This is a genomic window from Vibrio hepatarius (assembly GCF_001274785.1).
In the GTDB taxonomy this organism is placed as follows: domain Bacteria; phylum Pseudomonadota; class Gammaproteobacteria; order Enterobacterales; family Vibrionaceae; genus Vibrio; species Vibrio hepatarius.
Map to the genome: position 1 here is coordinate 1 of NZ_LHPI01000023.1, position 48362 is coordinate 48362.

General features: G+C 46.1%; 38 protein-coding genes and 3 pseudogenes. 7 read left to right on the forward strand and 34 right to left on the reverse strand.

Translation table 11 applies throughout. The annotated features are described in order from the left end of the window. Positions 1–587 (forward strand): annotated as a pseudogene (locus AKJ31_RS19145) (ISL3 family transposase); the annotation flags it as partial. Positions 588–628: 41 nt separating this feature from the next. Further along, positions 629–1303, forward strand: a complete 675-nt coding sequence (locus AKJ31_RS19150) for an endonuclease (RefSeq protein WP_048608563.1) — start codon at positions 629–631, stop codon at positions 1301–1303. A gap of 408 nt (positions 1304–1711) precedes the next feature. Here AKJ31_RS19150 and AKJ31_RS19155 read toward each other — a convergent pair whose 3' ends face one another. The 8 genes and pseudogenes from AKJ31_RS19155 to AKJ31_RS19185 all read right to left on the reverse strand — a co-directional run bounded on the left by AKJ31_RS19155 (position 1712) and on the right by AKJ31_RS19185 (position 12310). Then, positions 1712–3751: an ATP-binding protein gene (locus AKJ31_RS19155; RefSeq protein WP_004249372.1), complete on the reverse strand. Its 2040-nt coding sequence runs from the start codon at positions 3749–3751 to the stop codon at positions 1712–1714. Continuing rightward, on the reverse strand, positions 3748–5166 hold the full coding sequence (locus AKJ31_RS19160; RefSeq protein ID WP_004249371.1) for an SIR2 family protein: 1419 nt from the start codon (positions 5164–5166) through the stop codon (positions 3748–3750). The genes AKJ31_RS19155 and AKJ31_RS19160 overlap by 4 nt, the downstream gene beginning before the upstream one ends. A 91-nt stretch (positions 5167–5257) precedes the next feature. Next, positions 5258–5341, reverse strand: a pseudogene (locus AKJ31_RS23635) (integrase); the annotation flags it as partial. Positions 5342–5624: 283 nt separating this feature from the next. Then, positions 5625–9317, reverse strand: a complete 3693-nt coding sequence (traN, locus tag AKJ31_RS19165) for a conjugal transfer protein TraN (RefSeq protein ID WP_053410657.1) — start codon at positions 9315–9317, stop codon at positions 5625–5627. A 2-nt stretch (positions 9318–9319) separates the two neighbouring features. Continuing rightward, on the reverse strand, positions 9320–10348 hold the full coding sequence (locus tag AKJ31_RS19170; RefSeq protein WP_039995231.1) for a TraU family protein: 1029 nt from the start codon (positions 10346–10348) through the stop codon (positions 9320–9322). Continuing rightward, complete coding sequence (locus AKJ31_RS19175) at positions 10332–11456, reverse strand: TrbC family F-type conjugative pilus assembly protein (RefSeq protein WP_008844790.1); 1125 nt, start codon at positions 11454–11456, stop codon at positions 10332–10334. Before AKJ31_RS19175 ends, AKJ31_RS19170 begins: the two co-directional genes overlap by 17 nt. A gap of 10 nt (positions 11457–11466) precedes the next feature. Further along, the gene (locus AKJ31_RS19180; protein WP_169666767.1) at positions 11467–11979 is read right to left on the reverse strand and encodes a S26 family signal peptidase; all 513 of its coding nucleotides are present in this window, start codon (positions 11977–11979) and stop codon (positions 11467–11469) included. Beyond that, positions 11963–12310, reverse strand: a complete 348-nt coding sequence (locus AKJ31_RS19185; protein ID WP_008305502.1) for a hypothetical protein — start codon at positions 12308–12310, stop codon at positions 11963–11965. The genes AKJ31_RS19180 and AKJ31_RS19185 overlap by 17 nt, the downstream gene beginning before the upstream one ends. 129 nt (positions 12311–12439) lie before the next feature. Between AKJ31_RS19185 and AKJ31_RS19190 the strand changes: the two genes are divergently transcribed. Beyond that, a complete protein-coding gene (locus tag AKJ31_RS19190; protein WP_032479266.1) occupies positions 12440–13543 on the forward strand; it encodes an RNA-guided endonuclease InsQ/TnpB family protein in 1104 nt (367 codons plus the stop codon). 62 nt (positions 13544–13605) lie between these two features. Here the strand turns inward: AKJ31_RS19190 and traC are convergent, their stop codons facing one another. The 24 genes from traC to AKJ31_RS19310 all read right to left on the reverse strand — a co-directional run bounded on the left by traC (position 13606) and on the right by AKJ31_RS19310 (position 45184). After that, on the reverse strand, positions 13606–16017 hold the full coding sequence (gene traC, locus AKJ31_RS19195; protein ID WP_008844786.1) for a type IV secretion system protein TraC: 2412 nt from the start codon (positions 16015–16017) through the stop codon (positions 13606–13608). Further along, complete coding sequence (locus tag AKJ31_RS19200) at positions 16017–16709, reverse strand: DsbC family protein (RefSeq protein WP_001228924.1); 693 nt, start codon at positions 16707–16709, stop codon at positions 16017–16019. Before AKJ31_RS19200 ends, traC begins: the two co-directional genes overlap by 1 nt. A 131-nt stretch (positions 16710–16840) precedes the next feature. Beyond that, positions 16841–17779, reverse strand: a complete 939-nt coding sequence (locus AKJ31_RS19205) for a nucleotidyl transferase AbiEii/AbiGii toxin family protein (protein WP_000356587.1) — start codon at positions 17777–17779, stop codon at positions 16841–16843. Further along, positions 17772–18563: a type IV toxin-antitoxin system AbiEi family antitoxin gene (locus AKJ31_RS19210; protein WP_002026815.1), complete on the reverse strand. Its 792-nt coding sequence runs from the start codon at positions 18561–18563 to the stop codon at positions 17772–17774. Before AKJ31_RS19210 ends, AKJ31_RS19205 begins: the two co-directional genes overlap by 8 nt. A gap of 219 nt (positions 18564–18782) precedes the next feature. Further along, entirely contained in the window at positions 18783–19169 is a 387-nt protein-coding gene (gene traA, locus AKJ31_RS19215) for a TraA family conjugative transfer protein (protein ID WP_000180225.1), read from the reverse strand. Continuing rightward, positions 19166–19738 carry a TraV family lipoprotein gene (locus AKJ31_RS19220; protein ID WP_148532759.1) on the reverse strand — a complete coding sequence of 191 codons (573 nt, stop codon included), beginning with the start codon at positions 19736–19738 and terminating at the stop codon, positions 19166–19168. The genes traA and AKJ31_RS19220 overlap by 4 nt, the downstream gene beginning before the upstream one ends. 74 nt (positions 19739–19812) lie before the next feature. Next, the gene (locus AKJ31_RS19225; protein WP_053410659.1) at positions 19813–21102 is read right to left on the reverse strand and encodes a TraB/VirB10 family protein; all 1290 of its coding nucleotides are present in this window, start codon (positions 21100–21102) and stop codon (positions 19813–19815) included. A 6-nt stretch (positions 21103–21108) separates the two neighbouring features. Then, complete coding sequence (locus AKJ31_RS19230; RefSeq protein ID WP_053410672.1) at positions 21109–22002, reverse strand: TraK domain-containing protein; 894 nt, start codon at positions 22000–22002, stop codon at positions 21109–21111. Then, the gene (locus AKJ31_RS19235; RefSeq protein ID WP_000667170.1) at positions 21986–22612 is read right to left on the reverse strand and encodes a TraE/TraK family type IV conjugative transfer system protein; all 627 of its coding nucleotides are present in this window, start codon (positions 22610–22612) and stop codon (positions 21986–21988) included. Before AKJ31_RS19235 ends, AKJ31_RS19230 begins: the two co-directional genes overlap by 17 nt. Beyond that, the gene (traL, locus tag AKJ31_RS19240; protein WP_000433891.1) at positions 22609–22890 is read right to left on the reverse strand and encodes a type IV conjugative transfer system protein TraL; all 282 of its coding nucleotides are present in this window, start codon (positions 22888–22890) and stop codon (positions 22609–22611) included. The genes AKJ31_RS19235 and traL overlap by 4 nt, the downstream gene beginning before the upstream one ends. Before the next feature lie 154 nt (positions 22891–23044). Next, entirely contained in the window at positions 23045–24250 is a 1206-nt protein-coding gene (locus AKJ31_RS19245; protein ID WP_053410660.1) for an IS256 family transposase, read from the reverse strand. 75 nt (positions 24251–24325) lie between these two features. Beyond that, the gene (locus AKJ31_RS19250; protein WP_053410661.1) at positions 24326–25432 is read right to left on the reverse strand and encodes a helix-turn-helix domain-containing protein; all 1107 of its coding nucleotides are present in this window, start codon (positions 25430–25432) and stop codon (positions 24326–24328) included. Continuing rightward, a complete protein-coding gene (locus AKJ31_RS19255) occupies positions 25425–26063 on the reverse strand; it encodes a hypothetical protein (protein ID WP_087741059.1) in 639 nt (212 codons plus the stop codon). Before AKJ31_RS19255 ends, AKJ31_RS19250 begins: the two co-directional genes overlap by 8 nt. Before the next feature lie 71 nt (positions 26064–26134). Continuing rightward, positions 26135–26770 (reverse strand): IncC plasmid conjugative DNA transfer DtrJ family protein, encoded by a 636-nt coding sequence (locus AKJ31_RS19260; RefSeq protein WP_053410662.1) that lies wholly within the window; start codon positions 26768–26770, stop codon positions 26135–26137. Further along, a complete protein-coding gene (locus tag AKJ31_RS19265) occupies positions 26757–27317 on the reverse strand; it encodes a hypothetical protein (RefSeq protein ID WP_053410663.1) in 561 nt (186 codons plus the stop codon). The genes AKJ31_RS19260 and AKJ31_RS19265 overlap by 14 nt, the downstream gene beginning before the upstream one ends. A 9-nt stretch (positions 27318–27326) precedes the next feature. Continuing rightward, positions 27327–29147, reverse strand: coding sequence for a conjugative transfer system coupling protein TraD (traD, locus tag AKJ31_RS19270; protein ID WP_053410664.1), 1821 nt, complete (start codon positions 29145–29147; stop codon positions 27327–27329). 48 nt (positions 29148–29195) lie between these two features. Next, complete coding sequence (mobH, locus tag AKJ31_RS19275) at positions 29196–31346, reverse strand: MobH family relaxase (protein ID WP_053410665.1); 2151 nt, start codon at positions 31344–31346, stop codon at positions 29196–29198. 156 nt (positions 31347–31502) lie between these two features. Then, entirely contained in the window at positions 31503–32684 is a 1182-nt protein-coding gene (locus AKJ31_RS19280) for a DUF4268 domain-containing protein (RefSeq protein WP_053410666.1), read from the reverse strand. A 71-nt stretch (positions 32685–32755) separates the two neighbouring features. After that, positions 32756–35182 (reverse strand): hypothetical protein, encoded by a 2427-nt coding sequence (locus AKJ31_RS19285; RefSeq protein WP_053410667.1) that lies wholly within the window; start codon positions 35180–35182, stop codon positions 32756–32758. Beyond that, entirely contained in the window at positions 35182–39063 is a 3882-nt protein-coding gene (locus AKJ31_RS19290; RefSeq protein WP_053410668.1) for a hypothetical protein, read from the reverse strand. The genes AKJ31_RS19285 and AKJ31_RS19290 overlap by 1 nt, the downstream gene beginning before the upstream one ends. A 96-nt stretch (positions 39064–39159) precedes the next feature. Beyond that, the gene (locus AKJ31_RS19295) at positions 39160–41811 is read right to left on the reverse strand and encodes a DEAD/DEAH box helicase (protein WP_053410669.1); all 2652 of its coding nucleotides are present in this window, start codon (positions 41809–41811) and stop codon (positions 39160–39162) included. Position 41812: 1 nt separating this feature from the next. Next, positions 41813–43627, reverse strand: a complete 1815-nt coding sequence (locus tag AKJ31_RS19300; RefSeq protein WP_053410670.1) for a site-specific DNA-methyltransferase — start codon at positions 43625–43627, stop codon at positions 41813–41815. A 48-nt stretch (positions 43628–43675) separates the two neighbouring features. After that, the gene (locus AKJ31_RS19305; protein WP_053410671.1) at positions 43676–44617 is read right to left on the reverse strand and encodes a WYL domain-containing protein; all 942 of its coding nucleotides are present in this window, start codon (positions 44615–44617) and stop codon (positions 43676–43678) included. Between the two features lie 321 nt (positions 44618–44938). Then, on the reverse strand, positions 44939–45184 hold the full coding sequence (locus tag AKJ31_RS19310; RefSeq protein WP_245639077.1) for a hypothetical protein: 246 nt from the start codon (positions 45182–45184) through the stop codon (positions 44939–44941). On the opposite strand from AKJ31_RS19310, the gene AKJ31_RS23545 reads away from it, so the two are divergent. After that, on the forward strand, positions 45131–45262 hold the full coding sequence (locus tag AKJ31_RS23545; protein ID WP_262593537.1) for a hypothetical protein: 132 nt from the start codon (positions 45131–45133) through the stop codon (positions 45260–45262). The two genes, AKJ31_RS19310 and AKJ31_RS23545, sit on opposite strands and share 54 nt — an antisense overlap. Positions 45263–45325: 63 nt before the next feature. Here the strand turns inward: AKJ31_RS23545 and AKJ31_RS19315 are convergent, their stop codons facing one another. Both AKJ31_RS19315 and AKJ31_RS19320 read right to left on the reverse strand, forming a co-directional pair. Further along, entirely contained in the window at positions 45326–46231 is a 906-nt protein-coding gene (locus AKJ31_RS19315; RefSeq protein ID WP_000196208.1) for a 3'-5' exonuclease, read from the reverse strand. 382 nt (positions 46232–46613) lie between these two features. Beyond that, the gene (locus AKJ31_RS19320) at positions 46614–46871 is read right to left on the reverse strand and encodes a hypothetical protein (protein WP_000182836.1); all 258 of its coding nucleotides are present in this window, start codon (positions 46869–46871) and stop codon (positions 46614–46616) included. Between AKJ31_RS19320 and umuD the strand changes: the two genes are divergently transcribed. The 3 genes and pseudogenes from umuD to AKJ31_RS23365 form a co-directional block, all read left to right on the forward strand. After that, positions 46870–47319 carry a translesion error-prone DNA polymerase V autoproteolytic subunit gene (umuD, locus tag AKJ31_RS19325; protein ID WP_000116661.1) on the forward strand — a complete coding sequence of 150 codons (450 nt, stop codon included), beginning with the start codon at positions 46870–46872 and terminating at the stop codon, positions 47317–47319. The genes AKJ31_RS19320 and umuD overlap by 2 nt on opposite strands. Before the next feature lie 7 nt (positions 47320–47326). Next, complete coding sequence (locus tag AKJ31_RS19330; RefSeq protein WP_001883756.1) at positions 47327–47596, forward strand: Y-family DNA polymerase; 270 nt, start codon at positions 47327–47329, stop codon at positions 47594–47596. A gap of 152 nt (positions 47597–47748) precedes the next feature. Next, positions 47749–48362 (forward strand): annotated as a pseudogene (locus tag AKJ31_RS23365) (hypothetical protein); the annotation flags it as partial.

A 48362-nucleotide genomic window follows, 5' to 3' on the forward strand; every position in this document is an offset into this window, starting at 1 on the left:
GGCCAACGATGCCCTAGAGAGTGCGCAAGGGCTCCAGAAAGGAGCTGAAACCGTCCCAGAGCCGGACTCTCAAGGGAGACCGGAAAATCCTGCTGAAACGCGCTCACGAAGTCTCAGACCGGGAACGCTTCATCATGGAGACCTGGACAGGCGCATTCCCGCAACTGCTGGCCGCCTACGAGCACAAGGAACGCTTTTACGGCATCTGGGACGCCACCACACGACCCCAGGCAGAAACCGCCCTGGACGACTGGATAGCCACCATTCCGAAGGGCCAGAAGGAAGTCTGGAGCGATCTGGTCAGGGCTGTGGGCAACTGGCGCGAAGAGATCATGACCTACTTCGAGACGGACATGCCCGTCACCAATGCTTACACGGAGTCCATCAACCGACTGGCCAAGGACAAGAACCGTGAAGGGCGAGGTTACTCCTTCGAGGTGATGCGGGCACGAATGCTCTACACTACGAAGCACAAGAAGAAGGCTCCGACTGCGAAGGTCTCTCCGTTCTACAAGAAAACCATCGGTTACGGACTGCCGGACTTCGCAGAGGAACTCAACTACGGGGTCGATCTATCAACCATCTGAGGGTGGTATCAGGTTGGTGGGGTGAAGGTGCCCCATCAACCATTAAATCCGTATACCCTTTCTTTATAGCGTTATTCGCTATACCTGCAATTGCAGAACACCCCACATCGTTCAGTCAGGCAAAACGATTTGCCCGAGAAATTTACCAAGACAACCAGAGTACGTTTTACTGTGGATGTAGCTATAGCAATGATGGTGCGATTGATGCTGCATCTTGCGGATATGAACCAAGAAAGCAACCGAAACGAGGTGAACGCTTAGAGTGGGAACATGTAGTCTCAGCTTGGGAAATTGGCCATCAACGCCAATGCTGGCAAAATGGTGGTCGTCGGAACTGCGAAAAGAATGATCCTGAGTTTTCTAAAATGGTTTCGGATCTCCATAACCTCGTACCATCTGTAGGAGAGCTCAATGGGGATAGGTCAAATTTTCGATTTGGCATGATTCCGAATGAACCAAGATCCTATGGTCAATGTGATTTCGAAGTTGATTTCAAAGACCGTCGAGCAGAACCACCAGCTAACCGTCAGGGTGATATTGCTAGAATTTATTTCTACATGCGAGATCAATACGGCCTAAGACTCAGTAGGCAACAAACTCAGCTATTTGAAGCTTGGTCAAGAATGGACCCTGTTGACGAATGGGAAAAAGTGCGTGATTTTAAGATTAAAACTATTCAAGGTAACTCTAACTGCCATGTGTCAAATAGCTGTTAATTGAAACTAGCTGAGACAAACTTGTTGGACAAGGTTCTTTTAGCGAAAATCAGATTAACATTACTAAAATTAATCTGATAGTCGGCAACTGCCAAAGTGGACGTTCGGATCTGACTCGCTTTTGAACCATCATCAGCTTTGTCGAATTAAGTCGAATTTTCAATCAATCGTAATTCCCCCAAATTTCTCTCGTATAGCGTCGTTAATATCTATGCATTTAATAAATTGTCAGAAAGGAACCCTAAGTCACTTTGGAAAGTACCCGTTTATCGAAATTAGCGTAATAGCCTATTGATTCGCACACCACTAATAGTTCACGCCACTCATCGCTTTGGAACAAATGCGCCATAGAAAGTTAATCTTATTCGTATTGTTAAGCATCTATTTGGCGCTAATTTGGCTGGTAAATTAATCTCTGTTTTGCCATTCTTCAACGATTGGCTGCCAGTTTACTTCACGAGGCTCACCTGTGGAGTTAGACCATACGTCCCAAAAGTCAGGATCATCAGACTGAGGCCTTTGCTCTTCACTAAGTTCTTTCATTCGAACTAACACCGGTAGTTCTGAAGCCCATCCGAGTAAAATTGCATGTCGAGATGGTAGCGATGGTAGCTCTCTTAATAGCCCCCTCATGTTATCGGGAACAAGCCTATGAACTTGTTCTTGGTCTCTATCATTGCTAATTCTGTGCAGTAAAAAAGTATTACATTGAGAAAGAACAGTAGGAGATAACTCAGAAGGTCGTTGGGATGATACTACTAGTCCCAAACCAAATTTACGCCCTTCGCGAGCGATTTTTTCAAATACTTTGCAGCACACATCAGAAACTGATTGACTCTCACTTTCTTCTTTGTATCGTTTGATAAATGTATGAGCTTCCTCTGCAACCATTACTGTTGGTAATGGTTTTCCATTCATCTTCCGATATCGTTGAAGAGCTTCAAAAGTCACTCTAGAGATTACTGCTGTTACAAGATGGATAATTTCATTGGGAACTAGTGATAGGTCGATAACAGTGATAGCACCATGAGTATCCTTCCCAAGAAAAGTATCTAGCCAATCAGTTAAACTTATTGGTTCCTCAGAATCTTTAGTAACTGCACTAATTCGGGTGTCACCTAGCATTGTGCGAATTCGAGTCAAAAGAAATTCCATGAACTGCTCAGTTCCCGTTTCTTGTGCTAAAGCTTCGAGATAGGCGACGAAGTCATCACCTTCAAAGCGAATAGGCGTATCTTCACTTTTCGGGAGAAGTTCTTGTTCATCACCACCAAGTGCAACATGAGCTTCTTTTAACTCAGAAATCAACTTATCAGTATCACTGACTTCAGGCTTAGCAGGCCACTGTGCTCCTCTTCTGGAAGATAGGTAAGTATTTATCGTGCTTATTACACTATTGAAAGGTTGGTTGTGGATTTTTTCGTTTAATGTTATGAGGCTAGTTTCCCATGACGTTAAACTTTCAACTAAGCCTTTGGCATGACCACCATTCACATATATCTGCCCTTGACTTGCTAGTTGCCTTATTGAAACTAAAAGTATTCCGCAAAAATGTTTTGCTTGAATTGTCACATCATCTTCTGACAACACATCATTTCTCATCGCCCTCAAAGCTCGTCGTAGTAATGGGAGTTGAACTTTTGAACTTGCCTGAGTGAACGCCCCCCATTCTGAACTGTTCCATAGCCATGATGGTACTTTAAGTTCTAACTCACCATAATCAGAGTTAGCCTCTACGCGCAATAAATTCCCCTTATATTTTGACTTTGGACCAAATGCTCGGCTGTACTCCCCGTTAGGATCAAGTATTATAAATCGAGCGTTCGGAGTTTGGCCCTGTTGTAAAACTGCGTCCAGTGACCATTGAATTAGTCCCGCCACAGAGCAAGATTTACCACTACCTGTGTTGCCTAAAACAGCTATATGTCGCCCAAAAAGCTTATCGGGGTCGATTTTTATTTCTGCATTGTTAGCTAGAGGACTATCTCCTATTTTAACCCTTCTGTTTTCACCTGATTCGATTATTGAGTTTAATTGTTGGTCAGTAGGTAAAAGCACTGAATCACCAACTGAAGGAAATGCATCTGTTCCTCTGGTGAATTTGAAACCATCGTTTTTTCTATCGCTTCTCAATGTACCAACGGGGTTGATACTGAGCTTTTTTAGAGGAAAAGGTAAGTCTATCAAGCCAAAATCTTGCAAGCCTCTTCTTTTGGGGTATGGCGAGTGTTCTACTGCGATCCACTCAACTTGACCAACTAGAAATCCATCATCACTGTTTATAAGCACATAACTGTTGATTCGAGGAAAGTTGCGAGGTGAGCCTCCTTGAAGAGAGACTGAGTCTGGGGAATCAATTTCTAAGGAAACTCTAATTTCACTAGGCGATACAAAACCAACGGTTCCGATTCGTAACTGTTCCAGTCTTTCTATAGGCAAGTAACTCATGATGTTACCTCGGTGGTAGTTGCATTACCTGAGTGTTCTGACTGGATAAAGCCTCGCTGTTTTAGTAATTCGGCCATCTTTATTGATGCTTTATCTATGGCTGGTTTAGGTAGATAGTTATCAACCAAAGTTTTTAGATCCCCCAAATGGTCACCCATTAGTAAAGTGATTTGAGCTTTTCTTCCACTTTTACCAATGAAGTTCATAATTCTTTCTAGCGGATCTCCGAAAGCAATGATGACTAGATGGGTAGATGGAACGGTAAGCATATCTTCAATTACTCTGTTTATATGCTCATCACCAAAGCTATAGCCATACGTGACTAATGTACTGTTTGGACGGCTAGTCGCTGCTGCTAAGTCTCTAAATAACTCTACATAGGGGTACTCAGCGGTTTCTCTATCTTTGACTGAATTAGGGTAAATCATAAGTTGTTCATAACTATCGCTTTCGTGCCCCTCTGCTTCTAGAAACGGTTCAACAGAGCGAGCTCCAAAAGGTAGGCCAAAGCGCCTAATCGCACCATCTTGTTCGTGCCAATCTAGAGAACCGTGAAGTTTGGTAAAACGTGCCACTCCTTCCAAATATCTTGGTTCACCACGTATTCCCGGAGGGTTATAGTGATAATCAACTTCTAATCTTGAGGATCTAAAAACGGGAGCAATACTTCCAACAAAACGGTCTATGAGTCTTAAACCAGCAAGTTCAGCACCAACCTCGATAATTCGGTCATAGTTCGTTGTAAAAATATGCAATCTGTCGCGTGTAGCGGTTCTACTTGCAAAGCTCATTAAGAAACTCACAAGATAATTGAAAGTTTCCTCTTTTCGTTTTTTTTCAGCACTTTTAATTAAGTGTTCTCCTGTACTGACAGATTTTGAAAACTCACCTAGACATCGAGACAATTCCCCCTTAATTGCAGCTAAATCAGCTTTTAGGTCTCTATAGGCTGCATATGGAGCCGGGGGGTTTTCAGGTTGCGGGCTATCCAACACTGTTAAAATTTCAAGACCTTTGATAAGTTCATTAATAGCTCTAATTTGATCTTCTATATTTCCTTGTGCGCGACCAGCCGATTTGGCAGCTTTTGTAGCGAATTCATTTATTTCGCTTTGACAGACCGCTAGATCACTGATCCACCCCATTCCAACGGGTGGCACGCCTGTAGCCGACATTTGAATAGACGTACTTAAACCCGCACCGATCAATAGATTTAAATGTTCGGATTGAAAAAGTGCTGTTAACCAAGGCTCAATATTTTGGCGTAATTTCTCTATTGATATTTTAGAACCCTGTTCTCCCCATGAAGTATTCGTTGATAGGATAAAAGGATAAGAATCACTTTGCTCATTGGAGTTTGGTGTTAGCTCAATAATATCAGGAACACTGCCAACTTTAATTTGCTGAATAGTCATAAATACACTTCTCATATTTGTGTGAAAGATATAGCGTTGGGGACACAAACGTCTGCCATGAATATTTACAACTTAAGCCGTTGGCATTGAATCATCCGTCACAACTATCTGAAATCCTTAGTACATCTTCAATCTCGACACCAAGGTGTTCAATCGTGCTTTCGAGCTTAGCATGACATTTTACAATACAGAACGTTTGCATACATATTTGAGGTATCCAAGCCCAAATATGTATGAATTAAAAATGAAGATATTGAGAAAAGTGGCTTAGCTGGGTTGGTCGATTTTGGTTGGCCACGTCAGTTCCTCGCTCATAGCTATCTGTCCGATGTCCAACTCTATTTATCGAAACTACTACAAACACATTTTTGCAAATTTGTCGCAGTTACATAAATGCATATTGATTATTTTTTCTGCTCCATTAGTCCTGCAAAACGGGGCTAACGGAGCAATTTATTCTAATTGTTCCCCGAGACTTCTTCCGTTGCCTCCTGGCGAAGTTTCTGGGCATCCATTCCGTTTAGCCGTTCAATGGCTCTATCTGCGGCACTCTGACGATTTCCATCAACGTTTAGCGTACTTCCTGAGCCTGTGAGTCGTTCCAGATCCAGTGACGGTACTTCGGGTAGGTTGCCTGTTATCGACAAGATACCTATCCATTCATCGAGATTGACTTGGCTCCAATCTACCTGGTTTAACTGACTCGCGGTCAAACCTTCACAGTTTGGTGACTTGGCACTGCCCCAACCAAGGCCCAATTGAGGGCGTACTTGTTCTTGAATGATCCGTGAAAGTGGCGAAGTAAAACAGCAATATGACTGCCGTTTTTCAACACAGGCACCTAAGAACTTAGACTTGCAGTAAGAGCCTACATAGTGGCAACTCTTCAATACCCGCTTGGCGTTCATTTCAAACTCGCTCTGCTCACATTTCCAGATAAGCTGAATGAGGATCATAGTGACTGAATAAATCATGTAGGCCGTCATAACCGTACTCAGAACCGCGCCCGCAGCGCCCCCCAGGGCAAAGTTACCACCCGAAACGACACCATCGGCTCCAACCGCACCACCAACGTTACTAAACAGTGCCGATTGCGCCCCCGAACCAAACGTAGAGCCTACCCACTCAGCCGTTTTGTTGGTCAACACCTGCATAAAGCCAGTCGCAGCTTGCTCCGCTCCCGCGCCAGCAGCCGTTGATGGCCCAGCCCCCATGAGAGAGTCCCATGCAGACACAAAAGGCTCTTTAACCGCACTCCAGGTACTGGTGATTGGTTCCCTGAGCGTATTCCACGAACCATAGATTGCCGAAGACGGATTCATGGCCATGACTGCCGTATCAAGCTTGTTGACCGCAACTATCATCGTGATGTAATCCGATAGCGACACGCCACTTGGCTTTTCACAGCAATCCACTATGCCGCCAACGGCTTTTTTGCACTGGCCAGCATTACCTTTAAAGACCGTACACTCGACGTTATCTTGGCCATCAGCTCCTGTGCATGACATATCATTGGTCATAAACTGCGCCGCATTAAGCATCGCAGCGGCCTCTGCAAAGTTAGCCTGCTTGATTGACTCTGGCTCTAAACAATCTGTGCCCATACAGCGAACTGGCCCCTCACAGTTGTATTGAGTTTCCATTCGAGCGTTTTGCACTTCAACGCTTTGTCCGCAGTCATACACCAAACTTTGGATATAACAGAAGCCTTCATGACCAGCCCCGCCCTCAGTACATTCGGTTCTGACGTACTGGCAGGCCGGATTTTGCTCTAGCGCGGCACACGTATTGGTGGTCGTGTTTTGTCCGTTATTGACGATGGTTTGTGTATTACCATTGGCATCTACCCAGCTATCTGAGCTGCCCATGTTGAACTCTGGGTGAGCAGTCGAGGCATTATAGGTCGCTTTTGCCCTCCAGCATGAGAGCCCCAGTCCATCAGAGCTGCCACGACTGGTTAAATGAGCAGGAGACGAAACAACAGCCGGATAAAGACTTCCAAGCTTCGCCAACTCGCTACTACCAACCGTTAACCCGTCGATTCGTTTTGTGCCCGTATCCAAACACTGCCACTGCACCGCAGTAAACTGATCCGTTTGCATCAAGCATTGGTCTATGCCCGGATCACTTGATTGATGAACAACGTCTTGCTCTAAGTACTTGCCGGAGAAGGTCAAGGAAGCACTCAGTTTCGCAGGAGCCAAACACTTCTGAACTTCTCGGCTGCAAGTGTCGAAATCGACTTTGTTCCAGCCGGAATCGCATCTGGAACGAGTGACCTCCTGGGGTTCATGCCACGAAATAATCGAACCATTGACGACTTTACACAATGAGCCAACCAAGGTTCCTTTTGGACAGGTCATTTCAGGGTATTTAATGGACGGTTTCGTCTCAGTCACCGTCTCCTTATTGCCCGTCAATGAGAGTGTCGTTTTCCAGCCATTTGCCTTGGATGGCGACTCGGTGATTTTTATCTCAGTATTTTGATTATCAAAAATCCTCAGCGTAGCGTTTCCAGTTTGCATAGTACTGCTGTGCTGTGGAACAAAACTGAGCGTTTCGGAGCTAAAGCAACCACGCTCAATGGACCAGCTTTGTTGATGGGTTTCAGCGGATACACGTCGCTCTAACTGACACTGAGTAAGCGTGCTGATCTTCTCGCACACCTGGTAATCGGGTACATGCTTGGTTTCAGTAAATGGCGTGATCGTCTGAGTAGGCTCACAGGCTTCAAAACTACTCGGCATAAGATTGGATACCACACACTTTGGATCGCTGGTTTGCAATCCACAGTCATAGGTATCGGTAAAACGAATGCATTCACCTTTATCATTGGTTTCGGCACATTCTGACGACATGAATCCACAGGAAGGATTCGCTTCAAGCACTTGGCAGGCCTGATTTTCAATCCCCTTATAGCTTTCGTCATCCACACTGACTTGTATACGCCGACACAAAGGCGATATGCCCGCCACAGGGCTTGGGGCAAAGTAGGATTCACAAACTGAAACACCATTGACCACCGTACATCCGTTGGTTGAAGACGGCTGATCCGTGCATTGAATGCTGTAGTCTGAAAACTTCGTCGGGATATCCGCTGCTTGTTCGATACAGGATTGTGGCGACCAACTATCATTCATCACCACCTTGGTTGGATCAAAGCGCACCTTGATGCGTGCATACCCCTCACCACTACCAGTAACCGATACGCGAATTTTTACCGGCACTTCTAAACCTGGTTCTACCGCTTTTAGCTTAGCAGTGAGATCGGTATTTGGATTGCGCTCCCAACTGGTACTGAGCTCGCAGCGGCCAGCCGTTTCTGGTGGAAAGTTATTGTTCGGCCCAGACCAGACTTTCTGATCGCCAAGCCAAACTTGCATGTAGTCATCCCATTTGGCGTACTCAAGAACGGCTGAGGTAATCGCATCGGGGTTCACGACTTTGAGTGTGATGGCCTGTTCAAACACTTTACAACGGCCACTCCAGTAGTTGTCGCCAATTCGTCCAATCCAAACTTCAAGACATCCCTCACCACAAGAGCGAAGGTTCATTGGTCCTGAAACATGCTCAATAATGCCTGCCGTGTAATCGTGAGTAATAGTGCAGCTGTTAACCGCTGTATTGAGTCTGTCACATTGCTGGTAGTTTGGGCTTCCTTCACCTTGAGACTCACAACCTGGGAAGCTTTGCGTCAATAGATTAGGGTCAGTTTGAACCGCATCAGTTAATGCCCAAAGGGGATCATTGACCATATCTGGCCGAGACCTGTCTTTGATTTGTTGTAGCGAACGAAATGCCTCACCCGTAGCGCCACTTTCGGATACCATGCTCTCTTGGCGCTGCGTCCCCAATTGATTCATGCTGGCATCAGAGCCATAAACGCCTGTTAAGACATCCAATGAGCCCTGATCCATACCTGGGAAAAGCTCTTGCAAGTTAATGGACTCATTACCACTGCCATTCGGCACCGACAATGTATTGCCATTGAGTGCGGGCATCGTCCAGTTTTGCAGCAATTGCTTACCTTCTTGTTGTCCGCTTAGGCCGGATTGGCGCTGTACATCAGCGGCCACACCATGTAAGGGCAAGCACGCCATAGTGATAGATAAAATACCCGCTAACACTCGGGTAAAAAATGTTGGTTTCATAGTTAACCTCCCGAGTTACAGCAGTCTTGCCAGCGCCACAAAATGTAGAGCGCATCTTCTCCGGCACCGGGGATCGTTCGCCACTCTCCCCATTTCATGGTGCTTTCACCGATGACATGCGCACTTTCAGTTTCTGGTACAGGGAAGAACATACTCATCTTGTATTGGGATTTCGGCAGCATGGGTTCGATAACAGGTCGGCATAGCGCACTGTTCCCCATTGTTCGTCTTGCAAGACCACGCCTGTGTTGAGCCGCGATTGCACGCGCCGCTAAATGGCTGGTGTTTTCTGCTAATGAACCAAAGGCTAAGGTGTGGCCAGATAACGGATAGAGATGGCCCCAACTGCCAGCACACCAAAACAACTGATCGATGGGTTTACCAAGCGTTGATGAAGCAGCGTCAGCGGTACAAGCAGAGATAGCCAATGGATTAGCAACAGCAGCAGCTTCAGGCTGAGTAAAAAAGGCCAGTTCATCGTTCAGCCATGTTGGGTCCAATTCCGACAAATACATCAAGTCAAAATCCATGTAACCATCGGCATTGCAATTGCCATCCATGAACAAATCGAGCATGACCAAAAGCGGAAAGGCGTAATAATGGTAATGGTAGAAAGCAAGATCACCGGTATCGTATTCACCTTCACCATGACCACCTTGCAATCGCCTATCACCTAACGGTAAGCGAATCCCTCCCAGTGAAGGCGAACAACCTGGCGTTCTGACCAGTTCAATCAAACGCGCTGGCTCCCACATACTGGTAACAATACCTGGCCTTGGCACGCCTAAGTTGTCTTCACATAAGCAAAATGACTTATTTGATGCGCCGCTTGGGACATTGCCAGAGCCAAGAGGAAGACCGGCAACCCGGATAGGAAAAATGCATGACCAGCAAACATCCGTCAGCAACTTGCCGGACAATAACCCCGCGTCTGGGCAAGTCAATTCGGCTTTTGCAGGAATAGAGGCGCTTAGGACAAACATGACAACGAGAGTCCGCATCAGACGATACGTATTATTGAGCTTTTTCATGAACAAGCTCCTTTGCTGGAATTTCTTCTATTTCAAACGCGAGCCCCTTTGCTTGAACAAACGATGGGGTGACTTGCAGATCAAAGCGCTGCTTTAGCGAGGCATTGAGAAGGTAAACCGGACTATCCAATGTCTTTTCGAGCGCATTGAGGCGATTCCAGCCTTGGGCACGGTCGAGCTGCGTGGTGATAAGCGTAATGCGGCGCAGCGTCCTATCTTGCGTCTCAAGCCAATGCGCTACTGCGTCCACTTCTTCAGCGTTCGACGCATTAAACACCACGAGCTGCTGAGTAAATGGCAAGGCTTTGAGCGGGTTAATACGCGTTCCTGCTGGGATCAATGTTCGGCCATTGGCATCCAATAGTGGCCGCTGCATGACGATGGTTGGATCAACCGTTCTTATCCGATACTGCGTGGCTTTGGGTAAGTCAGTGAATGTTTGGCGAGACCAGAAACGCTCAATGGCTTTTTTCTTTAATGCGCCCAGGTCAATCGACTGTAATCGCTGCATCGCCACTTGCATCAAATCCGGTTCTAAAATCGAATGAATCGGACCGCGTTGACCCAATGAACCGGTATTGCCGGTTTCAATTTGGCGTTGCAACCAGTCCTTGCTGTAAACCCCTAGTGCACTTGCAGTCACCTTGTCATCGTCTATGCGAAAAATGGCAGGCACGCTAGTCACCCGCCAGTGCACAAAGGCTTTCGGATCGATTCGAACCTGAGGAACAGGATCAAGCCCCGTCATCAGGGTATGCCAATCACGGATAGCTGCCCCCAAGGTCTTTCCTTCAGGAATTCCCCGAAACAACACAATAGCGCCGGTAGCACTGGCCTCTTTGAAAAGCTGCTTCAGTGACGAATCTCCCAGTGAGGACGACGCAAATATCAACCATTCATCGCTGTGTTTGAGCGACGCAGGTTGTTCAACCGGTGCAAAAGGCTCTATAAATTCAGATGCACCATCCACAGCACTTTGTAAAATGCTGCGGCTCATTTCGACGATCTTTTTGTCCTCGTCAGACAACGGATAAGGCTCTTGTGCCCAGGACACTTGCACCCAAGCCAATGGAGCAACCAACAAAAATAAGAGGCATAGTCTTCTCATCATCCACCTCCTACCAAAGCGGCCAAGCGCGACCGACAATCTGCTCGCGCTTAACGGCATTCCAATAACGGGAGTCGAAACTCGTTGCGGCCTCACCGGAAAACCAATACTCGTTTTCTTGCAGCGTCAATGAGCGGCTAAATTCTGTTTCAGCCACACCAAGACGCTGGGCTAATGCCATGCCGGTAGAGACTTCAGCACCATTCACCAGCACATGCTCAGGCGTCACCTTGACTTCATCCCCTGGCATCCCTGTTAGGCGTTTCAGCATCCGAGTACCGTCGTTATATAACGGAGCGAGTCCTTTTGAGTGGAAGGCATACAGACCATCCTTAACGGGCTCTTTATTCCATAAGTCAATCAGATATACCGTGGTATCAGGAAGGCAGCGCTCTTGCTGGGTATCAATACCTATTCGGTAGCGCATCATGGCATAGGTGCCTACCAAGGCCATGATTAACGCAAGAATGGTCAGCCGGATGAGATATGGCCGCCAAGGCATTCTTTTACGGAGTATCTGCATGAGACACCTCCTTTGAGCCTACTGGCACGAAAACAGAATCATCAGCGCCAACCACCGCTTGGGCATCCAGCACGATAAAACCGGCTGCTTTTAACTTTTCAATTTGCTGATTGGTCTGAAGCAACCTGGATTCGATGTCTTGTTCGCTGGCATTAGGACCCAGTGACAACACCGCATCCCCAAAATCCACGACTGCAATGGGCGTACTTAACGCCAACTGGCTGTGGATGGGTTCGAGTGTTTTCATTAAAAGCCAGCTGGTCATTAAACCGCTACCAGCAATAGACAAAGTAATAGAGGCCATAAATGGCCAAAGCGTGGTCTTATTCATCTAAATCCCGCGAGAAACCCCGTCCTTCTAGGGCGAGGAGGGATAGCGGTTGCTCCGAAGGAGCAAAAACTACCCGATTGGTTAATGTTAATATTTACTTTCACAAAAACAACTGTATTCTTGTGAACTATGAAAGAGATCGCTATTAAACAACGCTTTTACCCAACGACTGAACAGGCTCAATTGCTTGCGCAGACTTTCGGCTGTGTGCGTTTCGTTTATAACGCGATCCTTAAATGGCGTACCGACGCTTTCTACAACGAAAGCAAAAAGGTTAACTACAACACGGCAAGCTCTAAGCTGACCGAACTCAAGAAGCAAACTGAGTTTGAATGGCTTAACAGCGTGTCGTGTGTACCGCTCCAACAATCTTTGCGCCATCAACAAACTGCGTTTAAGAACTTCTTTGAAGGAAGGGCGAAGTATCCAGCCTTTAAGAAGAAGCGCAGCAAGCAAAGCGCAGAATTCACGAAGTCGGCGTTTAAGTTCAAAGATGGCAATATCTACATTGCCAAGTCCAAACAGCCGCTTGATATTCGCTGGTCGCGTGAACTTCCTAGCGAACCAACTACCGTCACTATCTCGAAAGACAGTGCAGGCCGCTACTTCGTGTCTATGCTTTGCCGCTTCGAGCCTAAACCACTGCCTGTTACCAAAAAGACAACGGGTATTGATTTGGGTTTGACCGACCTTGTGATTACCGCTGACGGGTTTAAATCTGGCAATCCCCGCCATACTGCAAAGTACGAGAAGAAATTGGCTCAGGCGCAACGCCGCCTTTCCAAGAAGAAGAAAGGAACTGCCAACTTCCACAAAGCCAGAATCAAAGTTGCTCGCATTCAGGCGAAGATTGCCGACTGCCGCCGCGACTTTACCCACAAACTCACCACTACGTTGATAAACGAAAACCAAGTGATTAGCTGTGAGAGTTTGAGCGTTAAAAACATGGTCAAGAATCCGCGACTTGCTAAGGCCATTGGTGACGCCAATTGGGGCGAAATGGTTAGGCAGCTTGAGTACAAAGCAGAATGGCGCGGCAGAACACTTGTCCAGATTGACAAGTGGTATCCGTCTAGTAAGCGTTGTAATTGCTGTGGTCACGTAGTTGATTCTCTACCGTTACATATAAGGCATTGGACTTGTCCAGCGTGTGAAGCGCGCTTAGACCGTGATACCAATGCCGCTATTAATATCAAAGCCGCTGGGCAAGCGGTGTTAGCTTGTGGAGCGTAAGTAAGTCCCGATTGTTCTAATGAACTTCGGGCATAACGCCTTGAAACAAGAATCCCCTTCCTTTAGGGAGGGGAGCAGTCAAAGCCTCGCTCCTTCAACAACTGAGAGATGGCATCAGCAACAGAAAGGCCTTTGCGCGTTAACTGTTTAATCGCGTTTACATCTTCTGCACGGGACGAGTACAACAGCTTGTGAAACGGATCGACGATAAGGCGGCCAATCCCGGTGCCCATCTCGGTAATAAAGAAAATCTCGGAATAGACACCCGTGACGGTATGAACCGTTTTCAGGTATTCGTAGCCGCCTTCACCTAATGGCAAACGGCCTTCTTTTTTGAGCGCGTTGATGGTTTCGGCTTTTTGGCCAAGCAGGTACATATTGGCCGAGTTTTCAGCGATGGCTTTACCTGTAGGGCTGTCGTATAAATCGTTGACCGACTGCGTTACTGTTACAGCACTGCCGCCATATTTTCGAAATCGACGGTAACCCGTCTCGATAAACTTACCGACATCACCTTGAGTCAGCAGATCCCAGGCTTCGTCAATGAACACAATCTTGCGACGATCCCGCTCACCTAAGTACATCTCCTGTTGGATTTGGTAGATAAGCTGAAGCAACACCACTTGTTGCAGATGCTTACGCCCCTTGAGCTCTTCTAACTCCAGAACGGTGAATCGGTTTTTGAAGCGAATATTGTTGTGACCATTAAAGAAGCGGCCATATTCGCCCTGTGTCGTAAACGGATAGAGCTGCTCACCCACGTCCTGCACACGTCGGTCTTCATGATTTTTTAAAGCCTCTGCCACATCATCAACCAACATGGCACGACCTTTTTTCTCCCACAGTTCACGGGTCTGACGTTTTAGGTTGGCCATCTGAAAATCGGTTAATGACTGCGTAGGTGCGGCCATTGCGGCCAATAACCCAACCAGTACATCCGCTTCTTCGTCATAGTCCTCAACGATTTCAAACGGGTTTAAGCAAATGCCACTGTCCCGCCCGAACTGTAAGAACTCACCATCATAGACTTCACACAGCTTTTCATAAGAGCGGCCAACATCAATTACCCAGCATTGCCCGCCTTCAGATAAGTAGGAGGAGATGATTTCGTTCACCAGGAATGACTTGCCCGATCCCGATTGCGCCGCGATGCAACAGTTGTAATTACTGCCCGAGTCATAAAGGGACACACTCATGATCTGGCCATTGCGGGAAACAAAGTTAATCACTGGCGTGCCCGTGCCTTTCCAATCTGCAAACAAAGGCAACAGTGGGATCACATGTCGTGTCGCCATGGTCTTAAATCGAAACAAGTCGTTCATCGCCTGGCGGTCGGCACCAAATGGCAAGGCATTCAGGAAAATGGGCAAACAGAAGTACTTGTCTTCCATCAGCTCAAACCCGAGTTCTTTGAAATAAGTTCGAGCATTTGAAACAGAGCTGATGGACGCCTCTTCCGTCGGGGAAAACAGCGTTAAGGTCATATTTGCCCGAATAGGACGATCACCTTCTTGCAAGGCTTCAAAAAGAACATCAAACCCCTTTTTCTTGGCTGCCAGCACCGGCACAAACTTGAGCATCGGGCCATAGGCCTGATTGACCGCCCACTGACGCTTCGTCTCTAAACGAGATCTCATCGCCTCAGCTGAGGGAAAGTGAATGGTGACATTTAGCAAAAAGCTGCCGCGTAAGCCGCGACTGCCCGTCATCATATCGCCCGCAAAACTTGCGGCATGACCAAACCAGATCCGCTCAGGCAAGCGCTTAAACGATAAGGTTTTAACTCGGTAATCACCCAGCATCAGACCTTGGCTATCCACCTTGATAGCTCGGTCATAATCCAACACTTGCTCTCGAAGTGGTTTATCTGCCTCACTGCGGATTGGAGATGGATTACGCCAAGAAGCATCTTTTCCCCAGTTAAGTTGCGCACTTAATGCCGCGAGCCAATTTCGGTCAGTCATCTCAGTGACGCGAAAACCAACCGTTGCCAACGCCTGAGAGAAAGAAGCTCGAAGCGCGGATGCTCGACTCAACTCACGCTCCGTCGGTATAGGACTTTCCAAAGGCAATTTGCAGGTGACGATCAGTTGAAAGTTGCGTACCTGAGTCTGGGTCGATTCTTCTATCGATTGAACCGTGCCCCCATCGAGGAAATCCGCACGTTTGCGTATCGACGCCCTAAGCAATGGATCGGATTGACGATGCCGTAAGCCCATCATGCGCTGAAGGTCGGTTTGAATATCAGGCGAGGCGTACAGGCCAAATTGCAGCAAAGTGTCTTTTGGCCAGTCGTTGTTGAGTAGAACATTAACCCTGTCTGCAACAGACTCATCACCACCAGGCAATGGGTCACATAGAAAACCAAAGCCAACACTCTGGTCTTCCATGAAAAACAGTTGCTCATCGTCGGAATAGGCCAATACTGGCAAGAGCTCTGAAGCGCGTTGCCCTGAATACAGAGAGGCTTTCATTAACGCCCCTCCAACCAAGCAGAAAGATCATAAGGACGGCCTCGGCTGATGCGACCATCATTGGCGACGATGAAAGGCACACCTTGAATGCCCAGGATTTGAGCCGTCACCAAGGTACGCTGCATTGGTTCTAAGTTGCAGGCATCATCCTGTTCTAGGTTACCAATCCGGCCATTCAGCAATGCATCGGTGGCCGCTTTTTTGTCACGCGCACAGCCAAGCTGGCGAACCTGACGCTCTGAATCAGGACCAAGCACTGGCACAGGGAGTATTTGGAAGGTGTATTCTTTGGTTAGCGGTAGGGCTTGTTTCAAAAGCTCATGGCAATGCGGACACCGGGGATCAACAAAGACCACCACTTTCTTTTTGCCTTCACCCAGCGTCAGTGGATTCAAATCATCCATTTTTAAGCCAAGACGACTTAAGTCCAGCGTGTTACCCGCTTCACGAATTTCTTCAAGGCTGGTAAGCGGCTTTTTCGACCAGGCATCATAGAGCGTGCCATCAATGACGAACCGGCCACTGTCTGACATGAAAACAATACGGCCATTGCTTTCGACCGCTTTCATACCCGTGACCGGCAAAGAAACCATGCCGTCAATTTTGCCAACGGGCGACACTTCAGACACAGGTTCAGCTTGAACCAATGGAGACAGCGCAAGCGCCAGAATAATTGGAGATAGTTTTCGCATGAGGAGTCCTCGTTAATGTAAATCGAGGCTCCAGTCTATGCAGTTGTCCTATGTGGACTCGGTTAGATAGATTGAAGAAATCGCAATCTAACTAGGGGGCTTATAGCTCGTTGAGGTTTGTTATAAACGAATTACTCGGCGTTTGCGTTAACAAGCCAATCATCAAGCACTTGCTTCAATTTATCTAATTGCTCTTGGTGTTTTGCTTGATTCTTTGCCAATTTGTTAATGTTCTGCAATTTCCAACGAATCGCTGGCAAGTCTGCTGCATTAGGATAGTCAAACAATGCCCAGTCAGGTTGCCCTCTTTTGAATGACATAAGGAAAGCATGATCTCTTTCTGTGAAATGTTTTTGCAGTTCAATTAACATCATGGGCCTAACAGAGGCTAAGTCTTCGCATTCAACTTTTTCAAAAGTCATTCCGTCAAATTCTGCCTGAAATTTCTCATTCAGAGGCTGCCAGTTTGGCGACATGACTTCATTAATAGGCCGAGGGTGACTTAATGTATAGGTTAAAAAACCCACCAAAATCTCTCTCGAAATCCCTTCACTGCCAAGTAACATACGCACATCAAATAAGTCGCGAGGATGTTGGCGATCCATTGCAGCACACAATTTCCCACCATACAGATCGGGAAGACTGACTACCTGAATCTCAGCATAACCAAACTCGTCTTCAACAGACTCTTGAACTGGCATTATTTCTGCACTATGCAATGTACCTCTGGCGACGGGCGACACTTCAATTTTGATCGTCGCAACCGGACTTGATACAACGATTCTCAGTTCATCAGCTTTATTATCCTGAAATGCCGCTCTGATATCTGGTTGAGTATTGATTCTGTCTGTAATGCGCTGCAATGCAGCCCTGACATTAATCAAAGCCTCATCTCTTGGTTCAAGTGGAAGATAAGCAAGATCAATATCTACAGATAGCCGAGGAAAATCTCTCACAAATAAATTAATGGCGGTGCCACCTTTAAGTGCAAAAACCGTCTCTGTTGCTACCACAGGAAGCATTCTTATGAGCAAGGAAACCTGTTTGTAATATGGGCTATCTTTATCCATTATGTTGTTCACCTTTTTTGACGCTTAATATCTCTGGCACTGTGATTTGATATCGCTCATCAAAACGTCCTTTTTCGACAACCTGCCGCTTTCCTGCACCCAATTTAATTCTTGTTTCATCTATGCGATTGACCCACTGGTGATCGTAGTATCGACCCAGAAATAGAAATATTCGGTTTGCCTGCACAGAGCTGCTTCGCTCAAGAATATCTTGTACTTTTCTAGGGCTAAGATTGACTAAACCCTGAAATAATTCTGCGACATGCTCAAATGAAATCAGCTTCCCAATAGCGTCTACCACTTCATAGGCAGCAAGTTCTGCACAGCTGACAGTGAGTTCTTTCTCTTTAACCGTGATCCTTTTCAAATCTTTCTCGGGATTCACTTCAAGCTTATGATTTCCACAGTAAAACCAATTCTGATAAGGGAATTCACGAAACCATTTTGGTAAGGACGACTTATTTTTAACGCAAATCCAAACTTGCTCTTTGTTCAGCTGTAAATAGTGACTCAGTCCTTGGTGAGTTAAGCTGCTCAATCCAGCCAAATGAACTGAAACGCCCAATTGCACATCTAATGCTTGAATGGCATCAACCCAAGTTGGCTTTATATCGCCCTGCGCATCTGGACGATAATACACGCCAGAACATAGCTTCTTTAGCCAACCGTTCTGCGCGTACTTTTGAGCCAAGGAATAGCTCACACCGTTTTCAGTCAGCCATTGCTGAAGTACTAGCGCACCAGGAGAAGTATGAGCAACAAGCCAGTTTATCTTAGATGACATTTTAACACCCAAAGTATGAATATCACGAACAGTATAAACCATATAGTTTATTGTGACAGTGATTTTAACACTTTAGGTATTAATATACCAAATACTGTAAACCAAGCCCGCTAATGCGGCGTTGTTGAAATGAAAAGGTCTACACAACATCACCAATAACCCGATGTTGTGTAGACCTAGTTTGATTACCTTAAGTGAACTGCCTACTGTGGTTCACATTCAGGTGCCCAGTAAAACGGCGCTGATTGCTGGAACTGTTGTGCCAATGACTTCTTGAGTGCTGGCAACAACAGGTAAGGTTGCAGACATAACACTTTCAACGACTGTTGGTGTGTTGTAGAGACCCATACCGCCACCAATGCCCAAAGCAAAAGCCATCAAGCTTTGGCGAGCGATACCGCCCACAATACCCACCAGAACCATGGCTCCCGCTACGATCCGTCCCAAAGTACCTTGGGTCCAGTCTTTTAGGGTATCCCACACATCGGTGAAAGCATCACCACCGGTGCCCGCAAATGAGGGCTCCGAAATCATTAACGCCATTAAACCAAGCGCACCAATAGTCATTAGGCGCTGAGTTTGAATGGTGCGAACTGCATTTGTCATTCGTTAGTTTCTCCGTAGATACTCAAGTTATCGCGCTTACCATCAGCTCCCGCTGAGGCTGAATCGCTTTGAGTCTGAAGTGGACGTAGCACTGGCGAAACCGTTCGAGGTGCTGACACCCCAATATCCCACCGGCGCGGTTCAATTTCGGTAAACACGTAGCTGGATAAATTCAGATCCCCACGGTCATCCTCCCAAGGCGCAATCCAAATCCGCATTACCCTTGAAGGAATGCGAATAGGTGCAGATTGCTGCGTCTCGGGTAATGCCGGATGGCTCAGCAGTCCTGTCTCTAAATCAGATTGTGAATACCCAGAGGGAGAACCAATTCGAGTCGCCACAGCATCAATCGTCTTGGGTGCAGCGCCATTACTGGTAAGCTCATAGACTTCACGAGCGGATAAACAGCGCACACCGTCAGGCATACCTGGGCATCCATATTCACTACTCCCAAGACTCAATGAACTACAGCCAGACAATAAGGTTGAGCCGACTGCCAATAAAAGTAATCCAGCTTTAGACCACTGTTTTGGCTGGTGCTTTGAGTTGTTCTGCATTGATGTCGTCATGGTTAACTCTCCTCTGGATACACATCTTATTGTCTGAAACGGACTTCGATCGGTTAGCAACATGCAGGATTTTTTCATCTTCTTGCACCTCCCCCTTGCGAAGTGGCCAACGACAACGAGGCACCACGAGTGACTATGACTTCAATTTTCCTGGCAGCGTCTACCTCTATGACTGGGAACATATTTTCAGCCATGTCCAAATAGAACTTGGCCACTCGATCCAATGCTTTACCGGTGCCTTTAATCGCAGCACCTTGTAATGCTTCTTGGCTCATGACTTGCTGGTACAGTTGAGTATCACCGGCATTACCCGTCTGAATCGTCGGAACAGGATTCACATCAAATGCGCCTGCCAAGCCCTGAAGGAATCCGGCCATCATCGATTTGGCCACCAGCTGGCCTTGTTTCGACACTAATCGGCCACGAATACCGGCTTTGCCGTCTTCACCCACGGCATAAGAATCCAGTCGCGTTTCAATGACGCCACCATCTTCTCTCACACATGAAATGGTCTCGCCTCGCAAATAAGCACGCTCAGAGCTCAAATCACCGTAACCTGCGGCGATCAAGAAACACTCTTTGATATCCGCTCTAAATCGGTTGGGTAAAATGGCTTCCTTTTGAATCCTCAGCAATGCAGGAAAAGGCTCGCGTCTTGCGGACTCGTGAGTAGGAGCATCCAAACCTGTGATCAAAGTACCTGAGATGATGCTGCCCGCCGGTAGATACAAAGGCGGCGCTTCTTGCACAACAACCTCTGGTTCAGCAACCACTTCAGGCTCAATCATACGAATCGTGATTGGCGGCAATGGAACATCTCGTGCTCGTGTACCTTGGCCATTGGCTGGCTGCTGATAGAGCGGATCAGGCAGCGGCGCATTGGCAAAATAGTCGTCTGGGTTAGACGGCAGAGGCTTTTCTTCTTTAGGCAATTCCATGGCAGATAAAGGCACTTCAAAGCGGCTATTTGTGCCTTCAACTGCTGCATCACCTCCAGCGCGAACATCATCAAGTTCCGCTCGAAGGCGAGCCAACTCCGCATTGACCTCACTTGGTATAGAAGGCGAACCTGGGCTTAGCCGTCCTGAATCAACGTCACGACGCAAGCGCTCAACTTCACGACGTAACTGTTCATTGCGCTCACTGAGTAGTTTTACGTTCGCAGCCAAACTATCGACCCCAACATCACGAGTATTGGTATCCGTAAGAATGTGCCGGATCGTTTCCTGCCGGTTCCGACTGCTTGAGCCATCGTCAGGATTAGGTGAAAACACCATCACCATAAGGATGAGACCACCAGCAATACCAGCAACCGATAGACCCCGCTTCATGTTCGGGCTCATTTGTTCCCATTGTGCTTTCATCGTTATTCACCCCCCCACAAGAAGCGAAGGTCGCAGACTTTCCACCGCTTCTTCACGATGATTGCGAACAACCACATACAACTCAGTCTTTTCACCCGGCAACAAGATATTGCGAGGCCAGTAGGCGCTTGCCACTATATCTGGTGTATTACAGGCTATTTCACTGGCTTCTATCGGCTCATCGGCAAAGCTTTCAACTAGTCCTACATAGACAGTGAAGTAATGTCCCGTCACAATTTGCCCCTGCTTAAAACCAAACTTTAAGCCCGGCTGAAAACATTTCGGGCTTGTGTCAGTTTGGCCAGCCAAACGGATGTCATAGCCTTGTGGTAGTTCATTTAGTGCAAGTCGTCTGAGTAAATCACGTAGGCTATCGACGTATGGCTGAGCCGTTTCCCAAGTGGCGGCTTTTCGGTTCACGACGCCCTTAATAGGCCACTGCTGACCATCAATAGCTAAGGTGATTTCACGCGGTGGAATACGACGGGGTACTAAGGTGACTGATAATGCGGGCGCTTCCTGACCAGGCGGAGTGATGTAAAGTGAAACCGGTGATTCTTTGTCCGTGGCCACATATACAACATTCCCCTTGATTTGCGTCTGAGCATCACTGGTTGTTCTCACCTGAGGCGATTCAAACGGCGTCACAATCCGATTCAGATGACCAAGTGCTACAGGGATCAGTTCATTAACCCCCGGTGTCATCTGTAACGTTGTTGGCACATCCGTTGCTACCTTATTGCTTTGAATAGGTGGATTTGCTGTAGCAGGCTGCTTCATCACACTGGCTGGCACAATCGGCAATTCCACGTCTGCATACGACGCTTGAGATAACAGGACGCCACTCAAGCTCATTGCGATTAAGCTTGGTGTCATCCATCGACTAATTTTGGTTCGCATCATTCACCCTCCGGTTTTGCTCTTGGGTCAACTTTTCACGAACGCGCTTCGTTCTAGCTTGCCCCTCATACGTATCCATCCAACTGAGCTTTGGACGGTATTGCTCAATATCGATGTCAAACTCATAGGTGCGAGTTTGGCGCTGTTCATCTCCAGATGGCCCAGAAACCAAGGAATAACCGGTCACAAAGACATGGCCGGTTTCATACTCATACTCCACTTGTCTGGGTTGGAATTTGAGCGTGACTCGGTCTTCTCGGATTTGCCTTGCCTGAATTTCCAGTGCATCGACCACTTGCTGGTACACCGCTGGAGAAAGCAGTGGTTCTATAGCAACCCGGATAAAGGACACATTACCCGGCGTCACGTTGCCCATAAGCTCAGCCAGGTAGAGCCCCCAGGACTCCAGGTAAGGTTGAGTGGCTTGGTTTCGTGACACTTCAGCCGTTTCAGACAAGGTTGGCGGTTGAATAGCTACCACGGTATTGCGAGAAAATGCCGCAACCGCAAGCAGCAAGTTAGATAGCACCAGCACCGCAATCAGGAACCGTTGCCATCGGTTCTCTAATTGCGTGCCTTGCCATGATTTTAAAAACACGTCGAACTTCACGGCAGATAGCTCCTGATAAATGGGTTAGGGATCGTCTTGGCTTTGGTTGGCAACAGTCCGGCCCAGTAGATGGCGTGAAGAATAAAACCATCTGGGCGACCATCACGAAAACGCCGATAGAGCTTGGTTGTCACCAACCCCAACAGGCATAAAACCAAGGCATTACCGGTAAAGATGCCGATCACGAGCCCCAACAGAATGGGAGCCATCTCATCGGCACTCCAAAGCAGGAAGTGCGGCGGATCATCGATATAGGACGGAATACTCACAGGTTCCATAGTCACTCCTCGTTGTTTGAATTGAGAAGTGAAGAATGCCCCGAAATAACTCAGGGCTGTGGTCAGGTAGATATCGAATTCTTGAAGGTTTTGAACTACCGAGCGCTAGTTCATCTGTTTTAGGGGAGGGTGTTCAATATTCTGTGTCAGCCGATCATAGGTCAATATGATCATCCAGGCGGCCAGCGAAGTGGATCGACAGCTGTGACAGCGTCAGATTCCAGTTCTGCACCGGGTGCGTCCAGCGCTCGGATGCCTGCAACATACCGGCGTATAGCAGCTTAAGTAAACTGTTTTCGTTCGGGAAGCCACCTTTGGTTTTGGTGAGCTTACGGAACTGTCGGTGCACAGCCTCTACCGCGTTGGTTGTGTATATCGCCGTGCGCACGTAATCCGGGTATTTAAAATAGGCCGACAGCGTCTGCCACTTATTGCGCCAGGACTTAATCACCACCGGATATTTCTCGCCCCATTTAGTATCCAGCTCATCGAGCGCTGTTTCAGCTGCGTTTAGTGTTGCTGCTTTGTACACACATTTTAAATCCGCCATAAAGGCTTTTTGATTCTTACTTGCCACATATTTCAATGAGTTACGGATTTGATGGATGATGCAGTGCTGGAGCTCTGTCTTCGGGTAAATGCTCTCAATCGCTTCTGGGAAGCCTTTAAGACCGTCAACGCATGCGATTAGAATGTCTTTGACGCCGCGATTATGCAGGTCGGTCAGCACCGTCAGCCAGTGATGCGCGCCTTCATGTTCGGATAAATACAGGCCCAGTAGTTCTTTTTTGCCTTCAACCGTTAAGCCCAAAATGGTGTACACAGCCTTGGTGATAAAGCGGCCATTTTCTTTGATTTTGTAGTGTATGGCGTCAAGCCAGACGATGGGATAAATGCGTTCTAACTCGCGCTCACGCCATGCGTGCAGCTCTGGCAGCAGCTTGTCAGTGACAGCGTTGATAGTGCCATTGGATACGTTAATGCCGTAAATTTCTTCAATATGGCTGCGAATGTCCTGATAACTGGTACCCAGTGCGAACAAACCGATGATTTTTCGTTCTAGCTCGTCAGTCAGGTGGGTCTGATGCTTTTTGACGATTTGCGGCTCAAACGTTCCGGCGCGGTCTCGCGGTGTATTGAGTTCAAAGCTGCCTGCAGCGCTTTTAACGATCTTCGGAGTTGAGCCATTCTTGCGGTTAGAATCTTCATCGTTTTCAAGATGCTGCTCAAGCTCCGCTTGCATCGCGGCTTCTGTCAGCTGTTTAATCAGCGGAGTGAGAATGCCATCTTTGCCTGTTAAGCCTTTACCGGCCTTCAGTGCCTCAATGGCAGCGTCCATATCGAATGTTGGTTTGCTCATGTGTCATCTCTTTTAGCGTTATCTTAATGAAATGACACAGAATTTTGAACACTACCTTTTAGGGAGGTGGTTGTCTTAGAAATTGATATTTCTGACATTTGACTTATTGATTTGCTTAGTCAAATCGTAACTGGTTAACTGAGCAACTATCTGCTCTGAAACACCTAAATCGTTTGCAATATCAAAAATCGAAATACCCAAATGCTCGTTGAGCTGATCTATTGCAGCTGATAAAAGCTCTGGCTGCTCCATTGGTATTTGATCATCTAAGTATTCTGTTTTCGATTGACCCGATTTATTCAAATAAACATTGGCGGTTCTGTACTGTTGCGACGAAATTAACCCAAGATAATTAGCTCGATAAATTATTGCTCTCGCACTAACACGCCATCTAAGTTTCAATGCAAAGATTTTCTCCCACCTAATTCGAACAGGTCCCACACATTGAGGAAACTCTTTCAGAAAAGCCTTACGTGGAAAAAGAAACGCACTTGCAAAAGCATCAGCTTCTCTCTCTGTTTTAGCACACCCAGTTTCTACACCTTGATGCAAAACCAAATGGCCACATTCATGCGCCAAATCAAAACGCATTCTACAGCAGCTTTCCTTCGCATTATTTCTTACTATGATGGGTCTTTTTCGATTCATTGATAACGCATCAACTTTATCTGAAACACCATCAAAGCAAGTGATTACAGCGCCATTATTCTCCAGTACTCTTACCATGTTTGTAACTGGTGCATCCAAACCCAGACCCCAGTTAATACGACATTGCTCCGCTGCTCTTTCGATAGCCTCCGCACACAAATCTGATTCTTCAAAATCAATAAAATTGGCAACAGGCAACTCAAGATGATCTTCAATAATCTCAACTAATAGTTCAAAAATGGTGCCGAGAGCCAATACTCGATTTGCAAGTCCAACCGGTGTTGTTTTGCGCTTGCGAAAGTGGCATTGCTCATACTTAACATCATTTTGTGGTTTCTTAAAAAAGAAATCACTTTTCACTTTTAATACTTCAGCCAATGCCAAAAGCAGGTCTTCAGCAGGTGGTTTAACACCTGCTTCAAGCTGATGTATAAACTGACGACTGACCGCAACTAACTCACCAAGTTCTTGTTGAGTAATTCCGGCCATCAATCTCGCCAGCCTTAGTTTTTCACCAAAAAATTCGTTATTCATGATTTACTGCATTTTTCGACTTTTTCTTAATTTTGATTTTAGAAACAGCCGATTCAAGTTCAACACCATGAGAAACATTCTCATCAGTATCTGTTATTAACGTAACCTTAGAATTCATTGGCACTTCCCAGTTGACTACAATTTCACCAACATCGCTATAACCAACGAAAAAGGCGCGATCTACACATTTAGTTTGATCAGTGCTCAGAACAAAAAACCAAATGATCTCTGACGGACTATCTTGTGTAGAAAATAACTCCATTTGCATCATAGCTTCGTGGGAACGTATCAGTTTCCCTGATGGGAGTTTGTCAGGCTGACCTTTCCAGAAACGAACTGGAACGTCAGCGATACTAAACGTAAACCTCCCTTTCGGGGTCAGTATCTTAAGCCAATCAACTTCAAGTGACTTCCTTACTAAATGTGTACAACAACACTCGTAGGACCTTATGCCCAATGATTTGTTGGTGTCACCCAAATCTCTGTTGTGTAAATCTACAACATCTGCTCGAACATCTGCTAAAAGTTGAGCAACTTCAATCAGCTGACTTTCTTTAAAATTAGGGTTTAGTGTCATCGGTGTGTTCAAATTTGTTACCTCAGGTAGTAAAGCAATAGGATTAGATACCATGGACAATAATATGCTAATTTTAAAATTTGTCAACCTGCCTACAACTTGTTAACCCAACACTAAAATGTAAACTAAATCTTCTTCTGCAAGTGGCTTAACGCCAACCCTGCCATCAATGCCAAGCCGATGATCAGCGACGGTAACACCACCGGTGGAATAGCCAGCGGGGCGAACAATCCCATAAACAGCAAAATGACACCTGAGCCCAGGATAATCATGCTGTAGCGGTGAATGATTGGGCTCGAAAAATCAAAGGTTGTCTTCTTAATCTTCCAAGTCATCAAGCCGTCCCACAGCGCCGGTAACATGAGAATAAGCGCAAAGGGCAACCAGACCATCAGCAAAGCAAATCGAGTGAACACTTGGTACAACACATCAAAAAATGCCTGAATACGGTCTTCTACCCAGACAAACCAAAAGCCTCCCATGTTCTCCATCCCTTTAGAGCGCAGTCGCTGCTCTTCAGTGGGGATTAGAAAATCACGCACAGATTGCTCCACCTGCGTATCCACAATCCATGACTGATACCAGCGATGGCTAGTTTGACCAATCCAATGGCTTGTTTGTGAGCCCAATTGGTTTTGGATCATCTGCTTCTCTTTACTGATGACCCGGCCAGTCCAATCACCGGGCACTAACACGCCAATGGCAATAATCTCTAGCATCAGTGCCAGACACAGTAGCCAAACCGACTTATGCTTGCTCATGCCAAACATCCTCTTCAACTCGCGCCAGCATGGCTGCAACGGTTGGCGTCATAATCCGGGCTTTAATCACTTGTTGAAGCCGCTTTGTCGTCGTATGACCACTGACATAACGCACATCGATGCGTCCTTCAGCCAAATACGCCATCCGATTTGGACGATTACGAATCCAGGAGTAGAAATACACACCATCTACGGCAGCCCACTCGAAATGATCAGGGTCACGCAGCCGAATCCCCGTTAAAGCACTGGCGGCAGTCCAGGTCAGTGCCTCAATGAAATGCCAAAGGCGTACACTGTCATCATCACAACTGACTTCTTCATAACTGCCCAAACCATTACAAAAGCACAAATCAAAGATGGAATGGCCATCTAACGTGAGCGCATCCGTTAAATAGTCCGCTAAACAGTGTACTGAAGCCAAAGCATGAGGCCAGTCTGTTTCAAGCAGTCTTAAAGCTTCCTTGAACTGAGGGTTATGTTGCTGCCACTGAGCGAGCATTTCTTTACTGGTAAGTGTTGTCATTTTCAGACAGACAGAATGATGCATACAGACTCCTTATGCTGCCTGTGTAGAGCTGGTTAAAATAGGAAGGCGACCCTTAATCACGCGGCCACCTGAAAGCTTGGCGATGTACTCCAGGTTGGGAAGCTGGCCTAATAACTGCGGTGGAAACATATCGCCTTCTTCCTCCATCAAGCGTTCGCCATGATTGCCGGTAAACAACGCGGGGCTGTCCGAGTTGGACGACATACCTTGAGTTTGCATGATGTACTGCAACCGAGTCTTAGGCAGATTGTCGGTAATGTACTGCTGCGTTTCGGCATCCATCACCCGAAGGGCTATCAAGTTGTTAATGTTACCTAACACCTGGCGAGCCTTAGCTTCACTGCCTGTTCGAGCTGCAAAGTCAGCAAAGGTTTGTGTAGCAATTACACAACGCATTTTTGCGCCACGGCCTTTGTTGAGCAGTTGAATGAAGGGATCGTTGACGACTTCAGCCGCCTCATCGATGAAGATATTTACGGGACGATTTTCAACACCATAGTTATAGCGGTCACCGGCCACGGCGGTGAGATCGGATAAAAGCAACGAACCAATGGCGCTGCCAACCATGGCGTCGGTCAATGAATCCAAGCCGATATAGGCCACTTGGGCATTGTTGATAATACGGCCAGAATCCGTAATTAACCGGCTGTCATCTACATCATTTGCAATCGGTGATAGCAATGGGCCTAGTTCACTTGATGTGAGCATATTGAGCACCGGCATCAGTGAGGCCACCATCTTGGAATAGTGGGTTCTGTCATGCTCAAACATACTCAAAAGGCCTTCCAAATCGGTATTGGCGGCAACGGGCTGAATGCGTTCGTAGTAAAAAAGCAGCATCGCCATAGCTTGTTTAGCTAAGGTGTTGGCTTTTTCGGTAAAGCGCTTGATCTCCACACTAAAGTTCGGATACACCTGCTCACCCCAGGCTGTGACGGCTTTTACTACCAAGCCTTCTGGACCGCCTTCCAAGAATCGTCTCAGCGTTTTCAGATCAGGACGCTGTGAAGTAAGCAACAAACCTTGCACTATGTTATTCAGTGCCATTTGGCCAAATGCTTTAAATGGATCAGCACCGGTTTCAGATGGGATTAATGCCGCAATTCGGCTGGCAATTTCAGTGCCCCGGTTAAAATTCCTCAGGGGATTAAGTCGTACTGAATGCTCTGGAAAACCTGGATGAAAATACACAAAGCGTTCAGGACTACCGGCGGCAATACAGGCTCGCTGTGCATTATCCTTAAGTTCTTTGTCTCCCTTGGGGTCAATAATAATCACGGCTTCATTGCGCAAAATGGCCTGAGTGATCATCGCATCAAAGCATCGTGTTTTTCCCGCACCGGTGGTGCCGACAATTAAGGTGTGCCCCTCAGTGTGACCAACTGGCTGGTAAACATCTTCTTCTTTGGGCTCAACACCATGAATCCAGGTCGAACCCATTTGTTTGCCGTGACCTTGGTTAAGCAAGGTTTTCTTATCCCGCTTTAAGATTTCATAAGCGCGTTGAGCATGACGTTGGTCCCACTCAAAGCCATACCCTAACCACAATTCATCAGGATGTTTTGCCATCACTTTTTGTAAATGCGACAGCGCCATAAATGCCAATGGTTTGCCTTTTAGCCCCATCTGCAACTTATAAAGGCGATAAGCCTCAGGCAGGCGATACAACGCCATGCCCGAGGAAATCCCTGTCATCCACCAAAATGGCTCAGGTGGTAACTCTGTCAGCATTTCTGCGGCAATTGCCCCAGTTGCCCCAACCAGCCAACCTGCTGCTGCCATGGCTTCATAGTTCGTGCGCCAGGGCATCTCATATGCGTTTTCTTTCATTCATGCTCCGCAAAATAACCGTTTGCAATCCACTTAATTTCAAATGGATTAACGTTTAGCGTGAGCGGTAAACAGAACCGTTTCCCCCTCATCAAACTGGCATTGGTCACTGGCCGAGATCCCCCGAAGCAGCTGTCCGGCTGGAATGCCGTGCGCATTGGCGACTTGGCGTAAGGTTTGAATCGTGACGCGAATACCATCGGCACTATGATCCACGTCTGGGTAATCGCCATCGGTCAGTAAGATGGGCAAATCTTTCACAAAATTAACCATCTGTTGCCGCTGCGCGTGTTTTGGGTCTGTACTTGAATTCGCATTGGGCGCAATCGGCTTTTGCTTACGCTCCGCTCTTGTGGCGGGCTCTTTTGCTTGGGCATTGGCTGTCTCAGTTCGACTCGGACGCTGTGAAGCCTCTTCGTTCTGAATTGCTGTCACTGATTCTGCGTCTTGATTGGAGAGGTCTATCAGTGCAGTAAGCCCTTTAGAAATCGATACTTTCAGCAGTAACCCTTGCTCCTGAACGCCATCATTCGTAGTCACAGTTCTGGCCTTACGTGTCGGGTTTGCGGGATCTAATTCAAGCCAATCTAATCGACTGAGTTCAGCAAGCAGTTTTCGGGGGGCACACCAAGGTCTTACGGCATCGGGATAGCGGATCAGTATCTGTTCATCAACCATAACCAACGCACTACTGGCCTCTGGGAGCCATGCCAAAGATTCAGGCAGATTCAATGCTTCTGCATCGTGCTGGTTTACGTTATTTGAGATAGCGCCATCATATGAGTTGTTAGGCTTTTCACATTCATCACCTGGAACGTTTTCAGTTGCCTGAAGGTGATTAACATCACTAACAAGACGACGTTCATCATCTTGTTCGGACGAGTTTGTCGATGGCGACTCAGCCGAATTACTGAGTTCGATTGATGATGACGCTTCAGACAAGCCTGGCTGCTCACTGGAGCGACTCTGAGGCTCTGCTTGTGTTTGCTGTGTTGCTTCCCACTCAGGTTTACTAAACAGTGTCACACCAATTGGTACATTCGAGCTGAACAATAAATCGGCCTCAGATATATGCAGCATGGGTAACCAGATTGGCTTGCCGTCTTTGATCAGCACTTCAGGGGCTAGGCTTTCATATCGCTCATTTGAGGCGGATTTAATGGCCAATCCTCGCTCAATGAGGATGTCCGCAAGGGTATCGGGATCTCTTGGGATGCCAGGTATCTTGTCTTTGACTAACAGCTCAATGATGTCTTTAGCCGCGCTTTTCCAAACCAGGTAAAGATGGGTTGATTGATTCGATTTTCGTAACCAGACTCTGGCGTCTCGCTGATTGACCAGCCATTGTGAACTGGCAAGTAATCGCCTCATGGCATCAAGTAGATAGCGTTCAACTGGGACACCAAGGGCATTGTCGTCAACGGAAACTCGTTGAGATTTCAGGTCTCGCTGGACACTGGTTTGGTCAGCTTCAATGACCAATTTGGACAGGACATGCTCTGGATCGGTATTGCCAATTGCTTCCAGCATGGCTTGCAAAATCTCAGGGCCCGGCTGGGTTAACCAAGCGAGCAACTCAGGTGTCATCACCCGGTTTAAAACCAGAATTGAGAATTGCTCGTGCCGCTTGCACCGTCCGTCGCGCCAGCGAATGAAATAGCGTTCAATGCTGTTATTAGTGGTCCACTGGGATAGTGTTTCTAAAAAAGGGTTCCACTGATAGCGTCCATCTTCGTCTGTGATGGATAAGTCTGAAACAGGCTTACCAATATCATGGAACAAACCGCCAAGAGCAGCTGCAACACGCCATCTTGGTTCCAGCTCTTTTTTCTCAACCGGTGTGCCACTGGCAACAAAGATGATCCCTTCAGATGCTTGTGCCGCCCAGAAAGCAACTTCCAACGAGTGACGTAATAAACCACCAGCGCCACTGTGATGATGATGCTCAGACGCTGGCAACAAATGAACATAAGCAGCCAGATGGTCAATACAGGGCTGAATCAACCGTTGAAAATCACGCTGATTAAAGCCAAGTACCTGGCGCAGCTTGGCAATTAGCTCGTCTTGTGTGGACTGCAAATCCTCGGGTGACGCAGCTGGCAACCCCTTCAGGAATGGTGGGTAGCGTGGGATTTCTGCATCCAGTTGAGATGACAGCTCTGGTAGTGCTTTTGTTTGAAAAAATAGGTTTTTGAACATAGTGAACCTCCGACACGATAGTGTGAAGGTTCAATCTAGTGTTGCTGGCTAATTAGATTCAAAGATTTAATACTTATATGTGCAGACAATGTATTTAGGTCTTTTAGCACCCGATGAAACAAGCGAGTTGAAATACTAAAATTCAGCTTACGGGAATCAGGATACCTCTGCCGGTTTGTTTTTTAGCGCTTCAGCCGCTTTTTGCAGCGGCCCTTTTAAAGCTTTTTCTAACTTAGTCATCTGCTCTAAGTGCCACGCAACCGCATTGGGCCACGTATCTTTGTTGAAGCCATCGGCTTTGGTTGAAAACTGAATACGACAAGATTTCTTTTCATCCAATCTCATCCATTCAAGCTCCGCACCAAATACTTGTTCAATGCCCTGTTTGGACCCAAGCAATGAATCAAAGAGATATTTATTCTCTTCGGTAATTCCACGGCTAATCCAAAGCTCAACTCGAAGCTCTTTTTGCAGAAAAATCAGGTTATACGGACAACCACTCAGTCCAGAACCTGCTGATAGCCAATGATCTTTACTTGGGCTAATGTTGTTGTAGAGCTGGCACGGACTTTTCTGAAACGCCTCTAAGGCTCGCTCCCAGTATTCGCGACGCACCGTATGGCGGTTTTTCAGTACCACTTCGGTCGTTTTTTCTTCCGCTTCTTTGGCATTAATACCGATCATCAGCTCCTTCGCTTCGGGCGTGGGGATGATCTGGTCAATATTGATGAGTAGCTGCTCGCTCAACGAATAAGGGGTAATTTTAAAGCATGCAATACTAATACCTTGTCCCAATAGCCAAAGTGCAGTACTGGTCACTTCTTTGCGAAAGTTTGCCGCAACTAACATAATACGCTGGCTGTTACCTAGATTGAGCTTGACCTCATCCAGATCTGGCGCATCCAGAAATTCGCAAATTCTTTGACTGGCATTAAGTTCAGCAATTTGCGGGACATTTAACGGGTCAACTTCTCGTGTTACAGGTTGATAGCGGTCCAAGTACTGCTGGTAGATTTCAACTATTTGCGCCTTGGTCAAACTGGCGCAATAAGAGGCATATTTAAGTGCCTGCCAGACCACATCACGACCGCTGTCATCCAGTTTATTTTCAATGATGACCAAGTTGCCATCTTTATCTAGCGCAAGTAAATCTAAGCGTTCGCGGGTATCATCAAAGCCATCGAACTCCTTTTGAATAATTAATAACTCTTCACCCAGTGCAGAAGGCTCATGCGCCAACCATTCCTGAAGGTGTTTTCGCTCAGAAAAGCCAAGTTCACTGAACTTCTTTGCCCTAACAGGACTAATCCTGTTGGTTTGATGATTTACCGTGAACATTGTTATTTATCCTATTACTTAGCACTTTTTATCGCTTCAATTTCATTTACAGAATTATTTAATAAAGCCATTTAGCAACTGAGCAAAATCGCATCTCTAGACTCGGGATTTATCTCTTTCCATCGCTTGATTAATGTTGTGACGCAGGGGTTACCCGCAAGCTGATTCATACGAACCCAATCAACATCTAGCAAATCAGCAAGTAATTCGATGTCCAATTCACCTTGCAAGGTGTGCCATTGTCTGATGCTTGGCTGTCTCATCAACTGAGCTTTTGGAGAGGTTAATCCACCGACAACAAAATATCCCTTTTCTTTGTCGTACCATATGCGTTGAATACCCGGTATGTTACTCATCCAGCGTTTGATGTCATTTAAAGGCTTATCAAAGTATCGAGATAACAAGGTATCTAAACTACCGCTGATTGATGTATCTTTTTTCTTTCCTCGCTTATCTAACCAACGCTGAATAACCTCTTTTTTTACCTGATAGTAAGTCACCTTCGTTTCATTTTGCTGATGAAGCGAAACTAATTGTTCTTGCCATAATTCAACTAATTCGGGTAACTCACTTTCAAATCGCATTGTTGCCTTTTGGCTAGATAAAACGCCATCATCACTCAACTCTTTGACAATATTGAGCAATACTTCACTATCTGGCAGAACCCAATCCGTCAACGGATAAGGCTTCTGTTTCTTGGTTAAATCCGAAAGCGCATCTTCCATACCCAGTGGCAATACATTCGTTTGGTCGTAAGATGGATCTTGCATCATGATTGATACTTGTGCATCCTTATCCTTACTCAAAACAAGCGTAATTCTTGCCGCAAATCGTCGTTGTTTATCAACTTCAGTACCGTAATAATCCATTACGACATTCTGACGATAACTATAGGGCCACTTCTCATTCATCAAAGTGAGCAAATCATCTACGGATGTTTCGAAATTGGCGAGGTACTCATTTATTTTCAAAGTCATACCAGAATCAGTGGGATCGAAGGGGATCAACACCGGCCTGTCGTTTGAAACCGTAAACAAATAACCATCAGTAATGACAATGGTTGATTCATTTAAACAGGCGCGTTGCAATGGCAAGACTTGAGAAATAGCCCTATCAGAATCAATCAGTAAACGTTTGATCTCTAACTCTTTAAGAACCACTTCAAGCTTTCTAATAATCGCTTCTTTGTATGCCTTGGTATCTAATAATTCGTAGTTGTAGGTGTAATATCCACCTTCAGACGCAACGTATAGCTTTATCGGGTCATCGTCTCTTTTTGACTCGATTAATAACCTTTTTTCGACTGGATCTCCCGTTACATCATGAGGATTAACGTTGATATGTTGAACTGCACACCGTCCAACTAACGACTTCGTTAGTGGATAACGATCATCTTCAATACCTTTTTCCTGATCTAGCAGAATCAAAACGCGGTCCGAACGTTCAAGCTTTATCCGTTCAAAGTCATTTGCCGCAATTCCGTCCAGTAAATCCCACGAAACATCGACGCCTTTCTGTGCAATTAGCGATTTAAATAAGTCTAAGATTTCTTCACCGGCAACAACGGCATTAACTCTTAGGTCTATAACCTTGATTTCACCGGATATCTCGATGCTTGGGAAAGATGACTTAGCCTTATTGGCCTTATGCTTTGTTTTCAACGTCAGTGGTTGGAGATTTAACGTTTTAGCTGAAAGTTCAAAACCATAGTCACGCGCAAAACAGATAAACGCATCTTGCACTGGTTTTAACACCATAGGCCAACTTTGCTCAAACCTAGTTGGTGTAGAAAGATCCAGAAACGGACGCTGTTTCCGTGAATTTTTACTCTTTCCAATTTCTTTAAACAGCGTACCTCTCGGTTTTCTTTCATGGCCAGGATACCACCTGACGAGTACCTTATTTTTGTCATAGACCCATAGAGGCTTCTTAATGCGATCTATATCATCGTCATTAGATAACGGTCTTAATGGAACATTGGTATAAAAGAGAGCAATTTCAGTGGTATTTCCATCTTTTAACTGCTGAGTTCTACAATCTAGGCTGATCGCATTAACACCGCCAGCCCAGCTATCTACTTTCAATAACGGACAACCTAAGCTGTAAGCGCCTTTACAATGCCCCCCAAAAGCCCGCAATGAACGCATCATTAGTCGAATCCACACAGGATTTAACACCGGTGAATATTCAACTCGAACTGGAGTAATAGGTTGCAACTCAGCGTCTACAATAGACGGAGGAATATCACTTGAGCTTTGTAAAGCCACATAGAGACCAAACTGATTACCATTTTTTTTCATTAAATAGGCAAACTGCCGACTGTCTAGTTCAGCATCGATACGTTCTTCCCAGGCTTTCTTCTCTTTCCACTGATAGTTGTTATTGATGAGTGGATAGTGATAAACCACAAATTTGTTGGCTTTATCTGCATCAACCTCGCTATTCAAATAAACCAAATGAGACAGCGGCAACTTCCTCAAATCTTTATTTTTATCCATTAACCTTGCTCCCTCATACGCTGCCAAACTATTTTCGAAAACCACTTAAAGCCAGACGTCATTTGATACTCATCGTTCACCAAACAACCTGGTAGAAACAGGATTGAAGCATTCTCAACTTTTACTGGCTCCAACATTTCAGAAAAGCCAGATAAGGTACAATCTTCACCTGTTAATAGATTCGCGATAACCAAAATGGCGTTTTCACCACGGATTTGACGGATCTTCTCCAGCTTTTTAATTAATCCCAAAGGCGCAAATTCAGGACGTTTACCAGAAGCAAGCCATTGCTCAAAGCCTTCATCTGACTGTTCCAGAGCAGCTATCGACCAAAATTTAGCATCAACAAAAACATCCGCTTTGGCTATCTCAAAATCATATAATTCAAACAGCTCATGGTTGTAGACGTCTTGTTTAGTGACTAGCTGTTTGTCATTCAGCAGTGCGCGAATACCTTCCTCACCAATACGCCCTTGTAAAATTCGCTGAATAACAACGGGATGAAACGCAAATTGCTCTTCAATGTCATTGGCAAACGGCTGAAACGACGTTCGAAAACCTTTGCGATTAAACCAATCCGAAATAGCAGGTTGCCTGTTAACAACCTCATAAAGCGTCTGTGGGTTATACTTAATCAATCCCGCTGCACGCTTTTCAAAGAACTGCCAACTTTTTGGGTCGTACCATATTTCACCAGTAACCTTTGTTTCCTTGGGCCGTTCAAAGCACGCCCAACGACACAAAGGCTCAGTAATGCCAAACGTATTGTTATGCGGCATCCATTGGAGATCATGCTGCAATACAGCGCGGCCTAGTTCATGCCAAAGTCCTGAAATATCTTCGATACAACCCATACCTTGTCGTGCATCTCGGATAGCGGAAACTAACTTGTTATCAATAATATCTACCGCAGCAGAGCCATCTTGGGATCGCGTTTTCAACAAGGTAAGAAAGTTGGAAACCGATGCATCTTCGGAATGAGTAAGATCATCAATCAGCTGATTATTAAGGTTTGAAACCCAATTTCGGTTGTTAGTACAAACGGTTAATTGGCCGTAGTTGCGAAGATGGCCTGCTACATCATCGCTTAAATGAATGGCGACATGGGGCACATACGTCCAAGCACGTTCAATACGACCAACTTGCTGCTGCACGTCAGCAGCAAGATTCTTAACGTAGTCATTTGTCCCTTTATAGAGCTTGTTTAGCTCCTGGATTTTAGTGACTGAGTTATTCATCAACGGCATAATAAATTGCCGCTGCTGCTTACGTGAAAACTCTGAACGCCTGACTAATTTTTCTAAGTTTCTGAGCTGAAAGCCGGCATGAGACATTTCATCATCAGCGTCATTGCTATCCCATGGTGAAAAGTAAAAGTGCTTACTTTCAATAATAAACAGTGACGTCAGATCCATCTGTCCTTGAGAGTTGGGCAAGGAGTAGTCCAAATTAATGCCATTGGTAGCGGATGCAGTTTGTGTCATTACCACCACGGTTCGGCCAGAGTCGAACGCCGCTTGATAGGCGTGCTCAAAGCCTTCTCGCTTTTGTGCTTCAGCATTGAGCAAGCAAATCATCATGGGCTTGCCGTTGACAGCCAAAGGAATAAACACATCGTCAAAAGAAGACAATACGCCAGTGGTTAAACGCTCCATTTCAAGCCAATCCGCGCTCATCCTACTGTTTTCAGCGGTATCACTTATCAACCACTTCCGAAGGTATTTGACTGAGTTAACAAAGGCCAGGTGTCCTTTATGTTGTGGCTCATTCGCTGCCAAATGTAGAACGTGCAGTAATTTAAATAACACAGACTGCCGGTATTCATACTTGTAATCTGAGTGCTCAGCCTCAAAAAATGCAGCGTTCAAATGCAGTTTTGCTTCCTGAAAAACTGGCGCATTGATAGCATCATCAAAGTCGTGGATCGTGGTTTTCAGTGTCGAGCGACGCATTTCAGATTTTTCTTTAACCAACCAGCGGATCACTGCCATTTGCAGTTGCTTATCCTCGTCAGTTTGTAAATACGGAATTGGTTTCTTAAACCAGTCTTCGGGGCGCTGCTCAAAGCTATCGCCCAAAAAACTCTCTGTACAGTGTGGGTTGCGAGCCTGAGCCACGTAACGCAAAGCACTTTCAATCCAACGTATATCGAAATGACCAATCCCTCTTTCGATATAAGAAGTTGCGGATAGTGCAAAAACGAGGTTTCGACTCGATAACGAAACCATTAACCCTTCAGGCGTTGTCGGCAATAGTGCGCGTTTAATCTTGATCCTCAGCGGGTCAATATCCGCTTCGGCTTCATCCGTGGTTAACAGCCAAGTTGTTAGGCCAAACATATTCGTCTGAGTATTGGGTAATCGATTTGATTTACTCAGCGCTTCTAACTCAGGCAAGCTAGTGCGAGGCAAGGAGAACAGCGATAAGCTGGGTAACGCTGTGCTGTAGTAGGATGGTCGATAGTCATTCGCAGGATCAAACAGCAATCGGTTTAGCCGAACGAGATACTCATAGGCTTCGGACTCATCGGTTGCGAACTGCGACAATAGCAAACTGAAGCGTCTGATATATTTCTCCATCACACGCAAAAAATCACCGACATCAACTGATGCTTCATCGCTTTGCCCATAACTTTTCACTTCAAAGCCGTGAGGTTTTTGCTGTAACTGCAAAGGCTCACTGGTTACTAAGTGATCTGAGCGAAACAGATATTTCTTTTCGAACGGCACACCGGATTCATACTGCTTTAATGGTATTACCAACGCCCTAGACTGATTGAGATCGACACCTTTGCCGGTCAAATCCTCCTCTAGCTCCGCAATAAGCTGTTTAAGCTCACTGTAAAGCTCAGGTATAGGCTGCGCAGTAACAAACTGCATTCGCGCTAAAAGACGCTTGCCCCCTTCAAGTAATTGACCAATACACTCAGGCGGCTCTTGCACCATTTGAGACTGGGCAAGTAAGGTCTGTAGAATATCCGCTTGGTAATCAAACTCATCAACAAATACTACTTTTCCGGCCAGTTGGCCGCTCGACATTCTGACTTTCTGTTTACCGTCGTAAAAGGAAGCGAACAGCTTCTGCGTCGTTAACACCAGCAAATGTTGCTTATCATCGTGCCAGGCAATCGCCGGGAAAATTCGACGCACCCATTTGTTTTCTCTATATAAACGAAGCTTTTCTTTTGCTTGCTCTGTGAGTTCATGCGTCTTGCCATGGTGCTTACTGGCATACTTCACTGCCTTCTCTAAGGACGACATGCACCCAAGTAGTGTGCGCTCGACAAAGCCACACAGTTTTCTTAGTTCCTGCTCTTCTCGTTCGAGTAAGACGCCCATCGAATCAGGATTTTTCTTTTTGTACTCAACATTACGGGCAATGGCTGAAACGTTGTGGCAAGCACGAACGAGAGCCTCTTTATCAGCATTAGAACGAAACACTCCTAAACCATGGATGTCCTCAATGGCCGTATAAGGATCGGGCAAGTCAGACTTTTGAACGCCTTGTTCGTGTGGCAGTGCCCGTTGCGAAACCGCACTAACAACAGTTTCATCCTGAGCATAAAGGATACTAACGAGCAGTGGATTACCTGAGCTGTCTTTTGCACTTGTGGCACTTTCATAAATGTCATGCAGGATGTTCCAGCGATGGGTGACCAATATGGCCTGCAACCCTTTGGATTTTATAAATTCAAGGCTCGCTGGAATTTTCCCGTCTGGACTACGATAAAGCGAACTACTTTTGCCCCCGCCTGTTGGGCCTTGTAACTGACAAAAGCCAGCAATAGCATTTTCGCTCTTTGCATTAACCGATAGGGCAAGCGCCTGTTCAATCGTATGCGCAATGATTTGATTATAAGAAGTCGGTATTGGCTGACTCATCTAAATCCTCGTTAACTTGATATTCCTTTTGAGTTTCGCCCCTCTTTTAGAAGGGGCGACAAGGTTGGAGACAACACAACACCAACAAATGACTCATTAATTCAATTCAGGCACGATTTCCTGTGACCAACTGTCTTCCATCAGCATTCTGAACGACATACCACCCGACGCTGCTTCCAACGTAAGTTCGCCAGCATCTACCGCAGTTTTGACGTGCTCAGTTAATAGCTCAAACAATCGACGCTTGTACTCAGTGTCATCGTTTCCTTTTAAATGCTCACCCTTGGTTTCCAGTACAGAGAAGCGGTAACTGCCAGAGTTTGGCTGTTCGACGCACACCAACAAGTCAGGGTAAACCTTTTGCTTTTGCCAGCCTTGTAGGCTGTACTCGCGTTGATTTACTGCAATACGATGCCACCAATACACAGACTCTTGCTTATCCAAATACCAGGCTGTGTCGCGCTCTAAATTGTTCAGCCCATTTTGATAGACCTTTTCAAACAGGCTTTTTTCGAGTTCTGATCCATCTTTGCGGCGAAGCACCTGATCATGTTCACTGACATTAACTTCTAAGGTTTGCGCCAGTTCCCAATTTAGCTTTTCGTTATCTGAAGCGAGTAGACGTAGGGAGATATCACCCTTGTCCAACTTAGATCTGAAGATTTGCTCCGATAATTGCGCAACCTGCTGTTTAATATCTCGCTTCATCTCTTTGAGTAGTTCAAGGCGATTAGTAAACAGCGCTTCCTCTGTAACCCCATTACTACGCAAGGTGTCTAAGGTGTGCGTTAACACGCGCATGGCTTGCCATGGATTTGGAATAACATCGGTGAGCTGCCTTACCATAAACGAGATATCCAGGCCTGCATTCGGGTCAAACTCGATGTTCTCGTGAACCGGATCGGCCAAGTCCAATTCGCCTTGGTTATCCTTTGACATTTTGTAGTCGATACGGGCAATCGTGCGCTGTAACTTGTCGTCCACTAGCTGGAAATTCTCAGCATTCAAATAAGATAGTGATTCCCAATCTAGGTCACCCAGCACATCCCGTTCATAGTCAAACAAACGGTAGCCGTCTTTGTACCCAGCATCGCGATGTAAAACCCGAGGCAAGAATATTTTCGGTAGGTTACGAAAACGCTCTCTACGCAATAAGGTTTCTTTGCTCACTACTGCGGCGGGTTTATTGGCTTCTGTAGCTTTAACTTGATTCGCCACATCTCCCATCCCTTCTTCTTCTAAACCTTGCTTAACACCAGCGACGGCTTCCATCACATCCTGATCAAAGGTGTAGACGTAACACTCATCTAAGCTTGGTTTTTGCGTCAATCGCGCATGTGGTTGACGTAGCACCCGGCCAATCATTTGGGTGATTGCCGTTTTTGCGGTCATTTTAGACAACACAGTTAACACATAAGCAAAGGGGCAATCCCAACCTTCACGCAGCGCATCCTTGGTGATGATGTATTTGACGGGGCACATTTCGCTGAGCAAATCATCATCACCCAACTCGTCTTTGTCAGACGTTTTCAGGCGAATTTCATTTTCATTTACGCCCAATTTTTCCATTAAATACTCGCGGGCGTCTTCCGCATGCACAAAGGCAGAATCTCGTTGGTCTTTACCTGTGCGCTCAACACGGATCAGCATGATGGGGCGGATGTAGCGACCAGTTTCGTTTTGTAGCTGCCCAGCATCCTTCTCTAGCTCTGCCAATTTGGCGTGCGCAAGCGACAAGGTATGCTTCCACTCACTTTTGTCTTCGTTGATTAAGTTGATGGGTAACTTAATCATTTGCTCATCTTTTAACGCTTGCCCAGACACATTCACTAGCACATTTGAGTGATGCTTACCGTTTGCGTTAGGCGTGGCAGAAAGCTCAAGAATAAACTTAGGGTTAAAGCCACACAGGGTTTCTCTTGCGGTTTCGCTATAGGCTTTATGCCCCTCATCCACAATAATCACTGGGCGAACCATGCGTAACACATTGCCTAAGCTTTGTTTGACTGACACTGAGCCTGGGGCTATGCCTTCTTGCCAACCGTAATCGGATAGATCGTTACAATCTAGATTACGAATACTGCTCAATAGTGCCTCATTGGCTGTGGTGTCATCTTCAATAGGGAAGAAAGTGGTAAATCGCCCGCTATCACGGAACATGCGTAGCGTTTCTTTGGATTGACGCGCACTGGATTGCAGCATCAACAACATAACGCACAGGTTTTCGTCGGTATCCCGCTTGGTAAAGGCATCGTTCTTTTCGAGCATTTTTACCCGCCCACCCGAAGCACGTTCAAGCATTTGCCGATACGGATGTTCACGATTAGCTAACTGTTTCCATGTTTGCTTGTAAATGGCATCCGACGGCACCACCCAGAGCACCATACCTGTCTGTTGCGTAAACAAATCCGTTTGCAGGCGCTCGACCGCAGCAACGCCAAGTAAGGTTTTACCACCACCTGTCGGTACTTTCAGGCACACGTTAGGGATTGGCCGCTCTAAGCCATCAAATCTTGTGACATAAGGCGCTGGCACCAAGTGGCCGCTTTTGTCTTTAAGTAGGTCAATACGGCGCTCCTGTACCAGAGCTTCCCAAGTGTCTTTGGCGTAATCGGTTAAGCGGGCCTCTTTGCCTTTCATTTTCTGAAATGCAACAAAGTCTTCCGCTTCTTCCTTGGTGTCGGCCAGCTTTTTTAAGTAATAATCCAGCTTATCCAATACACCATTCTGGTAGTCTTTTAACTCCATGTTACGCCCCCATAATGCGATGGATGGCGTAAGGCAACTGGCAAAACTCAATGCGTTTTTCAGTTAAGTCTTTCTGGCTCATAAACTTCGCCACAGCAAAAACAATGGTGCGCTTCTTCGTAGCATTGTTTTTCGCTATAACCTCGACTTTTTCAGCGTTTAATGCCGCTTCATTCGAGCGCAGCCACTCGCTATCTGGGCGATAGAACAAATGAATACGGAATAAGTCTGTTTCGCCGATAAAACCATCGGCAGAGGCTTTAGCGACCGTTTCTAACGACTGACCAGTTGCTGTATAAAATACATAACGAGCAAGCGCATCGAATGACGGCATGGCTTCGCCGGTAAGTAAGCTTTCAATTTGGATCGGTTCACCCAAGGTACAATAGGTAAAACTGCCACCAATGCCAGGGGCAAACTCATCCACTTTGCGCTCACCGGTGACAGTCAGCACGCCATCTTTAAGCTCTTTTTTGATTTTGTCGAAATCGTTGCTGTGTTTTTCTTCAACTTTGGCTATTTTTTCAAGCAGCTCTGCGTGCTTTTTCTCAAAGACCGACCAAGTGATTTTTTCAGAAAGCAGTTCTTGTTTTTGCTTACCTTGAAATGGATAACCATTAATGACACGGCGAACACGCTCTGCTGTTAATGTATCGGCGTAGTCTTCGCACTCAACTAAGATAAACTTACGATTGCCATTGTCTTTTTTATTAGCCTCTAGCACTGCATTAGCAGTAGTGCCAGACCCAGCAAAAGAGTCAAGAACAATAGCTTGATTGTTATTGATCAACGTTAGAACTCGGTTTATCAGATCTACCGGCTTTGGCGTAGCGAAGATATCTCCTTTATCCGTAAACATCTGACCCAGTGATTTTTTCGCAGAATCACTATTACCGACTTCATGGTACTTCCATATGGTTTGTGCAGGTATAGTATCTTGAACTTCACTCAAGAACCGTTTAAATCTTGGTCTACTATTGCCATCCTCGCCAAACCAAATTCTATTATCGGCAATTAGCTCTTCAATTTTATCTTTGTTAAATCGCCAACTACTTCCTTTGGGGGGGACAGAGACAACCCCAGTTGGAGAAGTTATTTCATATATCGCGTAGTCACGTGATTCCATTCTTAGTAAATCACCTGATGTCCACGGACCTCTGGGATCGTTGTCAGGGTTTTTATATGATGCATTTTGGCTGTCTGTGCGTTCTAATCCCCCCATAGAGAACTTGGTTGGATTTTTGCTGTATACAGCCATAAAGTCATGTTCTTCCGAAAAATATTTCGTATCACTTTTAGTGCTATACTTTTTCTGCCAGATAATCGTGCCGATGAAGTTTTCTTCCCCAAAGATCTCATCCATAACGATCTTAAGTCGGTGAAACTCATTGTCATCTAAGGTGATCCAAATACTTCCAGTCTCGGCTAGTAGTTCTTTTAAAAGTGTTAATCTCGGCCACATCATGCAAAGCCATTTGTCATGACGCTCCAAATCTTCTTTATCAACAGGATTGGCAGACTTTTTCAGCCACTCCTGCATCAATGGTGAGCGCACGTTGTCGTTATAACACCAGCCTTCATTACCTGTGTTATACGGCGGGTCGATAAAAATGCAGTCTACTTTACCGGCATGGGTAGGCAGTAACGCCTTAAGAGCTTCAAGGTTGTCGCCATGAATGATGAGGTTGTCATCCAATGATGCCGTCTTGCCCTCCTGCGGTAACGATTTTTCCGCAACCACTTTGAGTTCACGAAAAGGCACACTCAGATGGTGTGAATAAACAAACTGCTTACCTTTAAAATCCAACGTTGGCATCGGTATTCCTTAAATTCTTTATTAATTCTGATGATTAGATTCTGTTGTCTAGGTTAAATGAGACATATCAGTGGCATAACCAGGCGCAATTGCGAGGTTTTGAACTCCATACAGCGCGGCACGATTGTTCAATGCAAGCTGGCATTGGTTGGTTGATAAACACATAGCCTCTGAACAATCAACATTCCAAAGCCTAAGCAAATATCCGGCGGTCGCGGCTCTAACCTCAACCTTTAGAAAGCCATTAGTCATGCCATAATCCAGTTCAATCGCTTCGCTGTGCTCAATACGTGGGTGAGGCACTAACTCCAGCTCAACAAAGCGATTCCATTGGCGGTCTTGGCTTTCGAGTTCAGCCTCAGATAACGTAGAGTTTTCAAGCACAATCGCTGCTTTTATTCGGGTCAGCACAAAGTCTCGGAACTCAGCATGCTTGCGGTCAAAACCACGAACATGCCAACGCAGGCCATTGTCCACCAGCGTATGCGGCACAATTTCACGCGTGGTTTCACCGCTCGATAACGATACATAGGTGATACGCAAGGCTTTGCCTTTGTGTATGGCCTCGGTGACTTTCGCCACTATCGATAAACTCGGCTTGTTGAGGTGATAAGGCGCTTCACAAGCAAGGGGTGGTTTTACCTTTCCAGTGAAGCCATCACCGTACCCTTGGCTAATGGTTGCCAGTGTTCTCACAACGTCGTAGTCGAACAAGGATTCAAATGCTTCACCACGTTTATGCAACTTGAGCTTTTGGTCATACTCAATGTTGCCTGGTGCAAGCTCTCGGTACATGGTGAAGTCTTTCGTTGCTTGTGCAGCAGCTATGCTGAACCGATCTACTAAGTCTGCCCGTACCGCTTCTCCCTTAAACAATAAGGTGAAATCGATGTGGGCAATGCGATCCCTGGTTGCTTGTGGCAACTGCGCTATCTGCGAAAGCCTATCTGGCTTCACCACTACCGTTTGTTTCAGACCATCATTTGTCATGCGTCTTGTTTATCCAATTCAACCAGATTCTTAAAACTCTGTTTATAAAGTACGGTCAGACATCGCGTAATCACATTGAATAGTGTCACTCAATGCTGCTCTTCATCCGCAATGACTAATCAATCTCTACCGGTTGAAGCTGGACAGATGGCCATAAAACACTGAATAGGCTTCAACCTAATTAATTTTATTAGGTATCATCCTATCACAAATTATTTTGTAGGGAAGACTAAGCGGCAACTTTTTGATCTGGATTGCAATTGCCGCTCAGGTATGGGCGTGAAGACCTTGTTTGGTGCCATCGATGATAGTTGCTATCAATCAATGCGCTACCCGAACCAGTGGCACCACGATGTAACTGCAATGAGATACCCCTTTGTCCGACTCTGTAGACATCAGGGCTCGTTGCTCACTCTCCCGAATGCGCCTGGCGACTTCTGCCTGGGCTGGTAGCAATGGCAGCATCCCTTCAGCAATCGCGTCTGGGGCAGACTCTTGGCCACAGGACATCAAGTGCTTCCATGGATCTTTAAGAAAGCGCTCGAACGTGATGCCAAATTCAATGATGCGGGCAGAGACGAAGATTTCGCCCCAGTATTCAATGTAGGTGTCTTGGTACATGGAAAGATTCCTCTTGTTGGTTAAACCATGAGTTCACTTTCCATTTTCCAGAGATTCTCAAATATGCAAGGCTTAACTTATAGAGAGCTACAAAGCTTTAAATCGATTGCGAGCATCTTTGTAGTCATAGTGGGCATGTTCTGAGCCACGATGGTACAAATCATCCAGGTAAGTTTGTTCCTGCGGTAACTCGTCTTCGCTGATTTCGCGCCACCAATGCTTGTTGGCACCTTTAACACCGTCATGCCAGCGGTAACCACGCTCTTTTAAATAGTCCTTTACGTCAAACGGCGCACCAAACGCACGAACTAACACAGTTCGCCTGTCCGCTTCAGACAACAAGTTTGCAACGGACTCGGGCAACAAATGGAACAACCAGGCCATCGCCAAACAATCGGTTGCAGCTCGGTGTCCTTCATAAAACCAACCTAAGCGAAGCAGCAGGTACTCAAGCTTTCGACTTTCAAAACCCAGTGCCTTCCAATCTATGCCACTGGCTGAACAGGCCCAAGATAGATGGCCTAATGCAGCAAACCGCTTTTCAAAGAAAGGACGATCAAACTGCGCATTGTGTGCAACCACCAGCGGATCATCGGATAACCAACTCGCTACCAGTGAATCATCAATGTGCTGGCCTTGCACCATATCATCGGTGATACCGGTTAACTCGGTAATCAGCTCGGGGATAGGCTTACCGGGATCTTCATACAAGCTGATCACATCAACAATCGACACAATCCGCTGAGCAGAGGGGCTGTAAAGCACCTTAACCATACCAAGCTCAATAATGGACTCGTCCTCGGCAGACAGTCCGGTTGTCTCTGTATCGAGCAGCACCATTGGCTGTTCATCACCAACCATAGGAGAAAGTTCAAGTGGCCAGGACTGCGGCTCACGCGTTAATGGAATACGCTCCAGCAATCTAAAATCTTCTGGTCTTTCTGGAATATCCGCGAGGCGCTCTAGCGGAAATGGCGCAGGGGCTCTTGTCATTGATGGTTCCTCTTCAATTCTATTGTTCGCTTTGGGTTATTTCACTGTGCCACAGGTTTCTCTAAATGCACCTTGGATACCTCAGCGTTTTTTTGATCTTTCTACTGGGTGACCCATGTATGAAGGCTTTGGCTAAGCCTTTCAGAAAGCCTTAGCTAAACCCTTTAGGTAACCCTTACCGATACCCTTTAGGTATGGCTTAGCCAACCCCTTTTCAAACGGTTGAAAAAGGCTTGAACTGAGTTCGACTGAGCATTTTAATGATGCTCCTGACTTCGCTTTAAGCCAGTAAATTCAATACGAAGCAGAATTTTACTAACTGTTTTTAAACCCTTTGCAAAGGGTTCAACAAGCCTTGTTTGACGGTTACTTGACCCATGCGTTAACCAGTAGCAGTAACAGGATCAGTAACAGAAACAAGAGCAGTAGGCAGAAGCAGTATTGTCCAAGCCTTGCAGGCTTTGACGAGGGCGAGCAATCCCCACATCAAGCTTTTCAACACAAAAAAGAAATCACCCACGACACAACGTCTTACTCGAACAACTACAGTTTTACCTACAATTTTACTTGTAGAAATCAGCATAGCATCAGATACTGTATAAACAAACAGTATTAATTCTATTTTTTCGAGGTTCGTCATGAGTGTCTCGCTGATAGGCCGTAGCGGCGCACTTGCCTTCATCAAAGCCAAGCGCCTTCGTATTCCATTGTTCATGGAACGTGTTTCTGCTGGTTTTCCCTCACCAGCGCAGGATTATGTTGAGCAAACGCTCGACCTCAACGAGCTGTGCATCAAGCGACCGGCTGCAACGTTCTTTGTGCGTGTTGAAGGTGATTCAATGATTGATGCTGGGATTCACCCAGATGATATTTTGGTGGTTGATCGTTCTGTTCAAGCAGAACACGGTGACATTGTCATCGCTGGCATCCATGGAGAACTCACGGTAAAGGAGCTTCAACTAAGGCCGTGCGTCAAGCTGATCCCAAGAAACCAGGCGTATGAGCCCATTCATATTCCTGAAGGGGCAGAGTTAGAGATATTTGGTGTGGTCACCAATGTGGTGCGAAACATGCGCCGTAAGTCGTGACTGTCCCATGCCTGTATTTGCCTTGGTGGACTGCAACAACTTTTACGCCAGTTGTGAGAAGCTGTTTCGTCCTGATTTAAAAGATACGCCGGTTGTGGTGCTGTCCAACAATGACGGCTGCGTGGTTGCACGCTCGCGTGAAGCTAAGTTACTCGGTATTAAAATGGGCGTACCCGTCTTTCAGATCAAAGCCGAAATGCAGCGCCATGGCATTTTGGCATTCTCCTCTAACTATGCGCTTACAGTTGGGAAATACTTTAGACATCACATGTTGTAATGTTTCAGGTTGTATAAATTAGACGTCGAGATGAGGGGTGGTTACAATTTTTACTATTGGTTAAGAAATATCTTGAAAAAGTAGATGTATGAACGCGTAACCCCCTGGGGGAAGGCTTAGCAGTGTGAATAACGGATGATTTAGGTGTTAATGTGATTGAACAAAATAGGTCGTTTCCAGATGACTTCGGCTTTGACTATTGTCTTATGTGGATTAGTACGGAGAAATATCCCTCATTTATAAGTAGGCCACACCCTGACAGTGGCGAGATCATCCATGACGTTAGGGACAACTCAAAACCATTTGCTCATAAACTTCCAATTTTAATAGACCCCGATGGTATCAATGTGGTGCCAGTGAATCTATATCTTCACTCTTTGTTGGCAGATCCAGATATATCCTCCGATAAGACGATTCAATCCCATGCAGTTGCGTTATTGAGCTTCTATCGGTGGTTGAGCACGGAAATCCCCGAACATACACACCCAAGGACTGGCCTTCTGGTTGATGAAAAACCTCCGTTAACAATATATGACTGCACCGAGAAGGTAGAGGAAAGTCCAATCGTGAGATATCGAGACTATTTATTGGAAAACCTTTATACCAAGGATGAAACTGGAAAAGTCGGTGGTTCTCCAAGTACAGCCTCTTCAGTGGTCCACCGAATGCGATTTCCGTCTGCATCTGTTGAAGTTGGGCGACGACGGCTTCTGAGCCTTTACCGGCCTCACATTCAAGGCACAAGAACACCTGCCTTAACAGTTGC

Bases quoted from the DNA above. Each gene is read 5' to 3' on its own strand.
- AKJ31_RS19250 (WP_053410661.1), bottom strand. From the start codon at position 25,432: ATGAATAACGAATTTTTTGGTGAAAAACTAAGGCTGGCGAGATTGATG.
- AKJ31_RS19155 (WP_004249372.1), bottom strand. From the start codon at position 3,751: ATGAGTTACTTGCCTATAGAAAGACTGGAACAGTTACGAATCGGAACC.
- AKJ31_RS19200 (WP_001228924.1), bottom strand. From the start codon at position 16,709: ATGCGAAAACTATCTCCAATTATTCTGGCGCTTGCGCTGTCTCCATTG.
- AKJ31_RS19220 (WP_148532759.1), bottom strand. From the start codon at position 19,738: ATGACGACATCAATGCAGAACAACTCAAAGCACCAGCCAAAACAGTGG.
- AKJ31_RS19295 (WP_053410669.1), bottom strand. From the start codon at position 41,811: ATGGAGTTAAAAGACTACCAGAATGGTGTATTGGATAAGCTGGATTAT.
- AKJ31_RS19225 (WP_053410659.1), bottom strand. From the start codon at position 21,102: ATGAAAGCACAATGGGAACAAATGAGCCCGAACATGAAGCGGGGTCTA.
- AKJ31_RS19315 (WP_000196208.1), bottom strand. From the start codon at position 46,231: ATGACAAGAGCCCCTGCGCCATTTCCGCTAGAGCGCCTCGCGGATATT.
- AKJ31_RS19180 (WP_169666767.1), bottom strand. From the start codon at position 11,979: ATGCAGATACTCCGTAAAAGAATGCCTTGGCGGCCATATCTCATCCGG.
- AKJ31_RS19290 (WP_053410668.1), bottom strand. From the start codon at position 39,063: ATGAGTCAGCCAATACCGACTTCTTATAATCAAATCATTGCGCATACG.
- AKJ31_RS19170 (WP_039995231.1), bottom strand. From the start codon at position 10,348: ATGAAAAAGCTCAATAATACGTATCGTCTGATGCGGACTCTCGTTGTC.
- AKJ31_RS19305 (WP_053410671.1), bottom strand. From the start codon at position 44,617: ATGACAAATGATGGTCTGAAACAAACGGTAGTGGTGAAGCCAGATAGG.
- AKJ31_RS19280 (WP_053410666.1), bottom strand. From the start codon at position 32,684: ATGTTCACGGTAAATCATCAAACCAACAGGATTAGTCCTGTTAGGGCA.
- AKJ31_RS19230 (WP_053410672.1), bottom strand. From the start codon at position 22,002: ATGCGAACCAAAATTAGTCGATGGATGACACCAAGCTTAATCGCAATG.
- AKJ31_RS19185 (WP_008305502.1), bottom strand. From the start codon at position 12,310: ATGAATAAGACCACGCTTTGGCCATTTATGGCCTCTATTACTTTGTCT.
- AKJ31_RS19175 (WP_008844790.1), bottom strand. From the start codon at position 11,456: ATGAGAAGACTATGCCTCTTATTTTTGTTGGTTGCTCCATTGGCTTGG.
- AKJ31_RS19255 (WP_087741059.1), bottom strand. From the start codon at position 26,063: ATGGTATCTAATCCTATTGCTTTACTACCTGAGGTAACAAATTTGAAC.
- AKJ31_RS19260 (WP_053410662.1), bottom strand. From the start codon at position 26,770: ATGAGCAAGCATAAGTCGGTTTGGCTACTGTGTCTGGCACTGATGCTA.
- traC (WP_008844786.1), bottom strand. From the start codon at position 16,017: ATGAAAGCCTCTCTGTATTCAGGGCAACGCGCTTCAGAGCTCTTGCCA.
- AKJ31_RS19160 (WP_004249371.1), bottom strand. From the start codon at position 5,166: ATGACTATTCAGCAAATTAAAGTTGGCAGTGTTCCTGATATTATTGAG.
- traL (WP_000433891.1), bottom strand. From the start codon at position 22,890: ATGGAACCTGTGAGTATTCCGTCCTATATCGATGATCCGCCGCACTTC.
- AKJ31_RS19265 (WP_053410663.1), bottom strand. From the start codon at position 27,317: ATGCATCATTCTGTCTGTCTGAAAATGACAACACTTACCAGTAAAGAA.
- AKJ31_RS19285 (WP_053410667.1), bottom strand. From the start codon at position 35,182: ATGGATAAAAATAAAGATTTGAGGAAGTTGCCGCTGTCTCATTTGGTT.
- AKJ31_RS19330 (WP_001883756.1), top strand. From the start codon at position 47,327: ATGCCTGTATTTGCCTTGGTGGACTGCAACAACTTTTACGCCAGTTGT.
- umuD (WP_000116661.1), top strand. From the start codon at position 46,870: ATGAGTGTCTCGCTGATAGGCCGTAGCGGCGCACTTGCCTTCATCAAA.
- AKJ31_RS19320 (WP_000182836.1), bottom strand. From the start codon at position 46,871: ATGACGAACCTCGAAAAAATAGAATTAATACTGTTTGTTTATACAGTA.
- traN (WP_053410657.1), bottom strand. From the start codon at position 9,317: ATGAAACCAACATTTTTTACCCGAGTGTTAGCGGGTATTTTATCTATC.
- AKJ31_RS19300 (WP_053410670.1), bottom strand. From the start codon at position 43,627: ATGCCAACGTTGGATTTTAAAGGTAAGCAGTTTGTTTATTCACACCAT.
- AKJ31_RS19210 (WP_002026815.1), bottom strand. From the start codon at position 18,563: ATGTCATCTAAGATAAACTGGCTTGTTGCTCATACTTCTCCTGGTGCG.
- AKJ31_RS19205 (WP_000356587.1), bottom strand. From the start codon at position 17,779: ATGGATAAAGATAGCCCATATTACAAACAGGTTTCCTTGCTCATAAGA.
- traA (WP_000180225.1), bottom strand. From the start codon at position 19,169: ATGACAAATGCAGTTCGCACCATTCAAACTCAGCGCCTAATGACTATT.
- traD (WP_053410664.1), bottom strand. From the start codon at position 29,147: ATGAAAGAAAACGCATATGAGATGCCCTGGCGCACGAACTATGAAGCC.
- mobH (WP_053410665.1), bottom strand. From the start codon at position 31,346: ATGTTCAAAAACCTATTTTTTCAAACAAAAGCACTACCAGAGCTGTCA.
- AKJ31_RS19245 (WP_053410660.1), bottom strand. From the start codon at position 24,250: ATGAGCAAACCAACATTCGATATGGACGCTGCCATTGAGGCACTGAAG.
- AKJ31_RS19190 (WP_032479266.1), top strand. From the start codon at position 12,440: ATGAAAGAGATCGCTATTAAACAACGCTTTTACCCAACGACTGAACAG.